The organism is Paenibacillus sp. lzh-N1 (assembly GCF_002872435.1).
Lineage (GTDB): Bacteria > Bacillota > Bacilli > Paenibacillales > Paenibacillaceae > Paenibacillus > Paenibacillus polymyxa_C.
On sequence record NZ_CP025696.1, the window covers coordinates 4,672,128 to 4,729,798 of the forward strand.

The following is a 57,671-nucleotide window of genomic DNA, read 5'->3' on the forward strand; positions in this document are numbered from 1 at the left end:
CTCATGTTATCCTGCTCCTTGTCAGACGCTTCCGTCGGCAACCGCACATTCGCTAAATCGTGCTCTGAACCAGTCCTCATCCAAATCTTTTCCAATTACAACGATGCGGCTTGTTCTGTCTTCATCCACATTCCATTCCCTGTCAGTATCCACCCCAAATATCATGTGAACTCCCTGAAATACGACCCTTTTATTTGTTTTCTGTACATTAAGAATTCCTTTGTATCGATACGTATCAGCTGAATGCTCCACCAACCAATCGTTTATAAACTTATTCACTTTATCTAGATCCAAAGGTCTCGTTTCAGTGAGAACAATGGAGAAAATATCGTCATCATGATGATGGTGATGATGTTCTTCCAGAAAATGCGGATCGACTTCGAGTTTGTGATCAAGATCAAATGTATTAACTCCAAGAATCTGATCCAAATCAATTAAGGATTGATGTGTATGCGTCAATCGGGCATGTGAGTTCATCTTTTTCAACCGGGATTCCAAACGAGCAATATCTTCCTTTTCGACAAGATCTATTTTGTTTAATAATATGACATCGGCAAAAGCGACTTGTTCCTTTGCCTCATGTCCGTTATCAAGATGATGTTCAGCATGTTTAGCGTCTACTACGGTTATAACAGCATCAATTTTGAAAAAGTTTGAAATCAGTGGCTCCGCAAGAAAAGTCTGAATGACCGGTCCCGGATCAGCCAAACCCGTAGTTTCAACAACAATCCGATCATATTCGACAGGTGTAGGAGTCTCTGCAAATTTGCGATGCAACAAACTTTTCATAATATCCACCAGATCACTTCGTACTGTGCAGCAGATGCAGCCATTGTTCATTTCAATAATTTCTTCGCCAGATTCCACAATTAGTTCATTATCGATGCCCACTTCTCCAAATTCATTCACAATAACAGCGATTTTATAACCATGATCTGCCTTCAATATATGATTAAGCAGCGTCGTTTTACCAGCTCCTAAAAATCCCGTAATTATCGTTACCGGAATGCGTGGATCTTGTTCCGTTTCCATGTAATTCCCCCCCTTAAGGTCCTAATTCTAAACTGTACATTCCTTGCAAACTCCCAATCAGACTTTTCACATGTTTATTCCATGCTCAAACCCCTTCAATGTAGATTTTTTATACATCTTCTATGAAGCAGGCCATGAAAAATCTCCCCCACAGAGGTTAGCAGTTGTCTGCTCGTGAGCTGTGCGGCGAATGTTCGCCATTTCCTAATGCACGGTAGGTAATGCAACAAGACATGCGGTCAAAATAGCAATTGCTTCATCTTGGACTTCTGTTCTGTTCACCAACTCGACTTGGTAACACCAGGAATTTGTCCTTTATGAGCCAGTTCACGGAAAACAATCCGTGATACTTTAAACTTACGCAAATATCCTCTCGGGCGCCCCGTCAGTTCACAACGGTTTTTCAGTCTAGTAGGGGATGCATTACGTGGTAACTTCTGCAATGCTTCATAGTCCCCTCTTTCTTTCAGCTGACGGCGCAGCTCTGCATATTTGGCTACGGTCTCCTGACGTTTCTTCTCACGTACTACTTTTGATTTTTTGGCCATTGATTTTTCTAGCTCCTTTTAGTGATTAGACTAAATGCATGTCGGATCGGAACGCTTCATAAATAAGCTCATACGTCCAATTGAAATCCGCCCTTCGACAAAAGCCGTAATATAACCCGGCAGCCGAATTGTTTCAATCGTGGTTGCGAGCATAAAGGATAACGGTGGAATCAAGGTCTCTTCACTATCAATGGAAGCAGGCTGAATCTGTTCCTCTGTCAGCGGAGATACGGTCATCCTTTTTTGCCTGATCAGCGTTCGCAGCGTGCGGTCAGATAAAATCACTTCATGCGCTCCTTCTAGAATAAGTTTCACAGATCAAGATATGGGGTGTCGTTTCTCATGAACCTTTTTTACATCATTGTATTCACCCTGCATGATTGTAGGATGAATTATTTAAATAGTAATAATTACGATTAACAAAAACTATAATCCTGTTTTGTCCACATGTCAATACAACATGGGTTTATAAATCTACTTCCCACATTTGTTTCACACTAAACAATTATCGACGCCCAAGATTATTTACATAGCATATACATAAATACATATGAGACCCAATCAAAAATTGGCTCCATAATGACAATACCCAGTGAGTACCCAAATCAGCTAATAGGCGTCTGGGTATTTTTGAATTTTTCTCTTTCTATACCTTCATGCGAGGATTATACTCCGACAGTGCATTTTCTATGTTTTCAAAATTAAGTGCTCGGTTCTCTATAATCGCTTTTCGTTTTGCTTTTAACACAATCTGCTCAATATCAGCAAAGCTGCATCCGGCAAGCAAATCTGCAGCCTGTCCAGCAAGGCTCTCCCCGATCAGCAGTTCAATGTATTGAATCCGATCCGCATGCGTTGGCAATGTATACGTCATTTTCGTGTCAAAACGGCGCCATATCGCTGTATCCAGTTCTTCCTCAAGGTTGGTGGCTGCGACAAAAACACTCTCTCCGCCGAACTCGTCTAGACATTGTAGCAGCGTGTTCACCACTCGTGCCATCTCTTTCACCTCATCATTTGAATCCCTCATACGCCCCAGAGCATCAAATTCATCAAAAAACAGAACACAAGGCGTCCCATTTGCATAGTCAAAGATCTTGCGCACATTGCTCGCTGTTTCCCCCAAATGACTATGGATAATCGCGTCAAGCCTCACTAATATAAGCGGCAGATCCAAGCGCTGCGCCAAATAAAAAGCCGTTAGTGTTTTTCCAGTTCCTGGTGGACCAAACATTACGATCTTGTTAGGCATGGGCACATCCTGCTCCTCAAACTTTTCTTTCATTCCCAAAATCGTAATAAACTCATCCACAATTGTCTGGTTTTTCTCGGCTAGTACGATTCGTTTGACCTTGCGGGCGCACTCCTTTGGTGTATATATGGTCGCCATATCAATGCCTTTGGCACGCGGGAGCCGCACAGCAGCATTGCTTTTGTTTTTATTGTTCACGGTCTTTACCTTCCCCTTTAAATAGTAATCTTTACGATTAGAAGTGTATCAAAATCAGGTTATGATTTCCACCAAACAGTTCAAATAGTTTGCTGGTATGTTTATCCTTTCATTATCTAGAATGTTTTTTCTATTATTCAATAAAAAAATACCCAGCCAAGTGACTAGGTACCATCTATTTCGTACTCATGGGAGAGTAAATTATAAGTGTGATGTACATCTCCGGAGAAGACCACTGCTTCTCCTCCAGAAGTCCATAGACTTTGTCTTCACGCATTTATTTTCTCAAGTATGCTGGTATCTAAAATTATCTCGACACCAAAAGTCTTTGGACAAGAATACTGGCTTCATCAATGGTTTGTTTTACAATTGAAGCAGCAGGTTGGTCGTTGGCTAACCGAAGCCCCTGGCCAGCCCAAAGTGACATATACTCGGGGTTGTTTGCTTTTGCAGCCGCCTGACGAATGTCCCGGGTCATCGCGTTTTGAATAGGGTAAGCAGGGATTGTACCGGAGTACTGATGCATGTCAATCATAAATTTTGTTTTAATGCCTCTTGCAGCTTTGCCGGAGTAAGCACGTGTAATTTGAGTGGAGTCTTCATTTGTCGAGAGGATTTTCTGCTTGTACTTTTCGTGGGCACCGCTCTCAGGACAGGCTAAAAACGCAGTGCCCATCTGTACTGCAGAAGCTCCTAATAAAAGGCTTGCTGCAAGTCCCCGCCCATCCATGATTCCCCCCGCTGCGATGACCGGGATCGACACATGGTCAACGACCTGCGGAACAATAGCCATGGTGCCTATCAAAGCATCATGGGAGGCGTCTTTCAGAAAGGTCCCTCTATGCCCGCCTGCTTCGCTCCCCTGAGCCACAATAGCATCTACACCCCCTGCTTCCAATTGCTTGGCTTCATCAACGGTTGTTGCAGTTCCAATGACGAATATTCCATGCTGTTTCATGGTTTGAATCACGTTTGGAGATGGTATGCCAAACGTGAAACTAAATATGGGCACACGTTCCTCCAATAATACCTGTACCTGTTCCTCAAACGATTCTGCAGACTTCAAAATCAATGGATTTTGAGCAGTGCCAAGTTCGATACGATATTTATTGAGATAATCTGTCATCCGGTAGATAGCTTCTTCCGACTCTTCAAATTGCTCAGGCACAAACAAGTTTACTCCGAATGGCTGATCCGTTAGTTGCTTGATTTTTTGGATCTCGCTGCGGAGTTGTTCCGGCGTTAAGTATCCGCCTCCTAGGTTGCCTAGCCCACCAGCGTTTGAAACAGCCGCTACTAATTCAGACGTCGAAACGCCACCTGCCATCGGCGCTTGAAAAAGCGGGTATCGAATTTTTAGAGTACGCGTCAATTCAGTCTCAAACACTTTTAAATCCTCCTTTTAGTTGAAAATTTGAAGATCTATTGGTAGTTCAACAAGCAACAAAGTGGCAAGAAGACGCGATAGGCTGCTCTCCTTATTTTCAACAATTTTTTATACATGTTGTCTAGGCAAAAATGAAGCACTATTGCCGATTAAATAATACTCGAGTTTCATTCAAAATCAACTATACAACTTATGTTGTTTACAATAAAGAGGTTGGTTAAAGAGGAGGCGCTTATGACCAGACGGACTATTGTCTTGGAGTAATATATCTTTCAAGTACCAAAATAAAAAACTGGCGCCGACGGAATATCGACACCAGTTTTTGCCGCACAGCTTTTCCCAATATAGTGGCTTGACTAAGGAAATGCTGAATGAGATTCAACCGATTGAATAAACGATGTTAGATTGATGCTTTTAGGCAAATTACTGATCAGTGCTATTCAATAGATTCAAGCTTCCATTGTTGATTATAATTGGATGTATACCGCCATTGCTGGATAGGAACTCCCTCTGCAGTTGATAGGCCTGTGACATCAGCTGGCTTATTGGAAATTACAGGAGTGATGCGATAGTAACCATCTCCTGTAGAGATAAAAGCAAATTTTTGTTGATCTTGGTCAGTACTAGCAGCCAGTTGGAATTTAGCGCCATGATCCAGAGAGCCATTTGTTACCTCGAGTGAACGTCCACTCTGCACATTCTTGATACTGTATTGACCGCCACCTAGATGCGTAACACTCCATTGCTGATTTTCTTTACCTGCATAGGTTGATTTAATTACATTTGCACCTTCTATCGTATTATCGGCTTCCATGACCTTGCCGTCCAAACGCACGTTGAAACGATAAATACCATTAGAAACATTTCCATCAGGAATGCTTGCTTTATCTCCGCTGCCAGCAGGCCGGGTGTAGAGAAGAGTTCCGAAACCAAGTTGGTCAAACGTTGATGGATATTTCAAATTCGGACCACCTTCTGTACCTTCCAGGGCCATTCGGGCAGCAATATTGGGTGCAGACAGACCTTTTCGATTGACATAGTGGTTATAAATCATTGCCCAGATGGGCCGCATTTCATTACGACTGGCAGGCGATATTCCGGATTGACTATTTATCGCGCCGTTTCTACCTGATCCCCATTCATAAGTTGTAAATGGCACATCCTCGCCATTGTTGTACTTGGCAACATATTCAGCAGCACGCAGGAAACGATTGTCCGCCCATCCATAAAGATCATCTCCCTGATTCCACGCCATTTCAGCAATTGTGGCCATTAAACCAATACCTAATTGATATGCGTTTGGTCCCTTCCAGACTCTTGCCATTGGGCAAGACCATCAGGATGAAGGAATGGGATCGCATTATAAATGGACCCATTTCCTGCACCATTTTTAAAATATTCAACACCGATATCATAAATATCCCGGCGGTCACAGAATATTCCGATTGCAATGGTGGCAGCCATATTGCTTAGATCCCAGTTCGCCCAGTAATTCTGTATATATGAATCATTATGACTATTGCCATATTCATTGCCAATAAGGAATCTCTCGTTCAATGGTTTGTAAAATACGGTAAGAAGCATGTCCTGCATTTGTTCCACATTAAACCCCGGATAATCTCTCATAAGTTCTGCTGCATTAGCCAACTCATATCCATAAATTCCCGCCGCTAAGTAGCGATCAGCATTAATAGGCCAGGATGAGCAAATCCAGTGGATGCTGCAGCTTTAGGCAATGTTTTCTCAGTGAATCCAAACGTACTTATTACTAGGCAAAAAACAATGGATACTAATAGTATTCTTTTCAACATTTATATTCCCCTTATATTAGTGTGTTTAAAATAAACCCTCCGCTATTTTATCCTCGATCCCTCCTTTATGTAATTCTCCTTTGAGTTGGTATATATACCTGTTTTTTCTGCGCTATTATGTTTATCGGTACTTCGATGTTTGATAATAGTAATAAGTTCTTTTGAACTGTTAGCTGAAGAATTTGAAAGACAAAAGGTTGTTAACACAAAAAAGCCGCCAATTAGGCGACTTCTTGAACGATATACGGCAAACAATTAGGATTCTCCATACGAGAGAATACCAACCATTTTTTTATTACAAATTACATACTAATTGCTCGTATATTTTACCCAGTCATATTCGGCGTACACCGGATTTGCTCCATTATATGACCCTAACCAGCTATCTACTCCGGTACCATTCCATAAATTCATCATAATTTTGCCTGGCGTACTCGGAATATTCGTGGTTGCTGTATGTTTCAGAACCCCGTCAACGTACCATTTAATATATCCTGGCTGCCAATCGAAAGCATAGGTATGGAAGCTCGTTGAAGCATCAAAGCCAAGATTGATAATCTTCTCGTGCCCACCGACTCCATTGGTATAATAGTTAAACTGTACTTTTCTCGTGTCCTTTCCTAAATTGAAGCCCCCCGCACTGAGATATTATGCATAGAGTTGGCAAAATACTGTGAATATGATGCATACTCAGCATTGGCATACAAAGCGACCCCGTCAAACGGTGCACTGATCTTGCCTGCATAAGTGCCGCTAACGCCAAAGAATGTATACGGATTTTTTAGGAAATGACCTTTATAAGTGAAGGGACCCATCGGGTTGTAGCAAGATATTGTGCCGAGATCATTAGGCTGTTACGTTAAAATTCTTGTGCTGCCAATATGGCTTGGCGGATTGCTTGCTCCTTTATGCTCTGTGCTTGGTCTGGCTGTTCACTGATACCTTCAACAAAAATAGCCTGCACATCATCAATACCCAGCAAATTCATGATAGCTTTTATATAACTGTGGCAGTACTCGACATCTTTAAACTTCCCGTGGGAGAGAACCGTACCGGAAGCCTGAATGTGCATTACTTTTTTGCCTTGCTGAGTCCCCGTCAAACCAGACAAACCACGTAGCCCATTTTCGGATCGCTTAATGGTTTTTCCTGTAACCGTAACTGCGTCAATGTACGTTTTCAGAACCGACGGAAAAGATAAGTTCCATACCGGATTGACTATGACGATTTTATCCGCCACCATGAATTGATCGACTATCTCGCACATCCGTTCCGCTTTGATCCTAGACTCCTCGCTCAATTCATCGAAGGAAGGACCACTTAGGGGTTGCCCCCAACGTCTTAGAAGATCAGCGTCGATTTGCGGAAGATCCATGCAGTACAGGTCTAAATGAATAACTTCATCGCCTGGGTTAGCCTCCTGGTAGGCTTCGATAAACTGTTTACCGACCGATAAGCTGTAAGTACCGTCTTTGAAAGGATGAGCGGTTATGTATAATACAGTTGCCATGATAAATTCACTCCTTGTTATAGTCGAAATATTTCAATATTTAATGCCGGAATGTCGCCTGCAAGCCAGCACGCAACAGCCCCACGTCCTCGCACAAATTCCAAGGTTTATCGTTGTAATGATATCATTTACAACGACTTCAAAAAGAACGATCTTGCCTCTTCCGCTTGCGGGTAGCTAGCAAGGAAACAATGTGACCTCCATTGAATAGATGCCATTTTTTTTCATTAATGACTGCCATTCGTTGAAACAATTATAGTTACAGGTTAAAACAAATGTCAAGTGAGGCTTTGTAATTTGATCACCATTTTTTCACTTTTATTCTTCATAGTCATTCATAAGCAGCATCCCGCAGGAGCCGACAGACGCACACGATCCAAAACAGCCGTACGGCTCCAAATTCCTTAATTTCTTCTTCGGGAGTTCATCCTGCGAATACCCGTCCTTCGAAACGGATAACGAGTGCAGCTGGCAGGAGTATTCCTCAGAGATGTACAAGGCAACGCTCCCGGCCGGCTCATGGCTAGGATACTCAGTGCTGGAACAGCCATCACGGGAGATTCAGCAAAGTCTGAGATTTAGCTGTAAATCTCTTGTCCCAGCACCCGATTTACAGCCTTGATAAAGGCAAGATAACCACCATCGGTATCGGTCCGATGAGGAAGAGCCAGAAGCATGGTCTCTTCAATCTGCTTATCGTCTAACTCATAGCTGTTTGTCAAGATTTCTCTGATCTCATCGACGGGTGTACCGAAAGCAAACTTCTGAGCTGCTCTATAGATATCATAGTTCTCATAGGTATCCCTCTGTATCACCTTCTGCATATCAATAAAATCATATATTTTTTTAACAGAAAACAACACCGCCAGCACAAGTAAGATCAGACCCGCAATTGTTAAAATTTCATTCATCCCGTCATACCTCTTTCCCTATCACTCAGTTGACAGTTTAGCCGATGAAATAGACGAACAAAGCAATGCCCATCTCACATGCCAAACCTCCTTATCCTCTCTACTTCCGGGTTAAGCGTAACATTTTCACCATTAGTTTAGGATTAGGGTTTTCATACAGGTATAAAGATCACCTTAAGATTTTAGATGGCAGATAAAAAAGAGACCACGCTCAAAAGAGCATGATCTCTAATTACATTTGGATAATGTTTCCTAAGCATCATCTCCAACCTGAAGCATGCGGTAACCAACTCCGATATGCGTTTGAATAAACTTTGGCTGTGATGATGTTTTTTCTATTTTTTTTCTTAGCGTTGCCATAAACACACGCAGGGCAGGAATATCATAGCTATGACTACCCCAGATTTCATGCAGGATAAAATTATGAGTCAATACTTTGCCTACATGCTTGGCAAGCAGGCAAAGCAGTTTATATTCGCTTGGGGTCAGGTGAATTTCTTTTTCACCGATCCATACGCATCCTGCTGCATAATCAATTTTCAAATTTCCATTGATAAAACTGGAAGCATCCTTCAGGATCTTATCACCGTTAACTCGAATTCTTCGTAAACTGACTCGAAGTCTGGCCAGAAGTTCTTCTACACTGAAGGGCTTTGTTAGATAATCGTCCGCTCCGGCGTCCAGCGCATCTATTTTATCCCGATCTTCGCTGCGTGCGCTGACCACGATAATAGGCATATTCGACCATTCACGAAGCTTTTTTATGATATCTACACCATCCATATCCGGCAACCCCAAATCCAGAATCATTAGATCCGGCTGCCGGGATACTGCTTCCAAAATTGATGCTTCGCCTGTTTCAGCCGTATGGTATTTATAGCCCTGTGTCTCCAGCGTTGTCGTAATCAGCTTGCGGATGGGCTTATCATCCTCCACAACAAGAATAAAAGGTTTATTCATGAACATTCACCTCCTCAGCTTGCAGGGTAAAATAAAAAACCGCCCCTTTGGGGACATCGTTCTTAACACCAATGTTCCCGCCATGGGCATTCACAATCGATTTGCACAGAGAAAGTCCCAAGCCTAACCCACGACGTCCGTCCCCATGAATGTTATCCGCCGTATAAAACATATCAAACAGTCTGTCCTTGACTTCTTCTGAAGAAATGCCAGGGCCATCATCTGAAATTTCTACTACGACCCTATGTCGCTCGCGTCTTGCAGAAATCGTGATATGGGAGCCATCTTGGGTATACTTGATTGCGTTATCAATCATATTGATCAAAACCTGCACAATGAGCCGGGAGTCCATTCGGGCCATCATCAATTCATCATCCAATTCCGTTTGGATGACATGCTTCACACTATTGCGATTCACATGAAGTAGAGCCTCCGAAATGACTTCCTCCATTAATTCTGCCTGAAAATTCAGATTCAGAGTACCATTTTCGATTCGACTAATGGAAAGTAAATTTTCTACCAAATTGATTAGCCACATGGAATCATCGTATATATCCGTATATAGACCCTTTTTCTGTTCATCGTTTAGTACCTCAGAATTCCCAAGAAGAATCCCCGCGTTGCCTGAAATGCTGGTAAGAGGAGTGCGCAAATCATGAGAAATGGACCGAAGCAGACTGGCACGGAGTTGTTCCTGCTGGATTTGCATGGAGATTTCTTGTTGTTTTTCGTTCAATTTTTCTTTTTCCAGCGCCAGCGCGCATTCTCCCAGCATAGCAAGCATTAGGCTATTATCAAAAACTTCTAATGGTTCTTCCTGGTCCATTACGATAGCTGCCACTGCAAGAACCTGATCTCCTCCACGCACCGCATGATATAGGCACTTAGCGCCAAAAAAAGTATCCGTCGTAGCTCCTGCACGCTTGTTGTTTTTATACACCCACTCTGCAACCGCACGTTCGTTGCCTCCTGTGTAGACCCCTGGATCACATGCAGATTCTTTCTTTGAAAAAACCTGCGGCGCCAACAGTGCCCCTTGGTGAACAGAATAAAAAATGACCGTTCTATCCAATAACTTTACCAGTTGATACGCCATTTCATTGATAATTCCCGGAGAATCTTTGGCCTGTTGCAATTTCCGGCTTGTTTCAAGAAGCACTTCGGTACGATAGGCTTTATGTGCGGATTGCCGTGCTTGCTCTCTTATCCGCATGGTCATTGTACTCGTCATGAAAGAAGCAGCCAGCATGACCAGAAAGGTGACCGGATAACCAGAATCATAAGCCTGTAGAGAATAATAAGGTTCGGTAAAGAAATAATTGAACACAAGCACACTCATAATCGAAGAAATGGCGCTATACATTCTGCCCTTGGTCACAATTGCATTTAACAGAACCCCTAGTATGTACACGGTAATAATGTTGGCTTCTCGGAATTCTAAATATTTGAACCACAAGCCAATGACTGTGCACACAGCCAAGATAGCAATAGTCTTGATAGTGTCAGCTAACGACAGGTTCGGGTATTTTGCGTAATAATTCATTTTTTTATAAAAGGAAGGAACAGTAGAAGGAATAATATAAATCTCAATGTTAGGAAGCAAGGTCGTTAATTTGTCCATGACATTGGATTTTGCAAGCCCTCTCTTCTTATAAGGGGAGCGTCCTAGGACAATTTTAGATACATGGCTTGTTTTTACATATTCGGCAATCTGCCCTGGAATATCGTCTCCATACATCGTTGCGATTTGTGCACCCATTTGCTCAGCCAGTCTAAGGTTTTCCCTTAAATCCGATTTATTTTTTGTTGTCAATTCTCTCGCTTCCTGTGTTTCCACAAACAGCGCTGTAAAATGACCATGAAAAGCTGCCGCCATTCTCGCTGCTGTTCGAATTACTTTCTTATTGGAATCTGCCGAAGACAAACAAACCAGAATATGTTCTTTTGTATTACATTCATTTGTTTTCGTCTGATCACTGATTTGCAACGCGATTCGGTTTAACTGACTTGCTGTATTACGCAAAGCAATTTCACGTAGAGCCGTCAGCTTCTCCTTGGTAAATAAATGAGCTTGTATATTCTCATTCTCACGATAAATCTTTCCCCTATAGAAACGTTCTATTAAATCATCCGGTTCAATATCGACTAATTCCACCTGATCAGCACGGTTAAACACACTGTCCGGTATGCGTTCTTCAACGGAAATGCCAGTAATGGAGTAAACAATATCTGTTAGGCTTTCGATCTGCTGGATATCCATCGTCGTATATACATGAATTCCTGCACGAAGAAGCTCTTCTACATCCTGATATCTTTTTCTATGGCGGCATCCTGCCGCGTTGGCGTGGGCCAAATCGTCCAATAAAATAAGTTCAGGACTTCTCTGGAGTGCTTGGTCAACATCAAATTCCTTAGTAGAGGATTCTTCACTTGAAATTTTGATGTAAGGAAGTAGTTCAAGTCCTTCCAACAGCGCCGCAGTGTACGGCCGGGCATCATGTTCAACACACCCAACTACGATATCCATACCCTCTTTTTGCTCTTCGTAGGCGGCGTTAAGCATCGCACAGGTCTTCCCAACACCTGGTGCATATCCAATAAAAATTTTTAGCCTTCCTCTTCTTTTCCTTACCGACATGTCGGTAATTCGATTAAGTATGGACCCGGCATCGTTCTGTTTTGCTGCCATCCTGTGCCCACCCTCTATTAAATTCTCTCTCAATCCTTAGTATATCATGAGCAAAATCAGTACCGTATTATGAATTTGCCTACAGCATTAAGATTGCATTAAGATTCGATCTTATGTAATAACACTCAAAAAACCTCAAACTCTAAGTTATGTTTCAGCTTTCTTAGTGGAAAGGATAACCGCATAAAATAATATAAAAATCATTCTCTGGCTGGTTAAGTATAAATTTCAGATAATTTTCAGCTTTTTTCGAAAATAAAGTCATTTTTCCCTGTTTGCAAAAAAATATTCTCAAGGTGTATTAGCTCTGGTTATCGGACAGGCGGCGGTGCAAGCTGGACTGGTCTCTTTTTCTTGGCTCGATCATCAAAATGTCTTCTTTTTTTATGGCGCCGTGATAGGACTTGAAAAAATAACTGGAGTCGTATTTAAAAAATGGATTTTTCCCCTTGCAGCACTTATTTATGGGCTTTCTTTTTTGTCGCCTAACTATACTCATCACATCGTAATCGGTCGGAAAATTGTACTTAATACTTGGTTTCCTATTTTTCAAATTTTCCTCCCTTTGTTGCTATTTGTGGTTATAGTTATCAAAAAAAGAAAACAAGCGAATAAACAGTCCTCTTCATAAAAAAAGGTTTAAACAACAAACTATGCCCCTAAACGCAGCCGGAGGCTTCTAGTTCCAAAACTTACTTTCTTGCTTTCAACATTACAAAAATTGACATTTCCAATGAAAATAAGTAGTATAAATAGAAAGATTTATACAAAAAAGAGTCCTTTCCTCATTCCCCTCTATTCAAATTCTTGATCCTACCTATCTTATTTTAAGGAGTGAAAATGCTATGCGCGCACGAACGTTAAAAGCGAGTACAAGGAATGTAATCGGTAGCTATTACAAATGGATCGCAGCTGGTATGATTGTAACTCTCACGGGATGCTCGCTTGCATCCGCCGCTCCTTCACCCTCACTCTCATCCTCAAGTAAAACTAGTGAACCTACCTCCTCCCTGGTTACATTTCAATTGCAAGAGGCTACGATTGCTCAGATGCAGGATGCGATGAAGTCAGGAGCACTATCGAGTGTCGAGCTCACAGCCATGTACCTTAACCGGGTATATGCCTATGATTCTAGTGGCATTCGGCTGAATTCCATCCCTGTTCTGAATCCTGACGTACTAAAAGAAGCCGCTCAGGCTGATCAGCAAAGGGCACAGGGGATTAATACCGGGCCTCTGCAAGGCATCCCCTACACGGTTAAAGACAGTTACAAGGTTAAGGGACTCACTGTTGCTTCTGGATCTCCGGCTTTCAAAAACCTGATGGCAAAAGATGATGCCTTTACAGTAGAGAAGATACGCAAATCCGGTGGGGTGCTCATTGGTAAAACCAATATGCCTCCAATGGCAGCCGGTGGAATGCAAAGAGGCGTTTATGGTCGTGCCGAAAGTCCGTACAATCCAGATTATTTGGCTGCAGCCTGGTACTCTGGCTCCTCTAACGGATCTGGCGTGTCAACAGCCGCCAACCTCGCTGCCTTCGGTATGGGGGAAGAAACGGTATCCTCGGGAAGATCACCAGCATCGAACAATGGTTTAATTGCCTACACCCCATCGCGGGGCCTAATCTCCATTCGGGGGAATTGGCCGCTCTTCCCTATACGGGATGTCGTCGTCCCACATACGAGGACTGTCGAGGACATGCTCCGCTTGCTTGACGTGATCGTTGTAGAGGACAAAATCACCAAGGGTGATTTCTGGAGAGAACAGAAAGCTGTTCGCCTCCCTTCTGTCAACAGTGTCCGTCCCAATTCCTATCTGGAGTTGCGAGATACGCAGGCTTTGAAAGGCAAACGCATTGGTGTTCCAAAAATCTATATCGGTAAGGACCCTGAAACCACAACTCCGATTAAATTCAGACCTTCAATACAGGCATTATGGGAAAAAGCTGTAAAGGATTTAACTGCTCTTGGAGCTAAAGTTGTGGAAGTTGACTTCCCCTTGCAAGTGAACAGTGAGAAGGACCGACCAACAGCGAAAACACCTGAAGAACGCGGTTTGATGCCGGCAAAGTGGGCTGAAAAGGAATTCGGACTGCTTAATCCTTATGTAGCTGAGGAATTCCTTAAAAGTGTGGGCGATCCGAATTTCCCGTCATGGGCTAATATCGACCCTGCAACCGTCTTCCCGAATCCGCCCGGTTCGGTTGATGCCAAACGTGGCAGAGACCTTGGTCACTATGACGTATTCATTGACACCATAAAGAAAGGCGTCACCCCTTACGAACAAATCCCTCAATTTCAAGAAGGGCTACGGGGGCTTGAAAATGTACGAAAGATTGATTTTGAAAATTGGATGAAGCAAAACAACCTTGATTTTATTGCTTTCCCGGCCAATTCGAATATCGGCAAAGCGGACTCCGATGTGAATGAAACATCCTATGAGGAAGCCTGGGAGAATGGCAACTATTTCTCCAATACGAATTTCCTTCTACGCGAGTACGGAATCCCGAGTGTATCTGTGAGTATGGGCGCTATGAAGGATACCGGTATGCCCGTCAATCTGACGATGGCAGGTGCCGCATATAGCGATAACGACCTGCTTCGATACGCTTATTCCTATGAGCAGGCAACCAAAAACCGTCCTATTGCAACACGCACGCCAGTGCTTGAGGATGAAACCTTTTCCTATAACCCGCAAACTGCTCTTCCACCCTCTAAACGCAAGGAAACAGGATCCCCTGCACTTAAGTTGAATGCTTCGGTCAAAGACGATGTTCTCGCTTTGGAAGGTTCAGTCACAGATCAAAGCGAAATCGCGCAGCTCAAAGTTTATGTGAATGGCATGCGTGTCGCTATTACAGAAGATAAAGCTAATTGGTCAGCAGCGCTCCCAACTACTAAATACAAACAGGGTGGCGCCTCCCAAGCCGAAACACTGCATATTCTCGTGCTGGCGAAGGATATTTACGGAAATACCGCAGCTCAAATCAAATCTGTCACATTACCCCAATGACGAAGGACATCATAGAACATAAATTAGCAAACTCCCTAGCTGCTTTCCCAGTATAGGGAGTTTGTCTTCAAATCCCATCATTGTTCAGCCTAAAAGCTTTAGTCCAAATCATGAGTATGAAACTTACAAAAATAGCAACCAAAGTCCCTCCCCACTCTAACCATCCACTGGCATGTTTCAGCCCGATAACCCATACAACTTCAAATAATGCCGCAATTACAACAGATAACCATGTCTTGTTCATTTTGTACTTCCTCCTTTTTGATAATGCTGCAAATGTAATATGGATCTAACGCAGCAACTAAAAAAAGCCTGAGATCATGCTGCATACAGCAGTTTTTCTCCCAGGCTTTTATCCCTCCGTGACACAGTACAACGACTGTGAGTTTTCTCTCGGACCAGCCGATATGACATCGCGGAACCCTAGAAAACATTTTTAAATTCAATTATAGTATCATTGATTTGGTCATTATGAAATCAATTTGTTCTTCATCCCCCATATAAAAAGAGTGTGCACCCGTTTGAACAAACCCCATTTTCTTATAAAAAGCAATGGCATTTTCATTTTTTTCCCATACCCCGAGCCAGACCTTCTTTTTATTATGTCCCAGTGCAATTTCCATAGCTTTATTTAACAGATATTTACCAAGCCCATGTTTTTGAAATTTGTTTTTGATATAAATCCTCTCAACTTCGAGTGACTCATCACCCATTTTTTCGGATTGGGCATCATTTATATTTACTTTTAAAAATCCAGCAAGTTCTTCATTAAAATAGACGAAAAAGAATTCTGAAGAGACATTGGACAATTCCTTCTCTAACTGTTTCGAGTTAAATGCTCTTTCCAGATAGGCTTGCATATTTTCAGGTGAATTTTGTTCTTTAAAAGTATCGTTGAATGTTTCAATGCTTATTTCTTGGAGTGTTTGTAAATCTGCACGGCTGCATTTGATAATTTTTGCATTCATTATAAATTTATGCTCCTTCATATAAATCAATTAGTAATTTCGTTTGTTCCCTTTTTTCACAAATTCCCATTCATCGCTTATATTTTTTCTTACTCTTTGAAGTAGATTAAAAATGGTGTTTACTTCACTTTCCGAAAATCCCGCTAAGGCAACATTATCCGAATAATCATGTTCTCTTTTTATGAAAGGATAGACATTGTTCCCTTTTTCTGTTGGAAAGAGTTTATTAATTTTTTTGTTATGCCGATCCTCTTTCTTTTCAATAAACCCATTAATTACAAGTTTTTGGATAGCACGAGATGCGGTTGTTCGATCTACTTTTATCATCTCAGCTAACTTTTCTTGAATGATTCCTGGGTTTTCACATATTCGTACAAGGTATAAATACTGTCCTTTTGTAAGGTCATATTCTTTAAATTCAATATTACTTATCGAATCTAATGCTCTGGCTATCATCCCAATTTCACGAAGTACTTCCTTCATAATGAACTCCTTTGCCCCTATTTTGTTGCAAATGCAATAAACATAGTATATATTTAATCTACCCTAATTTTGTTGCATTTGCAATATAAAATTATATTAAAGAGGTCGAGTAAAGTGAAATATGTTTTTTTTGTAATAGGTATTTTTATATTATCCCTTGGTATTTCTTTCACTATACAATCAGACCTTGGGACATCACCTTTTGATGCACTTTTGGTAGGACTATCCACAAATGTGGGGCTTACTGTAGGAAGTTGGGAAATCATAATGGCTTTGATTTTGATCTGTTGTAATTCACTTTTAAATAGACAAAGACCAGAAGTTTTGGGGTTGTTAACAGCATTTATAACGGGGATTGGTATTGATATGTGGCTTTTTTTATTGCAGGATGTGTTAACGCCTGAACTATGGTACAGCAAAGTTGTTTGTTTTGGAATTGGTTTAATTGTTGTTGGATTAGGAACTGCAACATATTTACAGACAAACTTTGCGCCCATTCCAGTTGACCGATTAACAATAATCGTACAGGAATTAACTAGAACAAATCTATTTTTTTCAAGAACATTCATTTACCTCATATTCTTGGTCATAGCGTTCATTTTAAATGGACCCATTGGCATCGGAACTTTGTTAACTGTTGGTCTAGGGGGGCTAATACTCAATTATTTCATGCCCCTCACTGGAAAAGTATTAGATCGCATCTTAACACACTCTGGTACATCACCAAATCATGATAAAGACAAAAAGCATTCAATGTAGAATGCTTTTTGTCTTTCTAATTCAACTAACCTGATCTGAAGGCGTAATATCATTACATTAATTTTGATACAGAATCTTTATTTTCAATTTTAAGTTTCTCTAGAAGAATTGGTACAGTTATTTGTCTCTTAATTGGTACTTTAATTGTGTCTTATTCATTTTTATAATGTGTTTATATTTTGAAGGTCAATTCATAAAGGAGTGTAACTTTATGTTCCACGGATTATCTGCTTTTCCACTCACACCGGTTAATGAGACAGGCATTGACGAAAAAGCATTTGTGACGCTGATTCAACGATTAGTTGCAGCTGGTGTAGACTCAATTGGTGCATTAGGATCAACTGGAAATTATGCATATCTTAATCGAGAAGAACGTTTACGTGTTCTTCAACTTGCTGTCCACTCAGCCGAGGGGATTCCCGTGATGACAAGTATAAGTGCGATTCGTACCTTAGAAGTACTTCGATTAGCGGAAGATGCACAAAGAGCAGGAGCAAGTGCAGTGCTGCTAGCCCCCATCTCCTATCAAGCACTAACGAATGAAGAAGTATTTTCACTTTATGAACAGGTAACCAGTTCACTCTCCATTCCACTTTGTGTCTATGATAATCCGGGTACCTCCCATTTTCATTTCAGTGATGAATTGCACGGCCGAATTGCTGAGTTACCTAATATTGGTTCGATTAAGATTCCCGGAGTACCTACTGATCCCGAAGCAGCCAAGACACGCATCAAAAAACTACGAGGGTCGATTCCTCCCCATGTAACTATAGGAGTAAGTGGAGATTCATTTGCAGTCACCGGCTTGAATGCAGGTTGTGAAGCATGGTTCTCAGTTCTTGGCGGATTGTTCCCACAAGCGTGTCTAAATATGACCCGATTGGCGCAGGACGGTTTTGCTGACGAAGCAGAACGACTCTCGGCACTACTTGAACCTATTTGGACGTTATTTCATCAATATGGTAGCCTTCGTGTTGTTTCAGCAGCAGCAGAAATAAGTGGTTTGATCTCAAGTCCCAGTCTTCCTTTACCCTTACAACCATTGAATCCATCAGCTAGAGAATACTTGAAACTCATATTAAACAATCTTCAGGAATGAATTGTTTCTTTTACTATTATCGAAAAAAGAGCGGAATCTCAACATGTATCTAAATTCCGCTCTTTCAGCATGGAGGCGCTACTTTAACTTAGGGCTGTTTTCTTATCGAATCCGTCCAGAGTGCATCCACAGGCGGTAATTCGTTCCCTTTTGTCATATATATCCGGTCGACTCTGAGTTGCGACTTTCGAGCTAAGATCGAAAACAGATGATCACCACGGGTCAATTGCAAATCAGACAGTAAACACCAATAGTACACTTGAGCTGTGTTATACGTATGCAGTGTGCCCTGGCCCAGTTGTTCGGATAAAGGTCTTACTACGCCGTCCAGCGATAAGTAGCATGAATCGGATTGGCCGTTATGATGTCGAACCAAAATCCAAATATGGTAATCACCTGAATTCGTGATGTTTATTTTGTAATGCATCCCTGGAGCAATCTCCGGGTTCTCCCACTGCCTTCCAGGCTCAGAGACATGCATGGCGAAACCTGTTCTTCCATTGGTTTCGGCCTGTACGTGGCTCCAATCAATAGCATTATCGTCTTTACTGGACGTGAGATACGCATTTTTAGAGTTTTCCAATGCATATTCGGCTTCGATCGCAACGATCCCGTTTGATTCGATAAACATACCCGCACCAAATTCTTTTATAATATCCTTTGTACCGTCAGCATCACAGATGTCCACATAGCGTTTGTCCCCCAACGTGGTCTGCGGAACATCAAAACATTTCAAGAAGATTTCATCGATGGTGGCGTAAAAATCTCTTGTGGCATAAAGGACGACGGGAAGAGGTACTTCATGCTCTCCCGTTTCGTAAAATTGATTACATAATTGTTCGACTTCATTCCAATTCACAGTAGGAGTTTCCAGACCGTGATCGGTAACCAACCTATGATGATGCTGACTGGCAATCGGTCCTAAATTGCACGTTTTTGGCTCATTCGTATATATCACTAACTTGTTAATCGTGACATAAGGATCTACCATATAAATTCTTAAGGCATGTATACCGGAAGCTAGGTAAGGCAGCTCCACTCTTATCTTCTCACCGTTATTAAAAACGGATTCCTGCCAGGTGCCCAGCCACTCGTCACGAGTCTCTGATTCTACCAGAATAGGTGCTGTATCATCGACTCCGATACCGAAACGAATGTTGCCTGTCGAATTTAAAGTAAGAAAACGGTGAATCTCTAAGGTAAACTGCCCAGCCTCTTTCAAAAAAATATCGTATCCTAAATATGGATGATTCTTAAGCTCTCCTCCAAGGGGTCATAGTTCACCGTTCCAGGCCATCATCGCGGCTCCCTCATATCTTCCCATCCCCGGTATGACCACCCAACCAGACTTATCGGTCGAATCTGCACCGGGAACATTATGGTCGTAGGAGGCTGCTGGGATAGACACATATCCGTCTGCCTCTATATGTCCGTAAAACGTTTCAGGAACATTTACACTTTCCTCAACTTGCACCTTTATTGAAACAGAAGTCATATCTTTATGGTTTCGGACGGTCAGTTGTCCAGTCTTTCCAGCATGCTGATGCGGATCAATGACCGAGACAAGAATTCTTTTCTCCGTTTGGATCAATCCTTCACTTTCGGAAAGAATGATCCAATCTTCGCCTTCCATTACCTCAATCGTGAATGGAATAGTCCCGTCCCCCTGGTTTCCAATCTCAAACCATTTTTGTTTTTGACCATGGATGGAAAAGCGCAGTGTGGTTTCTTCATTCCAAAGGTCGATTCTCATGCCACCCTGAGCAATTCTCAATGCGGGCTTTCGCGCAGGATACAAGGCGGTAGGCGGTGGTGGAAAGCTTTCCGGTGTGAGGATTCCATTCCACTTGCCTTCACTCATTTTTGCATTATAAAAATGAAGCATTCTTCGTTTGTAGTCCGCCATTTTTATCGAAAGCTCCACATATTGGTCAGCAGCCTGCATGTTTCCGCGCTCGTAAGAAAGCGTGCTTCTGTCGGCAAAATAAAACTCATGGTTGGTATAATATGACGCGTGAATTTTCATGAGAAACATCTGGAAAAATGCAGCCCGCTCCTGGACCGGAAGGCTATACATTATGGCATTGCCTCGACGAAAAATATCCTCCAGCCGCATTAATCTGCGCCCTGCTTCATCACCTAATACAGTTTGTGAAAACACATTGGATTGCATATGTTCGATCTTTCGTACATTAGTGACCTGTGCAAATGTTTCATATAATTCCGCAGCTTCAGGTCCGTGGTTGCCGGAAAAATTGGCGTTTATCCAAGATTCGACGAATTGGGATGCATTCTTGGTCATTCCTTCCTCTTTGCCGGCTTCCCAGCCAGATCGCAAAAAGAATTCCATATCCTGTTCAAGGGGCTTCAACCCACCAACATTCAGAATCCACAATTTTCGAATTCCCGATTCATACGATTTTTTCAATTCATTCTCTGTATGGGCCAATGGAATTGAATTGATAAAGAGATAGCTCATCCCCGTTCCTGGAGCTGCCCAGTAAGAGTTGTGATAATACAAACCGTTGCCTCCACTGCGTTGACGTTCCTTCTCATTCGGGTATCGGCGCATATGCCCAAAGTTGTCGTTTGCCCAAATGAGAGTCACACCTTCAGGTATATCAAGACCTCGGTCATATAGCTCTAGTACTTCTTTGTACGGGATAAATGTCTGTAGTGAAGCATTTTCTTTTGATTCGCCGATCACGTCCTTGAGAATTTGCTTTTGATCTTGTATGACCTTTCCTAGCAGAGAACACTTGGCTTCTGCCCGTTCTTCCTTAGTCATGGAATTGTCCTCATCAATGGCCTGCGTATAAAATCCCGAATCATGGATTCCACGCATGCCAACCGTATAACACACTTCGTAATTTTTATTCTTCTCGACACTTTCCCGCCAATACTCCTGTAGAATCTCGCGATTTCGGCCTTCGATGGAATAATCGTATGAGGCGTCGTCATAACCCTTGGCTGCAAGCCATGGCTCCCATTCATTCTGGTTGCTGCGAAGCAACATATCGCAATGCGACGTGCCTACAACAATCCCCATTTTTTCAGCGAGTGCTCCATTTTCGGGATTCTCATTAAAATAATTCACATGCATGGCAGGCCAGATGAAATTGGCCTTCAGTCGAAGTAAAAGTTCGAAAATGGATTGATACGCGGCAGGCCCGATGGTGCCATCTTGCGTATGAATCTTGGCCCAGTCATCAAGCTCTTCCTCATCATTCAGGAAAATTCCCCGGTACTGAACCGCTGGCCAATCTACTTTGGAGTAGTCCAAAGGCAGACAAAGTACATCGTAGGTTTTCACCGGTACATCCGCCCAGTAATACCACGGAGACACACCCATTGCCTCGCACAAGTCATAGATTCCGAAGATGGTACCGCGCCTGTCGGTTCCTATGATATATAAGACACCGTCAATGACTTCCTGAAGAAACGCTTCCCACCGATATGAGCCATCCTCCAGCGCTAGTTTTTTCAGCGATACCCCTTTTTCTTGCAGATAAGCGAGTAACGGCTCATTGTCTGTGATCGTGCCGATCACGATGCTGCTTTGATCCATTTCTTTTGCTCGCAATAGCTTACAACCGCAAACCCAATCAATATCTCGCATAAGATTGCAAAAGGCAAGATGCACCGCGCTGTTTTCCGTTTCGGAAACAAAAACAGGCACCGTGTGATTTCTTTTCAACAGTTCAAATTCATTCTGGGTTCCTTGGTGTGATTTCAAGTGTCTAACCTCCTCATGTGGTCCATTCGGAAGAAAATCTGGTAGCTAAACTATACCTGAATACCAAGCAATAATCTTTTAATATGTTGCCGAATTATCGATTTGTTATATTATATTGCTATAGGATGGAGGTTGAGCGATGATTGCTGATGTAAGTCATATGCATCCCCTATTTTCAATCGAGTATGTCGTCCATGATGCAGACCACAACATGACCAATTTTCATTATCACGATGCATATGAACTTTATTTTCTAGAAAAAGGATACCATCAGATTTTGATCCAGGACTCCATCTATGACATTGAGCTGCATGATGTTGCACTGTTCAAACCAAATTTGTTCCATAGAAGCTACCAAAATCAAGGCTGTGCCAGAACATGTGTCTATTTCACGGAGCGTTTCTTGCGATTATATTTTACGGAGCGGGCGATAAAATCTTTATTAGGCTGCTTTAACACAGAAATCATCATCTCTTTGAACCAAGAAGTGTTTGCGAAAGTGAAAAGGCTATTGAAATCCCTGGAGAAAGAAAACGTCTCGGGTGAGAGTGATCGTATTTTTATACTTTTAGCTGAACTGTTATCACTATTAAATAATAATAAGGATTCCCAAACCGTGGAGCAGCAGTCTTCCAAGTATGCTAACTTTGGACCTATTCTGTCGTACATCAACCAAAACTATAACAAAATCACTAAAATCGAAGATATTGCAAAGTCGTTTTACATGTCCAAATATTATTTGTGTCATCGTTTTAAAGAAGTCACGGGACTTACGGTTATTCAATATTTAAATAATATTAAGATTCAACATGCTTGCAACTTGCTGATCAATACAAAGTTAACGATACTCGAGATTGGTAACGAATGTGGCTTCAACTCGTCCATGTATTTTTGTAAGATCTTTAAACAAACGATATTCATGACACCTAGCGAATTTAGAAAGAAAGCTAGATAAGATCATCTGTTATCGTTTTAGACTAAAATTCATGACAGCTTGTAGGACGCGTATAAGCGTAATACGGGCTTATCTTCCAACGAAAAGAGGAATGTAAATTGACTAGTCTTCCCCTGCATCCGGCTTTGTCCGGAAAAACAGTTGTGGTAACCGGCGGTTCCGGCGTGTTGTGCAGCTCCATGGCCAAGGAGCTTGCCCGCCAGGGTGCCAAGGTCGCCATTTTGAACCGTACTGCTGATAAGGGCGAATGGATAGCAAAGGAAATTTGTGAAAGCGGCGGAGAATCCATCGCGGTTGCCTGCGATGTGACCGATGTCGAAAGCGTGAAGCAGGCTGAGGAGAGGGTCCGCCGCCTGCTCGGTCCGTGCGATATTCTAATCAATGGAGCAGGCGGCAACCACCCCAGTGCGAATACGAGTCTGGAGACGTTTCATCCTGAAGATCTGAACCAGCCTGGAATCACTACCTTTTTCGATCTCAGTGTGCCTGGCTTCCGCAATGTACTTGATTTAAATTTTATCGGGACTTTAATCCCAACACAGATTTTTTCCAAAAGCATGATCGGGCGACCCGGCGCTGTGGTCCTTAACATATCCTCCATGAGCGCTCCCAGCCCGATGACCAAGGTTCCCGCCTACAGCGCTGCCAAGGCCGCCATCAACAACTTCACCCAGTGGCTGGCCGTACATCTAGCCGAATCCGGCATTCGGGTGAATGCCATTGCCCCCGGATTTTTCCTGACAGAGCAGAACCGACAATTGCTCACCAACGAGGACGGCTCGCTTACCGAGCGCTCGGCCAAGATTATTGCCCACACCCCAATGCGCCGTTTCGGTGAACCTGAAGACCTCCTCGGAACGCTACTTTGGCTGGTCGATGAAACCGCTTCCGGTTTTGTGACAGGTGCAGTCATTCCTATCGATGGTGGTTTCATGGCCTATTCGGGGGTATAGAATCTTCATTTTCCAGCCCTTGCCCTTCTATTTTACAATTGCGAAGCGGCAAGGGGCTTAGTGTGTCAACAACGCCCTATCTTGTATACAAGATCTCGAATTCCTATGAAAATCCTTCAATTCCAACCACCACTTGACGGCAAACAACTAAACTCATAAGCAAAAAATGAATAACACACACCAGCATTATTTCTTGATATAGTCAGCGAACTGCCGGAGAAATTCGAGAGAATGTATATCCTTTCTGAGATGATGGTGAACCAGATCATCCATTTTGCTCGTTTCCTGATTCAACATATATTCAAGCATGGTTTGGTGCTCATGCCAGATTTCCATCAGCTTCCCTGCTTGCAGCATATGCAGCTTGCGATATCTGATATAATGAACATTTGATTGCTGAATTAGCTGCCAAAGAAATTCTCGGCCTACCAATTGGAACATAGTTTGGTGGAACTGATCGTCCAAAATGAGAAATTGATCCGTAGCATGATCTTCATCAATGACAGCCCTCTGTCTGTCCAGAATTTCGCTCAGCTTCTGTATATCGCTTAATGCAAATTGCGTAGAAAGCTCCTTCATAATCTCTTTTTCCACTGCGCTTCTCAGGTAGCTCATTTGTTCTACGGACTCCAGATCGATATAAGAGACAACGTTCCCCTTTTTGGGATAAATATCAATATAAGATTCTAGTGCAAGCTGCTTCAATACATCGCGCAGCGGAGTTCTGGACAACTGGAAGCGTTCTGACAAGGTCGTCTCGCTGAGCAGAGTACCAGGCTTTAAGATCATCGACAAAATATCATTTTTCAAAAGCTGCTTGATTTCTTCCTTTGTAAACATATCATTCCTGCCTTCACTTTATAAATCTAGACTTATTATAAAACATTTTGATGTGTTGAACCCCTCTAAAATTGTCATTGACAAGGGCAAACTTTGTACTTTATGATCAAACCGATCTTGTATACAAGATTGCCAATAAAATCAGGGAGGGTATCTTTATGAACATGACCTGGAGATGGTATGGAGAAGGCAACGACAATATTACACTGGATCATATCCGGCAAATTCCGGGAGTTATGGGTATTGTCTGGTCTTTACATGATAAGGTAGCGGGTGAAGTATGGGAAATGGAACGAATTGAGAAGGTAGCTGAGCAGATCACAAGCAAGGGCTTTAGTACGGCGGTCGTAGAAAGTGTAAATGTCCACGATGATATCAAAATCGGCCTCCCATCCCGCGATCAATATATTGACATTTATATTGACACCATTCGCAAATTAGCCAAGGTGGGAGTCAAGGTGATTTGCTATAACTTTATGCCTATCTTTGACTGGACCAGAACAGAGTTGTATAAAGAACTACCTGATGGATCTAACGCTCTGTTTTATGAAAAGGCTGCCATTACCGATAATCCCCGCCAAATGGTGGATCGGATTCTCAAGGGAGCAGGGAAGTTCACGATGCCAGGCTGGGAACCGGAGCGGTTGGCGAGACTAGATGAACTATTTGCTGCTTATGCGGAAGTCACTGAAGACAAGCTGTTTGACAATCTAAAGTATTTTCTTGAGCGCATTATCCCCGTCTGCGAGGAGGTTGACATCAAGATGGCCATTCATCCTGATGATCCGGCATGGCCCATCTTCGGGTTACCGAGAATTGTTCGGAGTCGTGAGACCATCCGGCGTATCCTGGATGCAGTGAACAGTCCATATAATGGTCTAACCTTCTGCACAGGCTCACTGGGGACTAATCTTGAGAATGATTTGCCGGCTATGATTCGGGAATTTCATGATCGTATTCATTTTGCGCATATCCGTAATGTTAAGGTGTTCGAAAATGGCGACTTTATTGAAGTGTCACACCGTGGAAAGGACGGAAGCGTCAATGTACCGGAAGTAGTTAGAGCTTATCACGAGAACGGCTATCAGGGATATGTGCGCCCAGACCATGGCAGACATCTATGGGGAGAAGAAAAGAATTGTCGGCCAGGCTACGGTTTGTATGACCGTGCACTGGGAGTTATGTACTTGCTGGGTGTCTGGGATAGTCTGGCTCAAAACAACAAGGGAGTGAAATAGATGCTCCAGCTTAACCGGAAAAGCCTTTTAGACAGGACGGCCTGGGAAGCAGCAGGTATTGAACTGCCAAAATATGATTTGGAGCTTGTAGCCCATAATACCCGAGTTAGACCGCAATGGGTGCATTTCGGCGCAGGCAATATTTTTCGGGGGTTCGTAGCCAATGCACAGCAACAGCTGCTGAATAGTTTGAAAGCGGATACAGGTATAATTGCGGCCGAAGCCTTTGATTTTGAAATGATCGACAAAGCCTATAAGCCTTACGACAATCTAACCCTACTGGTGTCGATGAGTGCAGACGGAAGATTTTGCAAGAGTGTGGTCGCAAGCATCGTTGAAGGTCTCGCAGCAGAGCAGAATCGTCCAGACGATTACCTCCGTCTGATTGAAATATTTGAAAATCCGACTCTGCAAATGGCCAGCTTCACTGTCACGGAAAAAGGATACGTCCTCACCGGGCCCGACGGTAAGTATCTGGCTGTTGTAGAGAGGGATTTAGCGAATGGTCCTGAACAGCCGGTGCATGTGATGAGCATAGCTACTTCGCTTGTCTATCAGCGTTACCTGAAGGGACAGCTTCCAATGACCTTTGTAAGCATGGATAATTGCTCCCATAACGGCGATCTGTTAAAGGATAGTATGATTACTATCGCCAAGGAGTGGACACGCAGAAGCCTGGTAGAGAAAGGATTTGTAGACTATCTGCAGAATGAGGAGAAAATAACCTTCCCGCTGACTATGATTGATAAAATCACCCCCCGCCCTTCCTTACAGGTACAGTCTGCTCTTCGGGAGCTGGGGTTGGCCGACATGGAGATGATCGTTACCACCAGGCGTACGTATACGGCCCCCTTTGTCAATGCTGAGGTTAGCGAGTATTTGGTCATTGAAGACAAGTTTACAAACGGGAGACCTGCCCTAGAGGAAGCTGGCATCATCTTCACGGATCGGGATACGGTGGACAAAGTGGAGAAGATGAAAGTGACTACCTGTCTCAATCCGCTACATACAGCGCTGGCCCTCTCCGGGTGTCTACTCGGGTATCAACTCATTGCAGATGAAATGAAGGATCACACCTTGCGTCGTCTGGTGGAAACCATCGGCTACAAGGAAGGCTTGCCTGTTGTGGTTGATCCCGGAATTATCCAACCGAAAGCATTCATTGACGAGGTATTGCAGGAACGCTTCGCCAATCCCTATATTCCGGATGCACCACAGCGGATTGCAACAGATACCTCTCAAAAGATGAGCATCCGTTTTGGGGAAACCATAAAGTCTTATGTTAGCACAGTAGGGCTTGATCCTGCCAACTTGACTGCTATTCCCTTGTCCATTGCGATTTGGTGTCGTTATTTGCTGGGGGTTGATGATCAAGGTGCTCCCTTCTCACTCAGTCCGGACCCGTTACTGGATACATTGCAGGGGTATTTGCAGAGTACGAAGCTAGGCGATCAGACCTCCGAAATTCGCTACCTCCTTGAGGATGAAAAACTGTTCGGCGTCCGATTATATGAGATTGGTCTGGGCGACAAGATTGAAGCCATGTTTCATGAAATGCTGGCAGGTCCCGGAGCAGTCCGAAGTACGATAGAGAAGTATATGAATTAGAACTTATATTAAAGCAATCCCCCTGCTACGAAACTTTGGTCAGGGGGATTTGTAATTCTCATAACGACCGCAACTTTTCCTGCCAAACGTATGAAAGATCCCTCCAATGTTTTTAATCAACCGTTCATCTGAAGGATGGACCAACCTCTAAATCAAAGTCAATTGTACGAAAGTATATAGTGCCTTCAAGATAAAACTGATGTGTATCACGTTGATAAGGAGCATGACGCATATTATTAAGAGTCTATCGATTTATTTTTACAATTTCTGTGGAATTATATATATACATTTCCAGAGTGATGGTATATTCTAGTAAAAACAATGCTCATATAAAAAAATATGACCTTATGGAGGGACAGGCCTTGAAGAGACTTTTTGCTTTAAGTTGTGCTTTCTATCTGTTAATCGGCGTCACCAGCGTCGTGCTGGGGGCATTACTGCCGACTTTGCTGCCTCACTATGGACGGGGATACAGCGATGGTGGATTACTGCTGTTCTTGCAGTTTTTCGGCTTTCTTGTCGGCGTTCTACTCACTCCCTTCATGGCTCTACATATGGGCCGCAAGTCCATGCTTGCTATTGCCTTGGGGAGTATTGTCATCGCATGTACTATCTTGGGTGTACTGCCCTCATGGAATTGGGTCATCGTAATGGCAATCTGCATTGGCTTCGGCTCAGGCATTATTGAATCATCCATCGGAGCGTTTACAATTGAGTTTACGGAGGAGCAAAAAGCCGTGGCCATGTCCAAGCTGGATGTCTATTTTGCACTTGGTGCACTGCTTATGCCTGCCATCGTTAGCCTATATATCTGGTTTGGAATATGGAATCTAACTTTTTACACCATCTCCTTTCTTACTTTTATCCTGTTGCTATTTTGGCTTACCATGCCTGTTTCAGCCTCCACTCACCTCACACAAGCAGACATCCGCACTACTGAGCGTTCAGTTGAACAAGCTCGTTACTCAGGACAGCACCGTGTATTGCTAGGAATCTTCATTATTTTCTTCTTTGTTTATATGGGTCTTGAACTGGGGCTCATGAACTTCCTACCTTCTATTCTGACAGAAACGCTACAACTTCAGGGATCTGTTGCCTCGCTAGGTGTCAGCGTGCTTTGGATTGCAATGATCATTGGTCGTATGTTCTCAGGAAAGGTTGCAGAATCAGCAGGATATATTCCTTATCTGTTATGGAGTGCAATTGGAACTTTCTGTTTTCTGGTTGCCATGGTGTTTATATCCAGCCAATGGGTTACATACCTTCTCATTTTTGGTGCAGGCATATTCATGTCTGGCCTCTTCTGTATCGCGCTTGTCTACGCCAACGTAATGATTCCAGGAATGACCGAACGGACGACCAGCATTCTGATTGCGTCAGGCGGAATTGGCGGATCGGTGCTTCAATATGTTATTGGCTGGAGCATGAGCGAATGGCCGGTGGCGGCTAGCCTCTGGATTTTAGGAGGGTTTACTCTGATTTTGCTGCTGGCACTTATTCTCACGCATCTGTGGAACAATCGGGGTAGCCGAGTAGTTGATTCACTTGCCCATCAGAGCAAGGAAGGATGACATCGCTTAGTTCTTAGGGGAGGTGAGGCCTATCGCATTTTTGCTTTTCGGGCTGATTCTGTTACTGCGGTTATCTCTCATATCTGTGAAATCGCAGAAGCACCAGATTGTGCTCCCTTGCCCATGAGGGCAAGGAAGATAAACTTCTTATTTTGGGGAGGTGAGTTCAGCCGCGTGATGCTCTAATAGGGTGGTACACTTTTATAAGATGACTTAATAAGAATGTATATTCTGATATGGAGGGGAAATATCGTGCATACGTTAACCAAAGAACGTTTCAGATATGGTAAAGGCATTACTCTGATTGACGATTCGGGCAAGGAGTATTTGGATGGCGTATCCGGCACCTTCAACTTGTCGCTCGGTTATAACCACCCTCATGTCGTCGCAAAAGTACAGGAGCAGGTCGGCAATCTTGCTCACATGTCTTCGTCTTTTACAGAGCCTTATGTCGAAGAAGTCCTAGATCATCTAATCCAGTACGCCCCGAACGGTATCGACGCTGGGTGGATGAGAGATATTACCGGCTCAACAGCGAACGAATGTGCTGTGAAACTGGCCCAGAAATATACCGGAGCTACTGATATCATCAGCTTGCATCTGTCACATCATGGACAAACCCAATTCGCAACAGGCATTTCCGGCAATGCCTTCCGCCGCAAGAATTTTCCCAATTCAACTGCAGCAAACTCTCTGCATGTGCCTGCCCCCTACTGCTATCGCTGTCCCTTTAATTCTTCACCAGACAAGTGTGGTCATCATTGTATTGACGCCATATCGGACGCGATTGAATATGCAAGCTCAGGGTCTGTGGCCTGCATGATTATCGAACCCATTCTGGGCAACGGAGGTAATATCATCCCGCCTGCAGGGTATTTCAAGCGCCTCCGTCAGTTATGCGACGAGCACGGGATGATTCTGATTGCTGACGAAGTGCAGACTGGTATTGGGCGGACAGGCTACATGTTCGCAAGTGAACTGTTTGACATCCAGCCGGATATTATTACTCTCGCCAAGGGTCTGGGCGGTATTGGTGTCCCGGTTGCGGCGGTTTTGATGCAGTCTCGTCTCGATGTCCTGGAGAAGCACGAGCATTCCTTTACCTCGGGTAGCAATCTGATCTCGGTCACGGCGGCCAAATCCACGCTGGAGGTTGTAACCGAACCCGGTTTTCTGGAAGCCGTACGGTCCAAAGGTAGCCTGCTCGGATCCCTGCTGACCGAGATGGCCGACAAGCATGATTGCATTGGTGAGGCTCGCGGTGTCGGACTGATGTGGGGACTGGAAATTGTAGACGAGGACGATGCCCCGGATGCAGTGAAAAGCAATGGAATTATCGATCGTGCATTTGAGGAACAGCAATTAATTCTCAGAGGTTCCCGTTACGGTTATGGCAATGTGGTCAAAGTGAGACCTTCTCTCACAGCTACAGAAGATGAGATTGTCGAAATTGTTAAACGGCTTGATGCCGTTCTTTCTACCATTCACTAACGATCTGCCCAATAGGCAAAAGGAGGAATTATTCATGCTTGCACTAGTATACAAATCAGCTTGGGATGTCGCACTTGAGGAAAGACCGATCCCGGAGATTAAAAAGGATAACGATGTACTCGTCCGGATTCGGGCGACAGGCGTATGCGGTACGGATCTAGGTATCATTAGTGGCAAATATCATGCCGTGCCGTCCACGATCTTGGGTCACGAGTCAGCCGGGGATGTTGTCGCTGTTGGATCAGCCGTCAGTTCACTCAAGCCTGGGGACCGGGTGGTGATTGATCCAACATACTACTGCGGTCAATGTGAAATGTGCCGGACAGGAAGACAAAATCATTGTACACACAAATCCGTAACAGAGACCGGAGTCAGCGCCGACGGTACGTTCACCGATTATTATGTGACTGAGGACCGTTTTTTGTACAAGCTGAAGGATCATATCAGCTACGAAGAAGCGACGCTGACCGAACCGCTGAGCTGTATGCTAACCGGGATCAACCAGATTAACCTGCTGCCGAACTTCACCACTGTTATTATAGGCGCAGGTCCAATCGGGATTCTGTACAGCTATGCTCTTGCTTCGAAAGGAGTAACTGGTTGCCTCGTTGACATCTCGGAGGAGCGGCTCGCCATAGCGGATTCCATTGCCCCCGAACGGTGGTCCGCGCATGCCACGCTGGAAGCGGCCATTCATAAGCTGGCTCCGGAAAAAAATCAGGTGGACATGATTGTGGATACCACAGGAGTGGTCGGCACTGAGGTACTAAGCCAGCTTGCGAGCGGCGGGTATTTGATGCTGGTAGGGCTGAGAGATGGTGTAAGCTCGTTTAATCCGAAAGAGGTAGTTGACCGTAGCCTTAAAATCATCGGCTCGATTGATTCTCTGGGCACGTTCTCCACGGCACATTACCTGATTGAGCAGCAAATCATTCCTGCCAAAAAAATCATAACCCACTCGTATCCGCTTGATGACTTCCATGAAGCCTTTAAGACACTTGGATGCAATATCAGTGAGCGGACACTTCAGCCTTCATCCCAGGCAATCAAGATTGTGCTACAATCGAATGGCTCCGGCAACTAAATTAGCCACTTACAAGGGGGAGAATGGACATGACGAGCATCCATCATGTTACACCGACGAATCATGAATGCACAGGAGATCTATCAGCGTCCGTTCCGGTCAAAGCGGTCATTTTCGACATGGATGGGGTGTTGGTAGACAGCGAACCGATTTATTTTGAGGTTGAACGCAGCTCCTTTGCCCATTTCGGTGCACCCATGACGGAAGAAGAGCATCACACCTATGTTGGAGTGACACTCGAATCCATGTGGCGTCAAGTGCTGGACAGGCATCAACTTACTAATACATTGGAAGAGGCACTTGCCTATCACCGAAAAAATGTGATGCAGACCATAACAGCATATGAGGGCCTGATGGCGATCGACGGACTGGAACGGTGGCTGGACTGGCTACGGGAAAAAGGAATTCCGATTGCAGTAGCCTCTTCCTCTCCGCGGTCGCTGATTGATCTCATTATGGAAAAAACGGGACTTGGCCGTTACTTTGATATTCGAATCACTGGAGAAGAGGTATCCCAGGGTAAACCGGCACCAGACATCTTCCTATATGCCGCCGAACTACTTGGCATAGCCCCGGACCATTGTATTGTTATTGAGGATTCACGAAATGGTGTTCATGCAGCCAAGAGTGCTGGTATGCGCTGCATTGGTTTACACAACCCAGGCTCGGGCCAGCAGGATTTATCCAAGGCAGATCACCGTATTTCCAGCTATGATGACCTGTGGGCGCTTAAAGAGAGCTTGCCATTCGGGGAATAGTTATCTGCCAAGAGAAGGACCGTAAGATGCTGGTAGGCATAACTCCTCTATAAATATATTAAACCGCTGATCTTTAAAATGGATGAGAAGAGATATAATTATGCCCCATAGAATACACAGTAGAGTATGTCATTTAGACTACCCTGTGTGTACTCTATGGGGCGTGCTTTACATCAAATATTTTTCAACCTCATGTCTGTTGCGTAAAAAACTGAACTTAGGAAAGACAAAATCGGAGTTTTTAGAGTATGTATTTTATTGTATCAAGTAGTAGTTTTCCGCTTTGGTCTTCCTTATCAGTCCCGGATTTCACACCAAAATACACATCTTCCCTTTTGGGTCCATTACAATATATTTTATTATGAGACACCTACTCTTAATCATTATTTTATGTGCATATAAGCTAGTTTATCGTATCTCATATTGCTGTGCTCAGCTGTGCATTCGTTCTTCAATGATGTTCTACAGGAGGATCACTATGAAGGTCTTGGTCCCGCTCTGTAAAGTGCCAGCGAGTAAAGGTAACCTCAAAGCCCTCACGGGTTGGCGAACAGGTATATGGACCTGCCTGATTTCCAGTGGTGTAGGGAAAACGCGCCACACGAATCGTTCGCCATCCATGATTCTCCGTCCGTGCGCGAATGACCACAGCATCCTTGATGATGGAAGCGCGGAGGGTGACTTCTTCACCAACCCACTCCGGCACAGCCGCAAGCGACCAGTCAGAATACCCAGCGGTTACGACTGTGGAAAGCTGAGGAATGCCATCATTGATTTCTATCCCCGCTTTAATCCATTGCTCGGGGCCATGGTATAACAAAATACCTGCCTGATCATAAAGCTCCGTAAAGGATGCGAGTTGAAACGATACTTCCACCGCCGTGTTATTATTCCAATCCGATAATAAAGCGGACCCATCTTCAAATTCAAAACCATATAATGTCTTTTTCCAAAAATCTCTTCCCTTTTCAGGCGCAACCTTAAGGAAATCTCCTTCTTTCCGGGCATATAGAGGTGAATTGATCCAATTCCCTTCCTCCCATTCCATTCTCTTTTTAGTCATCTTTTTGTCCTCCTTTATTCAAATAAATTTGTCGTTCTAATCAAACATCAGATACCAATAGATCGCGATCTCGTCACTTTCTTTATCTAGGCCTCTGTAGACGTAGGAGTCGAATCCACCGATCACAAAACCGCAACTTTCATAGAATTTACAAGCGCGAACATTATTACTTTGTGTCTCCAGCATGATTCCTGGCATTCCGCCATCCTTCCCCCAGCGTTTAGCCTGTTCGATTAGTTCCTTACCGATACCGAAGCTTCTATATAGCTTGTCGACTTTGATATCTTCCACATATGCATACTTATTCCAATTCCTTTTCAGAACAATTTGACCTACGACTTGATTATTTACGAGCGCTAAATATATGATCTGATCGGGATTGTCGATATAATTCGAATAATCCTCAACTGTGTCTTCCTCAAACTGATCATCATCGTAGCTTTTTTTACTAATAGGCCTCTCCTTCACCGTATATTCGATTTGCTGTCCCGTTAATTGCAAAACAAGGGTAGAATCCACGATAAAGCTACCATCAATGTTAGTGCTACACTCACCGTCCTCAGCCTTCACTTTTCTGATTAAAATATTCATTTTCGTATTCGTTCTCCTACAGTTTTATAAGGTGCGAATAGAGATGTGAACACCTCCCCCATCTTGAAGCAAAATCAAGTTGCATTAATGCTGCAACATCCTTCAAATCTACATCAGTTTAACGCTGTTCCGTTCTAACCATTATAACAATATTTCGCCATTTTCTGTCTAATCCCTTTACTTTATAGACCATTAAATTCTCTTTAGGATGAACAAAAAGTCTTCCGATGTTCTCTCAGATGAAAGCTTCCGTATCAAGGTATTCTAGCTGGTCTAATCCATCAAACATGTTAAACCTTCTCTCATTCCCGTTTTCGCTCATGAAGTGAGCTAGTAATAATACGGTCCAGCAGCTGCGTAAAGGTTATGCCTGCTGCAGCTGCACTCTTCGGAAGTAGGCTGTTAGCGGTCATTCCGGGTAAGGTGTTTACCTCCAAAACGTAAGGTACATCCTGGCACAAAATCATATCGATCCTTGCATACACCTTGCACTGCAGCAGCCGATAGCTGGCAAGCGCCGTCTCGCGCACACGCTGCTCAATAACGGGAGGAAGCTGGATCACCTTCTCCTCAGCACCGCCGGTCTCATATTTCGCTTTATAGTCGAACCATTCAGAATGGGCAGAGCGAATCCTGATAATCGGTAATACCTCGCCATCCACAATTGAGCAGGTAAGCTCCGTCCCTTGAATAAAAGGCTCAACCAAAATCGTCTGATCCAAAGCACAAGCCTTCTGAATAGCCGAGTGAAGCTCCTTCTCATTATGCACAAGCTGGATGCCGATGCTGGATCCTCCCATATTCGGCTTCACAATAACGGGATAACCCAACTGCTCTACCGCTTGCTGATCATAATCGCCCATTCCCTGCCAGCAGAGGCCTGCAGGCGTAAGCACCCCTGCCGACTTCAGCAGCATCTTGGACAGCTGCTTATTCATGCACAGGCCGCTTGCCAGAACACCGCTCCCTGTATAGGGAATGCCCAGTGTTTCCAGCGCTCCCTGCACCGTGCCGTCTTCGCCATATTGACCATGCAGCGCCAACAACGCAAAATCGATGTCTGTTTGCTGAACCTGTGCGATTAAATCTGCTGGCTGATCGATCACAATTGGAACCACCTCATAGCGGCTGCGATCCAAATGATTCAGCATCTCTTGACCTGTCTGCAGAGAAACCTCACGCTCAGTGGAAGTCCCCCCCATAATAACGCCAATCTTCATCATGACACCCCATTTTCTTAAAAAATCATAGTGCAGTTACGGATTGTTCTTATGACCACATGCCTTATGAAAGTTACGCACCTGTTGGCCTATAATCTGAATTCCCCGCTCGATCTGTTCATCCGTTACTCGGGAAAAGCCAAGCCGCAAAGTATTCGTCCCTTCACCTTCATGTATAAAAAACTTGTCTCCAGGTGTATATATAACACCTTGATCTATGCATGCTTCAAGCAACTGGCGCGTATTTACACCTGCCGGGAAGGTAAGAAACACATGCAAGCCCCCATCGCCAGATAGTTGCGCCTCAGAGAGATGGGTATCACAGCATGCCTTCGTAAGCTCGTATTTGCGCTTATATTCCATACGTGCTCTTTTTACATATTTCTCAAAATTTCCATTGAGCAAATATTGATATAATATCGATTGGTCGATTGTTGAGGTATGAATGGTGCGCGCACGCTTAATGCTTTCTAGAGTGTCAATCAGCGCTCGATCTCCAAGCACCCAGCCTACTCGCAAGCCAGGAAACAGCACCTTGGAGAAGCTGCCAATATAGATGACTCCGTTCCCTCGCCCTGCTGTTGCTATTAATGGCGCAATATGCGCTCCTGAATAGCGAAGCTCCTCATTAAAACCATCCTCAATCACCGGAATCTGATAGCGCATCATTAAATTCATTACAGCGCTGCGCTTTGCCGGCGACATGACAATGCCTGTAGGATTGTGATAGGAAGGAGTCAAATAGGCGAGATCGAAGCTATTTGTCTGCTTCTGCAATACCGCTTCAAGCTGCTCCACATTAATACCATCCCGCTCCATTGGAATGCCGGTAATCTCAAAGCCTTGTAGCTTTAAATTTTTGATCGCTGTGTGATGGGTCGGATTTTCACAAATTACTGTACCGCGGCGCGCTGAAGGGCGAAGTGCCGACAGCACAATATCGAAGCCTTCTGTAAAACCGCTTGTAATCAGTAAATCCTTGCCGCTTATATCGACGCCCTTATTCTCCATATATCTCATCAGGTAATCGATCAGTGGTTTGTAACCCTTGGCATAGCCGTAGTTGAGCAGCACCTGCCCTTCGATTGCCATCCGATCCATAAAGGCTCGCCTTACATCTCCCAGATCAAACAGCTGCTCATCCGGTGCGATGCTTGTAAACGAGATGATTCCTCTTGGGGCGCGAATGCCCTGCTTCATCATATCAAGCTCTGCAGCCGATACAGCGTACTTGCTCATTCTTGTCTTCCAATCAATCTGCCAGGCGAAGGAGGCATCATCCCCTCCATTATCCGCAACCAAACGGTCCACCATAGCGGCCACATAGCTGCCTCTACTCGGTATTGTATACGTAAATCCATCGTCCTCTAGGCCTTCATAGGCTGCAATAACTGTATTGCGACTCACCTTGAGCACACTACTCATTTCTCGTGTGGAGGGTAGCTTCTGATCCTTATGAAACGTCCCTTTTATAATTAAACGTTTAATATATTCTTTTACTTGTATCGCGACCGGACGGTCACCAACGAGCTTAAAATCTTGGAACATTGTTCATCACCCTCCATCTATAATGATGGCATAGGTAACAAAAGAAAAAAAGAACCACCGCTCTGGACTTTTCATCCTTCGATGGTTCTTCCGATTTTATCCCAGCTACGTCCTCATCATATCCGTACCTCCAAATGGTTGGTTACGCAATGATCATCTTATTGACTAATCTCGAAATCCTTAATGGTTGCATCCGGTCTTAAAACTTTATTTTGATCCAGCTCAGATAACGGTTTACCATTTCTAACCTTCTTTATCCAATCATAATTTGCAAGTACGCCTTTCTCCAACGCAATTACGTCAGCAAACCCTTGCCCAATGATTGTGGCAGCCTTATCAGGATCATCAAGCTGGCCATTCGCAATAACTGGTATCCGGTTTTCAATGGATCCACCGTATTCATCTGTTTGACGACTCGTATAGTCCGTAAGGAACTGATCAAGCATTATACTCCTTATAAGTGAACTCATTTCGCAAGTGACTTTCAGGATCTTATATGTCATGATGTACTATTATAGGAGGAAAGCAACCAGATGGATATTTGTTACTGTTATCACGGCAAACAAGTATGTGAACCCAGCTATTCTTGGGGGCCCGGCATCAAAGGACAATACAAAATCATGTTTATCCATGCGGGTAGAGGCGTTTACCAGATTGACGGAAAGACCTTTCATCTTCAGCAAGGCGAAGGCTTTATCGTATACGACAACATTCTTTGTTACATGGAAGCGGACCCAACTGATCCTTGGATTTATTCTTGGATAGCCTTTTCGGGTAACGGGGTTATACCTCTATTCGAGCAGGCGCACATTTCTCCCCTTCATCCCGTATTCAGGTACTCCCCATTGTTTTGGTTTGATTTTTATTTGGATGAATTTTCTGCCTGCGACGTGAACCACAGCACCAGTGAACTACGAAGACAGAGCATTTTGTTCAGGTTACTCGCCGATTGGATCGAAATGTTGGTCGCTACGAGTCAGCTACTGCCCGAGGTACGGCCCAAGGACACCTACATCCGTAAAGCGGTCGAGTTTATTCGAATGAACTATAACCAAAGAGTTACCATTTCCGAGGTCGCACACATAGTTGGGATTGATCGTGTCTATCTGTCCGTCCTTTTCAAGGAAATTCTTAATGTTTCTCCACAACAATACCTGTTGAACCTCCGCATAGACAAAGCAGGCGATCTGCTGGACAATTCGCAGCTGTCCATCACGGAAGTCTCCTATTCTGTTGGTTATAGCGACCCGCTACTGTTCTCCAAAATGTTTAAAAAAGTGAAGGGACTTTCTCCATCACACTTTCGCGCAAGGCTTAAAAGAGACAGCTCAATGGGTCTTTCAAGTCTCGACTGATTTGTTCGTTTAATGAATCGTGTTGTTGCCATGACATTACCAGGGGACATCCCCGATATTATGCATAACTTGGTCGATCTCTTGAAGATCCGCTGCCGATAGCAGTTCCGCGTGTACTGCTTGCACGTTTTCCTCGATTTGACCTACACGGCTTGCACCGATTAGCACCGAATCCACACCTCCTTCGCGCAGCGCCCATGTCAACGCCATTTGCGGCAACGTTTGACCCCGGCGCTTCGCGATCGCCTCCAGCGCACGGAATTTGTTAATCCGCTCCTGAGATATGGCCTCTAGTTTCAACGTGCGCAGGCCTGTTTTAAACTCAGCTTCCAGCTTATCGATGTATTTTCCCGTCAACTGTCCGCGACCAAGCGGGCAGAAAGCCACTGTGCCGGCTCCTACTTCAGTCAGCACGTCCTGCAATCCGTTCTCAATCCACCGGTTCAGCATCGAATACATAGGCTGGTGGACGAGCAGCGGTGTACCAAGGTTTTTAAGGATCGCAGCTGCTTGCTTCGTCTCCTCCGGTCCGTAATTGGATAAACCGACATACAGTGCTTTGCCTGTTTTCACAGCATGAGCAAGCGCTCCCATCGATTCCTCTAAGGGGGTATCACCATCGGGACGATGATGGTAAAAGACATCGACATAGTCTAGTCCCATTCGCTGAAGGCTGCGATCCAAGCTTGCAAGCAGGTTTTTTCTCGATCCCCACTCACCGTACGGTCCAGGCCACATATAGTAGCCAGCTTTTGTTGAAATAAACAGCTCATCCCGATAAGGTGCGAGGTCCTTTTTTAAAACGTGTCCAAAGGTCTCCTCGGCCGATCCGGGAGGCGGTCCGTAATTGTTTGCCAAATCAAAGTGCGAGACACCAAGATCAAAGGCGCGTAGTATCATTGCACGACTATCCTCAAACGGTTTGTCCCCACCGAAATTTTGCCACAAGCCGAGCGAAATGGCCGGGAGCCTGACACCGCTCCGTCCAATCCGCCGATATTTCATTTGTTCGTATCGATTCTCTTGTGCAATATAAGTCACCTGATTTCATCCTTTCTCATTCCTAGCGAAATACTGGCCTCCGACGTGCCCTCTTCTTATTTCTCATTTCACGCCTCCCTCAAGACATGTCATAAAGTTGAGGACCTAACCTTAGGCAGCTCAAGTATATCTAACAATTCTTATGTATTGGAATGTCACTGTGATAAAAGTACATGTCATAATGTTATTAGATAATAGGACAGCTACTAAAATCTTCAATAATGAGAATTTTGCTTTATTCATCATAATCCCCGTCTTCTCTCGTAAATCCGCGATATCATAATGTGAATGATTAGTTAGGGAATAATTGTGTGACACAACAAAGGATGCCTATTTTATAACAAAGAAAAACAACCTTCCTCCAGTCCGAAGACTAAGATAAGGTTGTACTTAAAAGGAGACTTATTGATTCTCTTTAATTACTGAGGTGTTTGGTTTGTAATTCGGTATATGTACCAGCTTTTGTAAGCCTTATATTTCCCAACTACAAAACACAGGTACTTCATGAAGACCATGAGTAATGAGATCATATTATTGACACAATCGGTAATGAGATAAAGCTCTTGTCACTTGGTTTGGGCAAGAGCTTTATCTTGCGTCTTTCCTCTTTAATTTGGCAATGTTTTATGGATCAATCAACTATCACTAGCATCATTTCTCCACTATTCGCAAATAACTTGGTCGAAAGGACAAACCCACAATATAGCGATGAAGTCCCTTAGCAGGAAAAGTTAGGAGTGTATTATTGAAGTGTCACGTTGTCAACGTAAACTGCTGACTTACCGCTGCTGTTCGCCGAGGCAAGAAATTGTACGCCGATTTCCCTAACATCGTCAAGATTGGGTACAGATGCAAGGTTGAACGACAGCGTCGTACCTCCAGAAGAATTAATCTTGACAGCTTTGCCAGCATACCAAGCCCAACCTGATCCTGTCTTGGCATAAATCTTGGCATTGAGTCCGTCACCTGCGGAGTCCCAAGATGCATGTTTGACGGTCGCGCTTAGCGTTGCCTTACCACTAAGGTTGCGGCTTTGTGAGAGAAGCAGGTAGTGCTGGGAATTAGCAGACATGATGATATCCGCTTTAAGAGAATTACTGCCCTTGGATGACCACTCGTTTACGCTCCATGGACCATCGGATATATTCGAACCGGTCCAGCCCTGCGTACTACCCTCGAAGTCATATAATGTGTTTGCGCTACTGCCACCGCAAGCCGCATTCTGCCTCCACTCGGCATACGGAGCGTGCCCGGCTAGAATGCTTTTCAGATAGTTACCTCCTGCTGTGAGACTCCCGTTCGTATTGAAAATACTGGCGCCTTCTGTCTTGTCATTAATCGCCCAGTTGGCCCATGACAGGTTATTCTGGTTCATCCAGTCAAGCCATTGGTTCGTGGAATCGTAATTAATGCCGCCGTCGCCATCCGCGTTAACAAAGCCCATCTCGGTAACAAATAGCGGGATGCCCTTACTCATTGCGTAGTTGGCTTTGTCCCGGAGCGACTGAAAATGAGTTCCAGCGTAAAAGTGCATTGTATAGGCGATATTACTAGAGGATGTAATGGGATCGTTCGCTGCCTGGTCTACATTCTGAGACCAGAATGGCGTACCAACGACAATTAGATTGTCAGAATGTTGACGAATGGCTGGGATAACTTGCTCAGCGTAACTTTTGATTGTCCCCCACGAGACTTGCGTAGGTTCGTTATAGATCTCGAAAATGACGTTATCATAGCTTCCGTATTCCTGCGCCATGCGGCTGAAGAAACTTTTAGCGGAGTTGACGTTGTTGTGCGCGTCATGTGAGTGCCAATCGATAATAACATAGATCCCCTTAGCAATTGCCGCATTGACCACGTCACGAACTTTGGATTCATCGGCCGTGTTATACGGTTTTCCGCTGGGGTCCACGCCATATGCCGCTCTTACGATCTCTACTTGGAATTCATCCACCATCCGATTCACCGTGGCGGTATTCCAAAATGGACCGGACCAGTTGCTCCAGAAGAAGCTCGACCCTTTGACCATCATAGGCCGATTCGTTTTGGAGCCGTTAATCTTGTTTCCACTTGCTTTCATTTCACCGAAATAACTTACAGGGTTTGCGCAGGCAGCTGCAGAAGCGGGCGTTGCAGGTAAGGCCGCTTGAAAAATTAGCGTTAATAAACTGAACAGTAGGATCATGATTAATGGCTTAGTGAATGAATTGAACGACATTTTCATAATTCTCTTCTCCCTTTAATATGGCATGATTACGCGAAAAATTTCGGCAAATAGCCCCGATATTCATCTGCATATCGGCTGGATTCAAGAACAGTGACAGCATTTGTTTGCGAAAACGTTTTCGAAAATGAAATAAAAATGTTAGTGAAACCTCCTGTTCCAATAGATTCAATTAGATTCAACCATTAACATCTTCACGCTTTCCTCAGGTTAACAACATATCGCCCTACGCCTTCCGGGTCACCACCTTCTTTTAAAATCATATCTATTCCAGTTTCCTCCCCTCTGACGCAATATGAGACTTTCCCTTTTGTCCATAACTCGGGAATGAAACAAGAACGAGCAGAAGTGATTCAAGGGACCTTATATTAAGCGCTTACACCATAATTAAAATACAATTTGTTTTTGTGTTTGTCAATTCTTAAAAAACTATTCCTTATACTGCCCTGTCGAGTCTCGTACAACCAGATTAGCCGGGACAATCTCCGTTGGCGGTGAATAATCAGGATTCTCAATCATTCGGATGAGATGCTCTCCTGCTTTCATTCCCATTAGCGTAATGTTCTGATTGATTGTTGTAAGCTTGGGCATGGACAGTTCCGCATAGAATGTGTTGTCAAAGCCAACAACGGAAATATGATCAGGTACTCGCATTCCGATTTCGCGAATTGCTTCGATCGCACCGGTCGCCATATAGTCTGAAGAGCAGATCACGCCGGACGGTGCTTCCGAAAGCTGTAGCAGGCGCTTCATCGCCTTATATCCACCTTCAATGCTGTATTCCTCTACCTCCACATATTGGTCGTAGTAAGGAAGCTCGTTCGAGCGCAGCCCCTCCTGATACCCGGAAAATCTCGTTTGACCAACCAGACATCCCAAATCCCCTGAAATAAAAGCGATGCGTTTATGTCCGAGTTCCACCAAATGCTGAACACCTAAGTAAGCACCTCTGCGATTGTCGGCTGTTACATATCCGGTTCTAGGTCCCAGCAGATCGATATCGATCATCATCGTCGGCATCTCAGCCTGAAGTAGATCCAAAAAATTTTGATTAGTTCGATCGACACCAAACATGACAACTCCATCTACATTGCGGCTAATGCAATGCTTAGTGAAGGTATAATCGGGATTGCTAAGATTCGGTGATAGAAAGAGCAGGTCATAACTGCTATCTTCAAGAGACTTTCTTAACCCATCAAGAAGCTCCGAAATAAAAGGATTCGTGAAGAAATCCAGCAGGAACATCCCGACCGTCCAGGAACGCTTTTTCACGAGGCTTCGGGCAACCACATTCGGCTGGTAGTTCAGCAATTCAATCGCCTTGTTCACCTTATTCCTCGTTTTGCTGCTGACATCAGAATAATTATTAATCACTTTGGATACCGTTGCCACCGATACCCCTGCTTGTTTCGCCACCTCATGAATAGATGCCACTACACTCACCCCAAACCAAAATAAACGAATCTCACACTCGGTACATAACAATTTACTATATATTATACGCGATGCTCAGCCTCATAGGAAACGTTCAGTAATACCGAAAAAACATCTAGTTGATGTCCAAATAATCAATGTATGCACCCTTTAAAAAGTTTAGTTTTTTGTACAAAAAAGCTGACATCATTACATATCAATGTCAGCTCTATAAAAATTATTAATTTCTATTAATGTCCAAGGAAGCCTCTTCTCCCTTAAATACGATCATAAAAATAGCACCGCCTGTAATTACTACAGCTAGAAGTAGTAACGTCAAATTGCTGTACAAATATGCTGCAACGTCAGTAACGATCGGGAGAATAGGAAAGTTGCACCTATGCTGTGTAAGCAGTCCTCCTACAATTGCGATACCAATCCCTTCCGCCAGAAAGCAGGAAAAATTTAAAAACCCCATACCTGAGCCTGATTCGTCAGCACTTAACGAGCCTGCCACAATGGTTGAGATGACCGTTTTGACAAAGGATAATCCACCAAAAATCAAAACCAATGCTCCTGAAATGATCCAGAGGCTACGATCGGCAAAAAGTGAAACGATGAAAAGCCCCATCACGAGAAGCAATAACCCTGCAACCATGACAAAACGAGCTCCCTGCCTATCGACCAAAGAACCGCCAACGATCCCAAAAAGAATCACGCTAAGCGTTCCTGGAAACAGAACACCGCCTCCGATAAGGCTTGTCGACATCTGGTGTACTTCTCTCATCATGTAAGGGATCATAGACATAAATCCTGCAACGGTACCTAGAAGTATTCCCCCTACAAATACGCCGACAATAAACCTTCTCCTCTTGAATAAAGCTGGTTCTACGAAAGGTTCCTTAGCTCTTCGAATTCTCAGCACAAATCCTATGAAAAGAATGACACTGTTGGTCAAATACCACCACTCGTAATGTGTCGTAAATAAAGTGAACGAAACAATTCCAAGAACAAAGAGCAGGCCTCCCAGAACATCAAGCCCACCTTTTTTCATAGGTTCGTCAGGCAGCGTCCGTAAAAAAAAAGGTAGTGTGACTAGCGTCATCATTGGCAGAAAAAACAGATAGGACCAATGTACATAGTCCGCGATCCAGCCTCCAAGTATAGGACCAAAACCTTCTCCCAGAGCAACGGTCGATCCAATCATTCCAAAAGCTTTTCCTTGATGCTGCTTTTCGATACTTTTGGTAACGATGACCATAATCAGTCCGGGGACGGCAGAAGCACCCGCTCCTTGGATAAATCGTGCAACAAGCAAAATCGGAAACCAGGCATGAAAAAGCAAGCCAAACAGCGATCCCCCGCTATATATCATCATACTGATGAGAACCAGTTTTTTTACGCCATAAATGTCCGATATTTTTCCGTAAACGGCCGTTCCTACGGCAAAAGAAAGAATGAAGCTGGTATTAACATAATTTGCAGCGGATGGCTTAATTCCAAATTGAGCGGCAATGTCGGGCAACGATACGTTGAACACCGTCTCATTCAATACGCTGAAAAATGCAAGCACGCACAGCCAAATCAAAGATTTAGGAATACGTTTCTCAATCGATTTTTCCATTATGCAAACCCCTTAAAAAGGCCAGGGATTACGCAGTTTATAGGGCCAGTGATGCGTTATCCCCTTTAATTTGTGCCCTTCTTTTCACTATGTACTTCATTCTAACGCCTCCACAAAATAAAAGTAAAAATCTGTTTAATTGCAATTACCTAACCATATTATCACTAAAATAATAAAAATATCACCTGTTATTTTTGACGATAATCATTTCATGACGAGGTAAAGCAAAAACGGTTAGTTCCTGCTCGTTGGATAACAATGTTTAGCCTCTGCGCTATCTTATTAACGCAATCTCCTACTTATTTATTTTCAATGGTAGATCATAAAAAAACATATATGGAGTTAGGTTGTCTATTTGGAATTCGTCGCAAAATATTCTACAACTATCTCGCGGAATTCCTGAGCAGCCCGCGAAATATACCGATTCCTGTTCCATAATAAAGCAATCTCACGTATCAATTCGTGATTCTCTACCTGGAGATATTTGAGATGTTCCTGCGAATTTCGTGCCGTGCTCGGTATGAAAGCTATCCCAATTTCGGCTTCCACAAGAGTACTAAGCCTTGCAGGTTCATCCCCCTCGTACACATAGTTAGGCACAAATCCTTCCGACATGCATACAGAGTCCACTAAATCACGAGTACCATAGCCTCTTTTTACGCCGACAAACCATTCTTCCCTTAGCTCTGTCAAGGATACGCTATTTCGATCCGCAAGCCGATGCCCCTTTGGAACAGCTACAAGAATGGGGTCGATACATACGATTTTACATTCGATGTCATCCCCTTCAACAGGAGGTGAAGACAAGCAAAAATCAACTTCTCCTCTATGAAGAAGTGTAACCATTTCCTGTGTGGTCAGCATTTGTACATGAAATTGAATATAGGGTCGTTTTCTCCGAAACTCTCGAAGAATACCTGGTAATGTGCTTGCGGTGGTCACTGCCAATTCGAGAGTTCCGTGTTCTGGGCTGGATAAGTCGCTAAGCTCCTGCTTCCCCTGTTCTAATTCAAATAAAGCCCTTTCTGCACGGTAAAGGAATCTGCTTCCGAACTCATTCAATCGCAGTTTCCTCCCTGTTCGATCGAATAAAGGGACTCCCAAATCTTCCTCCAAGCGTTGAATCGTTTTGCTGAGCGACGATTGAGTAACGTGCAGACTTCGTGCAGCTTCGGTTACATGTTCCAAACGAGCTACCGTGAGAAAATATTGCAGTTGAAGAAGTTCCATTTCGCATCCCCCATTCATTCCCTCAAATCAATGAGATTATATCATCAAATGCATTGGAATAAATAATCGATTTCAAGTACGATGACATTAATTCGCTATGGGGGGGCCAGAAATGAGTGTTCGCAGCTGGTGGTTAATGATTTCAGTTGGTCTAGGGATATTATTGAACCCATTAAATTCTTCGATGGTTTCTGTTGCAATTCCAAGTCTGCAAAATGTGTTCCAACTTGACTTTACAGGTGTTTCCTGGATTATTTTTTCTTTCTACATTGCAAGTAGCATAGCTCAACCTATCATGGGAAAGGCCAGCGATTTATTCGGCCGTAGGAAGATGTTTCTTATTGGACTTGTTGTAGCCTTCATTGCATCATTATTAGCTCCGTTGTCACCAACCTTTGGATGGCTCATCGTGTTCCGCATTGTACAATCCATCGGAACAAGTATGATGGTTGGGGTTGGAATGGCCATTGTTCGAATTCATATTACAGAGAAACAAGCGACTGCGCTGTCTGTTTTGTCCATTTTCCTATCAGGAGCGGCAGCAATTGGACCCTTTATTGGCGGGGTTTTGGTTCATTGGTGGAATTGGCCTGCCATCTTTTTCATCAATATTCCGTTTGTGGTAGCCAGCTTTCTATTGGCTTGGAGGACTATTCCTAAGGACGAATCGCCAACATCTGTTGCACGCAACATGTCCTTTCGTAAATGGTTTGATTTAATTGATGCAAGAGGGATCCTACTCTTCACATTAGGGCTGGTTGCCCTGCTCGTCGGATTACTCTCGGCAAAATCATCTGGGCATATCTCGTTAGAAAACGTCATTGTCGGGTTAATAGGCCTCGTTGCGCTGGGGGCATTCGTACGATATGAGTTAAAAGCGACGTCACCCTTTATTCCTTTACGCACGTTCGCCAAATATCCTGCGTTGACTTGGGTTAATGTCGAATTCATGTTCGTTAACGTACTCTATTACTCGCTTTTTTTCGGGCTTCCGTCCTATTTGCAAGTGGTAAGGCATGTAAGCGAGTTCCAAACAGGGATTCTCATGCTAAGCTTAGGCTTGTGCTCGCTAGCTGCTTCTCCAATAGCAGGACGATGGATTGATAAATCAGGACCCAGACCGGCATTACTGGTATCGGCAATCCTGATGACATTGGGATCTGTGTGGCTTGTAACATTAAATCCAACTTCTCCGGTGATCAGCGTGTGTTTGGCTTTGGCTGCATTCGGTATTAGCAACGGACTGAACAATGTAGGTATGCAAGCAGCCTTGTTCCAAAGTTCTCCAAAAGAAATAATCGGTGTAGCATCCGGATTATTTAATACATCAAGATATCTGGGAACCATTTTCTCTTCATTGTTGATAGGTATCGTAATGGGAGGTAAGTTCAGCTTCGAGGGATTTCAAGTGCTTGGGATTGTCCTTACGGTAATTGCATTGACTTTGGTATTCATGAGTCGGCGACGCCTGGATTCAGGACAATTGCGAGAGTCATAGGTTCACCGTTTCTTCAAATAAACCCCTCTACTCTTTATTTAACGTTAATTTTTCAACGAAAGAGAAAGGAATTTAGTTAAAAAACAGCCGAGCAATCGGCTGTTTTTGGTAGCGATTGGTAGGTGACAATAATTCCAGTTCACAGCCCTAATCCAGCTCTCAAATCCCAGTAAAAATATTAAAAAATAGTTGGCACCATTCCCCCATCCATACGGATTGGAGAACCCTTAAATGCAGACGCATATGGGCTACATACAAATGCGGCTAATCTACCAATTTCAATAGGTCTAATAAATCGCTGTATTTCGGATTGAGGCAGGTTTGCGGCCATAAATTGTTTCTCTTTTTCTGAAAAAGTCATATTTTCATTGGTGTAAATCCCCTCAATGATTTGATGTACTTTTTCAGAAAGTGTTGGTCCAGGCATGATCGTATTAACGGTAACTTCTGTATCTCTTGTTAATTTAGACAAGCTTTTTGACAATGATAGCAGCATGGATTTGGTCATACAATATTGAGGCATTTGTCCTGAAGGCATAATTGCTTCTTCACTCGCAATGAAAACAATGCGTCCATAATCGTTTTTCAACATTTTAGATAAGTAAAATTTAGCTAATCCATTTGCAGCAAGAACATTAGTACGGAAGTATTTTTCCCACACTTCATCGTCAACGTCCTCATACTGCATTATTTCGTAAATACCCATATTGTTAACCAAAATATCAACTTCGGGGTATTTTTCAAATAATGCTTTTCTTTGCTCTTTATCCACAATATCGGCCGTAGCATTTTGGGGAGAGGTAGTTGGGAACTTTGACTTTATTTCATTTACTGTTTGTTCTACCTCATCATAATTCCGTCCATTAATAAGTACATTCACACCTTCTTTGGCAAGTTCAATCGCTATTGCTTTACCTATACCTTTCGTTGATCCTGTAATTAAAGCAGTTTTATTGTTTAAACCCATATCCATCATACATTTCTCCTTTTTCTCTACTTCCAAACTATGTTAAGATCAGCCTTTTAAAGAGTCCTGATTATATTACCTTGCCTGGATTGTTCAGTAACTAGCATATTGCGCCAAAATTCTTGTTTCACACGCCAATTGATAAAACTCAATAAAACTAGCTCTCTGAACAATTGGCTAGTCTGGAATCTATTAATGAATAGACGGTCTTCCGAGCTGTCCTTCTGATATTGAGTTTGCAGCTAAATGTTTAGTACGCCAATTTAAAGGAGTGTCACCTTCCCAAAGACGGAAAGCCCGATAGAATGAGTTCTGATCTTCATATCCAATCAAGAAAGCCACTTCTTTAATATCAAGCGATGGGTCTGCCAAGTACTTTCGTGCCTGCTCATGTCTAGCTTGTGTCAGCAAATGCTTAAAGTTCGTGTTTTGGTCAGTGAGCCGGCGCTGCAACGTGCGATCGCTCATGTTGAGTTCCTTCGCGATAGCCTCAATATCAGGGCGTCCTCCTGTGAGGCTCCGTTTTATAATCCATTTGACCATTTCGGTAATGGAGCAGTTGCGCTGCTGTTCAGCCAGAGATCGGTCTAGGACGGGAGTGAGAATCTCCAGCAATTCTTCGTTGTACGAAACAAAAGGGAGGTCCAGATCTCTTCGATGTAGCGTCATTCGATTACATTTTGCATCAATCCGGATACGGCAACCGAAGTAAGCTTCAAGAGCTTGTACATCGCCCATTGATTGCGAAAATTCCACAAGCTGTGCCGTCAAAGGTTGACCAGTGCCCCGGCGCCCAAGCTCTAGAAGACATGCCAGCGTAATACCGACCAGCATCGGTGGACCAGGCTGCTCGGTATACAACCATTCCAGTTCGATTGTACAGTGCTCGCTCTCCTCGGTGATACGTAAGATTTCGGGGGGGCATAATTGTTTGTACCGAGCCATTCGGTTTAGAGCATCGCGATAGTTACGAGCGTGGTAAGTCGCTAAGACGGTCGGTGGGTACTTCGCTGTTTCAAAGACGGTTGCAAGCTTGATAATTCCTTTGGCAGTGTCACCAATGAGATCAGAATAAGCCTGCCAGATCGCGAAATATTGGGCCGGAGTAACTACTGGTTCTGTCATAATGTTAAGCGGTAGCCGTGCTTTATGAGCTACGTCGTGAGCAGAAATTCCTAATTCGTGTAATCCCGTCCAAAATCCTGGCGGAATTTTAATATGGTCAGAGGTATGAGTCTTCTTCATACATATAGACCTCCTTTATTTACTTACATTATTCAAGCTCTATAACCATTCCAGTATAGTGAATTTTGTTAACATATGCTTACTAAATGTTTGACCACAATAAATAAAAAAGCAACCGATATGTCGGTTGCTTTTGAGTCATTTTTATTTCGATAATTGCAGTTTCCTATATTTCTACCAGCAGAAACTGTATCTAAAAACCTGTAGTATACTGTTTCGGGATCGTTGTTTCTTTTTTCAAGTTTGTTGCCGCCTCAAGAGCCCAATAAGGATTTCTTAACATTCCTCTCCCGACAGCCACAAGATCTGCGTCCTCATTTCCTACTACAGCGTTTGCCAGGATCGGATCATCGAGTCTTCCGACTGCAATGACTGGAACTTCGAGTGCTTGTCTGATTTCTCGAGCAAGTGTCACTTGGTATGCTGCGTGACTGCCTGGTCTACCCCACGCAGCGATAGGTCCTTCCCCGCCTGAAGAAATATCAAAAATATCTACTCCTGCTTGTTGATATTCTTTGGCAAAAGAAATGCTTTCTTGAATGTCGTATCCTCCTTCTACGTATTCTTTAGCGGAAATGCGCATGATAAGCGGCATGTCTTCCGGCATCTCTGCCTTGGCTGCCTGAATAATTTCCCGACCAAACTTTGTAAGATCTTTCCCGTACTCATCATCTCTTTGGTTGGTCAGAGGAGAGTGAAATTGATGGATTAAGTATCCGTGAGCTCCATGTAATTCAATGGCATCAACTCCGGCCTTCACAGCACGTGCTACAGCACCGCGGAACTTCTCCACCATTTCTTTAACTTCTTGTGTTGAAAGAGCTCTAGGTAATTTAGATTTCTCATCAAATGGAATAGCGGACGGAGCAACAGGCACCTCAGCATCTTCTGCTTTACGTCCAGCATGAGCAATTTGGATACCTACTTTTGCTCCATAACTATGGCAGGCATCTACAATTCTTTTCAATGCAGGAATTTGCTCATCAGACCACAATCCCAGGTCGAAATCAGAAATCCGTCCATCCGGTTCTACATCGGTCATTTCAATTATAATAAATCCAGTTCCACCAATTGCACGACTTACGTAGTGCATGAAATGCCAATCGGTAGCTATACCATCTTTTTTTTCAACAGAATATTGACACATTGGAGGCATGACGACCCGGTTCTTTAAATCCAAGCTTTTAAATTTATAAGCACTAAATAAATCTTTCATTAAGAAAGACCCCTTTCTAGGTTTTATAGTGAACACTATATTAAATGCATGCACATGCATATAATACAGCATACATTTTTTATTTGTCAACTATCGTTTAAACTATGCGTTTACGTAATAAAGGCCCAGAGATTGTATTCTCTAGACCTAGGATTAAATCTTGCTCTATTCAAGCATTAACTTTCGTATTAAGTTTTAATTTATATGAAAGGATTATATTTTTTCAATAAGTGATTGTAATTTTTGCTTCAACTCATCTTTTGAAAGGACTGACTCCAGAATCTGGTTGAAGGTTTCGAGCGCTCTATCAAATTTCTTTTCACCAAAATCGGTCATGCTTGTATAGATTCCCCGACGATCATCTTCACATATATGTCTTCGCAAAGCTCCGCAGCTTTTTGCTTCCATTCTGACTACCAGTCTAGATAATGCACTTTGGCTTAACCCAACCATCTCTTGTAAATGCTGCAATCTCAATTTCTTTTCCTCAGTTTGAGATAAGAAATACAGAACCAAAAATTCATTTAAGGATAAACTATAGTTTTCTTGAAGTGCACGTTCCAATTCATCGTTTATGTTCGATTGGAGTTTAGTAAGGGACAGCCAAATATTTAAAAGTTCGATAGTATTGTTGTTATGCATTTCGACTCATCCGTTCTATTCTGAAGTATAAATTACACACATTATAGGAGTCACCATAGGGAATAATTAATTCTATCAGGGTTACTGGAAATGGTCAAAACAACACAAAAACACCTTTCAAATCAGCTTCCATGCTTAGGAATGCATCTTCTGAAGGTGTTTTGTTTTGAAATTGATTTTAATTTGCAAATTATTTATGGTCAGATACTTTTCTGCGCATTCCAGCCAGTCCTATCAAACCAAGCAAGCCAAGCCAACCCCAATCCATATCGTTGTCATTATCTACGGCGTTTGCTCGTACATTGTTAGCGTTATAAGTTGGATTGTTACTTTGATAAGGGTTTTGAGCTGGGTCATTGGCTGCATTTACATTTGGACTTTGTGCTAAAGAAGGGGTGGCTAAAGCTGCAAACAAGCAAATGGAAGTTACCGCTGTGACTATTTGTTTCTTCATAAAAAGGAATCCTCCCTGAAAGTGTGATGCATATAATTTCTCCAAAAATCCGCTCCTTATTCTATTGTGTATTTACAAATTTATTTGGATGATTTTAATCATTAATTGGAACTATAAGATTGGTGTAAAAAATATTAAAGGAGCGGTTATGATGGGAATATTAAGTGGGAATCCAAAAGATGAACCTATGCACTATGGTGAAATTTCCGGTGTTTGGCAATTTTCATTGGCCGCGAAAGGGGCTCTGTCTTTCTACCAAGCATTCCTGAATCATGCAGGTGATAAGGATTTGAAAAAAATATTGGACGCACTCATTGATCAAGCAAAACTTGAAATTAAGGAGTGTGATATGCTCCTTACTGACAATGGGATTGCCCCAGCGCCAGCCTTACCAGAAAGACCTCCAGTGAAACTTGAAGATATTCCTGTAGGTGCGCGGTTTACTGACCCGGAGATCGCCGCTAAAATTGCGTCTGATACATCATTGGGACTGGTGGCTTGTAGTCAAGTGATGGGTCAATCCATCAGAGAGGATATAGGGGCCTTGTTTGCAAAATATCATGCCACCAAAACTGCTTTAGGCGTTAAGATTCTTCAAATGTCTAAAGAAAAAGGATGGTTAATTTCACCTCCTCTCCAAGTGAAAAGACCCGAAGCTGTTGAAGTGTAAAACAGACTAAAATTTCTGCTGGCTATATTCAGGGTAGATTAAACAAGCACCCCCTTTGTCCTCACTATGAGGATAAAGGGGGTGCTTTCACGAGCCATATCCGCCTGGCCATGCTCTCAAATTATTTCATTCCAGAATCTGTGAAAGACTCTGCGTTTCTTTTAAATCGATCTTCGAATCACGCTTTTGGTCGCTGCTGCCTCAAAAATGGTTTCGATCAGCACCAGCACACGGTGCACTTCTTCGCTTTTGATCGCAAGCTCGGCTTTTCCTTCGATGGTGGAGACAAAATTTTCGTAAAAGCTTTCTGCTGCAGCAGGTATTTTCTCAATCGGGAACTTAAGGGTGGATTCCTCAGACGGCGGTGCCATCGTTTTCGTCAACCCTTGACCTGCTTGAATCGGTTTGGGTTCCACGTGAGCGACATCTGGATTTCGGGTGACAATCTCTCCGCTCAAATCCCAATCCTTGATCACTGCTGTTCCTTCAGTTCCTTTAATATACCAACGCGGCAACTTTACGTAATTCGTTGTACCTACTTCAATGACCGCTGTAAGACCATCCTTGAACTCAATCAAGCTGGTAAAGCCGTCATCCACTTCTGTCCCCAGAATATAACTTAAGGTAGCAGTCACGCTTTCGATTTGGCTGTCCGTAATCTGAAGAAGCTGGTCCAACAGATGCACTCCCCAATCCAACAGCATTCCTCCACCATACGCCTTTAATTGCCGCCAGTCTCCTGGAATGCCGTTAGCTCCCTGAACCCGCGATTCCAGGTGGAAAAGATCGCCAACGGTCTTCTTACTGATTATATCTTTGACAATCCGGAAGTCTTCATCCCATCTGCGATTCTGATGTACTGTAAACAGACGATTTTCTTGCTTGGCCACCTCGACAATATCTAAGAAATCTGCGCTTGTTATCGTAACTGGCTTTTCACAAATGACATGTTTGCCAGCTTGCAGTGCTTGGATCGCGATTTCTTTATGAACGTCATTAGGCGTTGCTATTAATACAATATCTACGTCCTGATCGCCGAGAACAGCCTCTAGACTGGCATAAGTTTTATAGCCGGCTGCTGCAGCCAATTCCATCCGATAATCAACAATATCATATACACCGCCAATGGCAAGCTGCTCAATAGGTTCAATTAATTGAACATGGTAGCTTCCCATACCTCCATAACCAATAATAACTACATTGTATTTCCGATTGTCCATTTTCATTTTCCTTCCACTCCTAAATTGAGCCACCACCTATCAAACGGTTGCTCACGGATCGAATTCAATTGTAAATCGGTTATTGCCAAGCAGGTCATCCGTAAGATGTTATTGCATACGCTTTCATTATAAAGGAAATCTTTCCCCAAAAAAAGGGGGTTATTATGATCTAGGTGGTTTAAAGAAGTTGTATGTAACAACGAGCAGTCTGAATCAATTAATTACGTACATGCGACACCTTCAAAAAATCTGCAATCCTATTTCTTGGAGCATATTTATTAAGTAGTCTCGCATGGAATCGGCCATCCTTGCTGCAAATTTTGCTTTTTTACAAGCTTCCTCATATGACTCTTGATCCTAATCATGAATCAGTAATTCGTTTTTAGAATGTTGCTTCCTCCTTACGAGGGGTGTTTTTCACACCCCCACATGGGTTTACCAATAAATGTCCATCCTTATTGTGGCTGTAAGTTTGCGTAGCTCAGCTCTTTCTATCTTCTTTGGTAATCAAAGAGCTGTAGGCGGGAATCTTCACCGTATCTTTCTTTACTTTCACATCCTTTGAGCTGGAGAAGACTACTTTCCTCTTCTGCTTATCCCGATCTTTCATCTGGAGGGTAACCGACTCTCCTGACAGGTTATGATATACATACAATGTTTCTTTGCCTGAGGAACGTTTGTATGCCGCCACGTTGGCAGAACCTGCTTGGAACGGTTCTAGATTGTCGCTGCGAAGAGCCTCATGTTCTTCCCTCAGGCGGATAAGCGTACGGTAGCTTGCCAGCAGGGAATCATTGTCCCGCAACTGCGCTTCCACCGATACTTCGCCTTTGTTGTATTTGGACTCCTCCCACTTCGTTTGACCGAGACCTTCTCCCTTGTACCAGCGCATAGGCTCCCGAAGAAACTCATCGGGCTTCTCTCCCTTCATGCCGATCTCTTCCCCGTAATAGAGAAATGGCTGGCCCGGCAACGTCAAAAGAATGGATGCAGCCAGTTTGGCTTTTCGCACATCCCCGCCCAGCTCGCTCATAACACGGGTCTGGTCATGATTGCTTAGGAACGGAGCATCGAGTGCCACCCTATTGTATGATTTGTACAGCTTTAGCGTTTTCTCTGCGAATGTTGCGATACCCTGATCCTGGCCGTTTTTCACGGAGTTCAAAATCGTTCCGCCCAGATCAAAATTAAACAGAGAGTGGAGCGATTCGTAATAAGGAGCTATTGTCTCCGGTTTATCCCATACTTCTCCTGCCAGATATACATTTGGATTTATCTTTTCCATCTCGGAACGGAACTCATTCCACCACGCAATGTTTTTATCTGCGCCATCCTTCGTTTGCCCTTTAAAAATATGCATCGCCGCATCAAGCCGGAATCCGTCTGCACCCTGCTGTAGCCAATACTTGCCGACTTTGATCATTTCCTTGCGGACTTCGGGATTGTCAAAGTTCAGATCCGGCATCCCCGACCAGAAGGTACCGTAGAAATACCCTTCGCCATTCGGATTTTTATGCCATACCTGCTGGCCCCATGATCCCTTCTCATCCAGATTTGTATTCTCATCTGCCCATACGTAATAGTCATGGTATTTGCTTTGCGGGTTGGCGCTGGCCTCCTTGAACCAAGGGTGCTCGCTGCTCGAATGATTGATAACAAGGTCGATGATCACCTTGACACCCTTTCTTTTCGCTTCTTTCGTCAAGGTGCGGAAATCATTCAGATTCCCGTACTGCGGGTCCACCTGATAGTAATCAGTTACATCATATTTATGGTAGCTTGGAGACGGATTCAGTGGCATGAGCCAGAGACCGCTGACCTGCAAATCCTTGCCCGAACGGGGATTGCCATCGTTTAAGTAATCAAGCTTTTGTGTAATACCCTTTAAATCACCATGTCCGTCCCCATTCGAATCATAAAAAGAATTAATATAAATTTCGTAAAACACGCCGCTTCCAGCAGAATTCGGAGGCTTATGCCCGTTCATATCCTGCTCGGCCATTGCACCTGAGGTGAACATCGTGAGCATAGGCACCGTTAACAGGATCGTGGACCATTTTCTTAAGCGTTGGTTACGAGTCAAAACATATCAGCTCCTTTAATTGTTATGGGTGCGCCTTCATTATAAAGAAAAACCACCCAAAAAAAGGGGATATTATTATCTATTATAGTGGAAAATATCGATTTTATTGTCTGATGTCGTTATCGAACAAACTGCCTGGGTTAGAGGATCTGTTGGTGATCCTTAACCCAGGCAGTTTGCTTGAAAGTCTATTTTTACCCTTTTACAGCGGAACCTACCGTCATCGCCCGCTCTACTTGTTCACTCAAGAACAGATAGACGAGTACCATCGGTAAGGAGGCAATAGTCATAACAGCACCCATCGCTCCCCAATCTGTACTATAAGAGCCTTGGAAGAAAAGCAAGCCTAGCGGCAATGTCTTCATATTTTCATCAGAAATGAGAATATAGGCCAAAGTGAATTCATTCCAGTTGTTCAAAAACTGAAAAATGGCTACAGTCGCAATTGCAGGTAATGCAAGGGGTACAATGATTTTCAGGAACAGTCTATAAATATTAGCTCCATCCATGCATGCTGCCTCTTCAATCTCCTTAGGGATTCCCGTAAGGAACCCATAGAAAATCATGGACGAGAAAGGAAGGCCAATTGCGATATAAGGCAGAATAAGAGCTCCATACGTATTCGTTAGATTAAAATCGCGAACCAGAATCGCCAGCGGTATCATGATAACCTGAAGTGGCATAAACATTCCTATGGTCATATAAGTCCGAACGGTAGAACGAAATCTCCACCTCATACGAGCCACTGCAAAGGCAAACATCAGAGCCAGTAAAAGGATAAACAGAGTCGAAATCGTTGATACGACCAGACTGTTTAGAAAGTAACGGGGAATATTAAATTGTGTCCAGGCATTGATGTAATTTTCGTATCGAAAATGCGTTGGCAGTCCAAATGGGTTAGAGACGAAGATCTCATCGTTGTTCTTTAACGAGTAGGATACCATCCAAAACAACGGGTAGACCGAAACAATTAGATACAACCACAGTGGTATCTGCAGGGCAGCATGTCTGAACTTGCTCAAAGCGGTTTTACTCATTTCGTTCTCCTTTTCAATACACGCCTTATCAGGCGGTTTGTCCGCGGTCGAACAGCTTATTGATAACTACAGTTGCCAATAGCGAGATTAATACAAGTAGCACGGATACAGCACACGCATAACCATAGTTGCTCTCCATAAAAGCATAGCGATAAATCATGAATGTCAGTGTATAGTTTGTAGTACCGGGCCCACCATTTGTCATAATCAGCATCTGTACAAACGCCCCTATTCCAGAGGTTATCGCGATAATGAAGCAAAATTTGTACGTTTCTCTCATTAAAGGAAGCGTAACATGCAGATGCGCTTTCCATTTGCTGCAACCGTCAATCGTGGCAGCCTCAAAGTAGTCTTCGGGTATTGACTTAACTCCCGCATATAACAACGAGAATTGGTATCCCATAAACTGCCAAGCATTAACAAAGGCGATGGCAATAATGGATGTTGTTGGGGAGCTCAACCAATTTTGCTGATA

49 protein-coding genes, 4 pseudogenes and 1 riboswitch (2 of these 54 cut by a window edge) are annotated in these 57,671 nt (G+C 43.6%); of the genes and pseudogenes, 14 read left to right on the forward strand and 39 right to left on the reverse strand.

From position 1 onward, the window contains the following. From C0638_RS26010 to C0638_RS20820, 14 genes and pseudogenes are all read right to left on the reverse strand, one after another. Positions 1-5, reverse strand: the 5' portion of a protein-coding gene (locus C0638_RS26010; RefSeq protein ID WP_267893709.1) for a hypothetical protein. It extends 127 nt beyond the left edge of the window; only the first 5 of its 132 coding nucleotides appear in the window; its start codon is at positions 3-5; the stop codon falls past the left edge of the window. Between the two features lie 16 nt (positions 6-21). Continuing rightward, complete coding sequence (locus C0638_RS20760) at positions 22-1,032, reverse strand: CobW family GTP-binding protein (RefSeq protein WP_102163748.1); 1,011 nt, start codon at positions 1,030-1,032, stop codon at positions 22-24. Positions 1,033-1,310: 278 nt separating this feature from the next. Beyond that, entirely contained in the window at positions 1,311-1,580 is a 270-nt protein-coding gene (gene rpsN, locus C0638_RS20765; protein ID WP_025678316.1) for a 30S ribosomal protein S14, read from the reverse strand. A 30-nt stretch (positions 1,581-1,610) separates the two neighbouring features. Further along, positions 1,611-1,865, reverse strand: coding sequence for a dCTP deaminase domain-containing protein (locus C0638_RS20770; protein ID WP_013371187.1), 255 nt, complete (start codon positions 1,863-1,865; stop codon positions 1,611-1,613). Positions 1,866-2,226: 361 nt separating this feature from the next. After that, the gene (locus tag C0638_RS20775; protein WP_102163750.1) at positions 2,227-3,030 is read right to left on the reverse strand and encodes an AAA family ATPase; all 804 of its coding nucleotides are present in this window, start codon (positions 3,028-3,030) and stop codon (positions 2,227-2,229) included. 307 nt (positions 3,031-3,337) lie between these two features. Further along, positions 3,338-4,417: an NAD(P)H-dependent flavin oxidoreductase gene (locus tag C0638_RS20780; RefSeq protein WP_058712553.1), complete on the reverse strand. Its 1,080-nt coding sequence runs from the start codon at positions 4,415-4,417 to the stop codon at positions 3,338-3,340. Between the two features lie 436 nt (positions 4,418-4,853). After that, on the reverse strand, positions 4,854-5,741 hold the full coding sequence (locus C0638_RS25865; protein ID WP_233902240.1) for an RICIN domain-containing protein: 888 nt from the start codon (positions 5,739-5,741) through the stop codon (positions 4,854-4,856). Then, positions 5,702-6,064, reverse strand: a complete 363-nt coding sequence (locus C0638_RS25870) for a hypothetical protein (RefSeq protein ID WP_233902241.1) — start codon at positions 6,062-6,064, stop codon at positions 5,702-5,704. The genes C0638_RS25865 and C0638_RS25870 overlap by 40 nt, the downstream gene beginning before the upstream one ends. A 473-nt stretch (positions 6,065-6,537) precedes the next feature. Continuing rightward, positions 6,538-6,852 (reverse strand): annotated as a pseudogene (locus tag C0638_RS20790) (family 16 glycosylhydrolase); the annotation flags it as partial. A 2-nt stretch (positions 6,853-6,854) separates the two neighbouring features. Then, positions 6,855-6,986 (reverse strand): annotated as a pseudogene (locus C0638_RS26095) (arabinoxylan arabinofuranohydrolase); the annotation flags it as partial. Positions 6,987-7,087: 101 nt separating this feature from the next. Next, complete coding sequence (locus C0638_RS20800; protein WP_058712092.1) at positions 7,088-7,738, reverse strand: FMN-dependent NADH-azoreductase; 651 nt, start codon at positions 7,736-7,738, stop codon at positions 7,088-7,090. Between the two features lie 578 nt (positions 7,739-8,316). Next, positions 8,317-8,649 carry a hypothetical protein gene (locus tag C0638_RS20810; protein WP_058712091.1) on the reverse strand — a complete coding sequence of 111 codons (333 nt, stop codon included), beginning with the start codon at positions 8,647-8,649 and terminating at the stop codon, positions 8,317-8,319. A 252-nt stretch (positions 8,650-8,901) separates the two neighbouring features. Then, a complete protein-coding gene (locus tag C0638_RS20815) occupies positions 8,902-9,609 on the reverse strand; it encodes a response regulator (protein WP_013371176.1) in 708 nt (235 codons plus the stop codon). Then, positions 9,602-12,298 (reverse strand): sensor histidine kinase, encoded by a 2,697-nt coding sequence (locus C0638_RS20820; RefSeq protein WP_102163754.1) that lies wholly within the window; start codon positions 12,296-12,298, stop codon positions 9,602-9,604. The genes C0638_RS20815 and C0638_RS20820 overlap by 8 nt, the downstream gene beginning before the upstream one ends. Before the next feature lie 845 nt (positions 12,299-13,143). Between C0638_RS20820 and C0638_RS20830 the strand changes: the two genes are divergently transcribed. Beyond that, the gene (locus tag C0638_RS20830; protein WP_058712620.1) at positions 13,144-15,312 is read left to right on the forward strand and encodes an amidase; all 2,169 of its coding nucleotides are present in this window, start codon (positions 13,144-13,146) and stop codon (positions 15,310-15,312) included. A 106-nt stretch (positions 15,313-15,418) separates the two neighbouring features. Here C0638_RS20830 and C0638_RS20835 read toward each other — a convergent pair. The 3 genes and pseudogenes from C0638_RS20835 to C0638_RS20845 form a co-directional block, all read right to left on the reverse strand. After that, positions 15,419-15,556 (reverse strand): annotated as a pseudogene (locus C0638_RS20835) (SMR family transporter); the annotation flags it as partial. 95 nt (positions 15,557-15,651) lie between these two features. Continuing rightward, positions 15,652-15,750: riboswitch (guanidine-I (ykkC/yxkD leader) on the reverse strand. An 8-nt stretch (positions 15,751-15,758) separates the two neighbouring features. Beyond that, positions 15,759-16,280, reverse strand: a complete 522-nt coding sequence (locus C0638_RS20840; RefSeq protein WP_102163756.1) for a spermidine/spermine N(1)-acetyltransferase — start codon at positions 16,278-16,280, stop codon at positions 15,759-15,761. Between the two features lie 30 nt (positions 16,281-16,310). Beyond that, positions 16,311-16,763 carry a MarR family winged helix-turn-helix transcriptional regulator gene (locus C0638_RS20845; RefSeq protein WP_102163758.1) on the reverse strand — a complete coding sequence of 151 codons (453 nt, stop codon included), beginning with the start codon at positions 16,761-16,763 and terminating at the stop codon, positions 16,311-16,313. 114 nt (positions 16,764-16,877) lie between these two features. Here C0638_RS20845 and C0638_RS20850 point away from each other — a divergent pair, with 114 nt between their 5' ends. Both C0638_RS20850 and C0638_RS20855 read left to right on the forward strand, forming a co-directional pair. Continuing rightward, positions 16,878-17,522 (forward strand): YczE/YyaS/YitT family protein, encoded by a 645-nt coding sequence (locus C0638_RS20850; RefSeq protein ID WP_058712351.1) that lies wholly within the window; start codon positions 16,878-16,880, stop codon positions 17,520-17,522. Between the two features lie 211 nt (positions 17,523-17,733). Further along, positions 17,734-18,621, forward strand: coding sequence for a dihydrodipicolinate synthase family protein (locus C0638_RS20855; protein WP_058712352.1), 888 nt, complete (start codon positions 17,734-17,736; stop codon positions 18,619-18,621). 88 nt (positions 18,622-18,709) lie between these two features. On the opposite strand, the gene C0638_RS26100 is transcribed toward C0638_RS20855, so the two are convergent. Continuing rightward, complete coding sequence (locus C0638_RS26100; protein WP_324912066.1) at positions 18,710-19,252, reverse strand: hypothetical protein; 543 nt, start codon at positions 19,250-19,252, stop codon at positions 18,710-18,712. A 297-nt stretch (positions 19,253-19,549) separates the two neighbouring features. Then, a pseudogene (locus C0638_RS20860) lies at positions 19,550-22,240 on the reverse strand (glycosyl hydrolase 115 family protein); the annotation flags it as partial. 256 nt (positions 22,241-22,496) lie between these two features. Here C0638_RS20860 and C0638_RS20865 point away from each other — a divergent pair. Continuing rightward, positions 22,497-23,312: an AraC family transcriptional regulator gene (locus tag C0638_RS20865; protein ID WP_058712353.1), complete on the forward strand. Its 816-nt coding sequence runs from the start codon at positions 22,497-22,499 to the stop codon at positions 23,310-23,312. A 98-nt stretch (positions 23,313-23,410) separates the two neighbouring features. Then, the gene (locus tag C0638_RS20870; protein ID WP_058712354.1) at positions 23,411-24,265 is read left to right on the forward strand and encodes an SDR family oxidoreductase; all 855 of its coding nucleotides are present in this window, start codon (positions 23,411-23,413) and stop codon (positions 24,263-24,265) included. 186 nt (positions 24,266-24,451) lie between these two features. Here C0638_RS20870 and C0638_RS20875 read toward each other — a convergent pair whose 3' ends face one another. Continuing rightward, positions 24,452-25,105: a GntR family transcriptional regulator gene (locus tag C0638_RS20875; RefSeq protein ID WP_013371163.1), complete on the reverse strand. Its 654-nt coding sequence runs from the start codon at positions 25,103-25,105 to the stop codon at positions 24,452-24,454. Positions 25,106-25,263: 158 nt separating this feature from the next. On the opposite strand from C0638_RS20875, the gene uxuA reads away from it, so the two are divergent. From uxuA to C0638_RS20905, 6 genes are all read left to right on the forward strand, one after another. Further along, positions 25,264-26,343, forward strand: coding sequence for a mannonate dehydratase (uxuA, locus tag C0638_RS20880; protein ID WP_025678345.1), 1,080 nt, complete (start codon positions 25,264-25,266; stop codon positions 26,341-26,343). Next, positions 26,344-27,951, forward strand: coding sequence for a mannitol dehydrogenase family protein (locus C0638_RS20885; protein WP_058712355.1), 1,608 nt, complete (start codon positions 26,344-26,346; stop codon positions 27,949-27,951). It begins immediately after the preceding gene. A 362-nt stretch (positions 27,952-28,313) separates the two neighbouring features. Beyond that, positions 28,314-29,522 (forward strand): MFS transporter, encoded by a 1,209-nt coding sequence (locus C0638_RS20890; protein ID WP_058712356.1) that lies wholly within the window; start codon positions 28,314-28,316, stop codon positions 29,520-29,522. A gap of 222 nt (positions 29,523-29,744) precedes the next feature. Next, positions 29,745-31,013, forward strand: coding sequence for an aspartate aminotransferase family protein (locus C0638_RS20895; RefSeq protein WP_439097955.1), 1,269 nt, complete (start codon positions 29,745-29,747; stop codon positions 31,011-31,013). Between the two features lie 34 nt (positions 31,014-31,047). Beyond that, entirely contained in the window at positions 31,048-32,097 is a 1,050-nt protein-coding gene (gene gutB1, locus C0638_RS20900; RefSeq protein WP_040101345.1) for a 2-amino-2-deoxy-D-mannitol dehydrogenase GutB1, read from the forward strand. A gap of 29 nt (positions 32,098-32,126) precedes the next feature. Beyond that, entirely contained in the window at positions 32,127-32,855 is a 729-nt protein-coding gene (locus C0638_RS20905; RefSeq protein ID WP_025678354.1) for an HAD family hydrolase, read from the forward strand. Between the two features lie 451 nt (positions 32,856-33,306). Here C0638_RS20905 and C0638_RS20910 read toward each other — a convergent pair whose 3' ends face one another. The 5 genes from C0638_RS20910 to C0638_RS20930 form a co-directional block, all read right to left on the reverse strand. Further along, on the reverse strand, positions 33,307-33,918 hold the full coding sequence (locus C0638_RS20910; RefSeq protein WP_013371156.1) for a DUF1349 domain-containing protein: 612 nt from the start codon (positions 33,916-33,918) through the stop codon (positions 33,307-33,309). A gap of 36 nt (positions 33,919-33,954) precedes the next feature. Beyond that, positions 33,955-34,509 carry a GNAT family N-acetyltransferase gene (locus C0638_RS20915; RefSeq protein ID WP_058712358.1) on the reverse strand — a complete coding sequence of 185 codons (555 nt, stop codon included), beginning with the start codon at positions 34,507-34,509 and terminating at the stop codon, positions 33,955-33,957. Between the two features lie 302 nt (positions 34,510-34,811). Further along, a complete protein-coding gene (locus C0638_RS20920; protein ID WP_058712359.1) occupies positions 34,812-35,729 on the reverse strand; it encodes a D-alanine--D-alanine ligase in 918 nt (305 codons plus the stop codon). Positions 35,730-35,765: 36 nt separating this feature from the next. Next, positions 35,766-37,277 (reverse strand): aminotransferase-like domain-containing protein, encoded by a 1,512-nt coding sequence (locus tag C0638_RS20925; RefSeq protein WP_102163760.1) that lies wholly within the window; start codon positions 37,275-37,277, stop codon positions 35,766-35,768. Between the two features lie 158 nt (positions 37,278-37,435). After that, positions 37,436-37,723: a xenobiotic reductase b gene (locus tag C0638_RS20930; RefSeq protein ID WP_013371152.1), complete on the reverse strand. Its 288-nt coding sequence runs from the start codon at positions 37,721-37,723 to the stop codon at positions 37,436-37,438. Positions 37,724-37,810: 87 nt separating this feature from the next. Here C0638_RS20930 and C0638_RS20935 point away from each other — a divergent pair, with 87 nt between their 5' ends. Next, positions 37,811-38,632 carry a helix-turn-helix domain-containing protein gene (locus tag C0638_RS20935; protein ID WP_058712361.1) on the forward strand — a complete coding sequence of 274 codons (822 nt, stop codon included), beginning with the start codon at positions 37,811-37,813 and terminating at the stop codon, positions 38,630-38,632. A 36-nt stretch (positions 38,633-38,668) separates the two neighbouring features. On the opposite strand, the gene C0638_RS20940 is transcribed toward C0638_RS20935, so the two are convergent. The 5 genes from C0638_RS20940 to C0638_RS20960 all read right to left on the reverse strand — a co-directional run bounded on the left by C0638_RS20940 (position 38,669) and on the right by C0638_RS20960 (position 46,164). Beyond that, positions 38,669-39,673 (reverse strand): aldo/keto reductase, encoded by a 1,005-nt coding sequence (locus C0638_RS20940; protein WP_058712362.1) that lies wholly within the window; start codon positions 39,671-39,673, stop codon positions 38,669-38,671. A gap of 742 nt (positions 39,674-40,415) precedes the next feature. Then, positions 40,416-41,897: a glycoside hydrolase family 5 protein gene (locus C0638_RS20945; RefSeq protein WP_058712363.1), complete on the reverse strand. Its 1,482-nt coding sequence runs from the start codon at positions 41,895-41,897 to the stop codon at positions 40,416-40,418. A gap of 429 nt (positions 41,898-42,326) precedes the next feature. Beyond that, positions 42,327-43,331 carry a LacI family DNA-binding transcriptional regulator gene (locus tag C0638_RS20950; protein ID WP_058712364.1) on the reverse strand — a complete coding sequence of 335 codons (1,005 nt, stop codon included), beginning with the start codon at positions 43,329-43,331 and terminating at the stop codon, positions 42,327-42,329. Between the two features lie 220 nt (positions 43,332-43,551). Then, a complete protein-coding gene (locus C0638_RS20955) occupies positions 43,552-44,934 on the reverse strand; it encodes an MFS transporter (protein ID WP_058712365.1) in 1,383 nt (460 codons plus the stop codon). A gap of 351 nt (positions 44,935-45,285) precedes the next feature. Continuing rightward, positions 45,286-46,164 carry a LysR family transcriptional regulator gene (locus C0638_RS20960; RefSeq protein ID WP_025678371.1) on the reverse strand — a complete coding sequence of 293 codons (879 nt, stop codon included), beginning with the start codon at positions 46,162-46,164 and terminating at the stop codon, positions 45,286-45,288. 112 nt (positions 46,165-46,276) lie between these two features. On the opposite strand from C0638_RS20960, the gene C0638_RS20965 reads away from it, so the two are divergent. Next, the gene (locus tag C0638_RS20965) at positions 46,277-47,662 is read left to right on the forward strand and encodes an MFS transporter (protein WP_013371144.1); all 1,386 of its coding nucleotides are present in this window, start codon (positions 46,277-46,279) and stop codon (positions 47,660-47,662) included. A gap of 178 nt (positions 47,663-47,840) precedes the next feature. Here C0638_RS20965 and C0638_RS20970 read toward each other — a convergent pair whose 3' ends face one another. From C0638_RS20970 to C0638_RS20990, 5 genes are all read right to left on the reverse strand, one after another. After that, positions 47,841-48,635, reverse strand: coding sequence for an SDR family NAD(P)-dependent oxidoreductase (locus C0638_RS20970; RefSeq protein WP_040103728.1), 795 nt, complete (start codon positions 48,633-48,635; stop codon positions 47,841-47,843). A gap of 186 nt (positions 48,636-48,821) precedes the next feature. Further along, positions 48,822-49,874: a helix-turn-helix transcriptional regulator gene (locus tag C0638_RS20975; protein ID WP_058712406.1), complete on the reverse strand. Its 1,053-nt coding sequence runs from the start codon at positions 49,872-49,874 to the stop codon at positions 48,822-48,824. Between the two features lie 193 nt (positions 49,875-50,067). Next, positions 50,068-51,090 (reverse strand): NADH:flavin oxidoreductase/NADH oxidase, encoded by a 1,023-nt coding sequence (locus C0638_RS20980; RefSeq protein ID WP_058712407.1) that lies wholly within the window; start codon positions 51,088-51,090, stop codon positions 50,068-50,070. A 213-nt stretch (positions 51,091-51,303) separates the two neighbouring features. Then, on the reverse strand, positions 51,304-51,732 hold the full coding sequence (locus tag C0638_RS20985) for a MarR family winged helix-turn-helix transcriptional regulator (protein WP_058712435.1): 429 nt from the start codon (positions 51,730-51,732) through the stop codon (positions 51,304-51,306). Positions 51,733-51,922: 190 nt separating this feature from the next. Then, positions 51,923-52,186, reverse strand: coding sequence for a WGxxGxxG family protein (locus C0638_RS20990; protein WP_013371139.1), 264 nt, complete (start codon positions 52,184-52,186; stop codon positions 51,923-51,925). A gap of 151 nt (positions 52,187-52,337) precedes the next feature. On the opposite strand from C0638_RS20990, the gene C0638_RS20995 reads away from it, so the two are divergent. Then, a complete protein-coding gene (locus tag C0638_RS20995) occupies positions 52,338-52,856 on the forward strand; it encodes a DUF3231 family protein (protein WP_058712434.1) in 519 nt (172 codons plus the stop codon). A gap of 161 nt (positions 52,857-53,017) precedes the next feature. Here the strand turns inward: C0638_RS20995 and C0638_RS21000 are convergent, their stop codons facing one another. The 4 genes from C0638_RS21000 to C0638_RS21015 all read right to left on the reverse strand — a co-directional run. Further along, positions 53,018-54,082 (reverse strand): Gfo/Idh/MocA family oxidoreductase, encoded by a 1,065-nt coding sequence (locus C0638_RS21000; RefSeq protein WP_013371137.1) that lies wholly within the window; start codon positions 54,080-54,082, stop codon positions 53,018-53,020. Positions 54,083-54,557: 475 nt separating this feature from the next. Further along, positions 54,558-56,159, reverse strand: a complete 1,602-nt coding sequence (locus C0638_RS21005) for an alpha-amylase family glycosyl hydrolase (protein WP_058712433.1) — start codon at positions 56,157-56,159, stop codon at positions 54,558-54,560. Positions 56,160-56,353: 194 nt separating this feature from the next. Further along, positions 56,354-57,196: a carbohydrate ABC transporter permease gene (locus C0638_RS21010; RefSeq protein ID WP_013371135.1), complete on the reverse strand. Its 843-nt coding sequence runs from the start codon at positions 57,194-57,196 to the stop codon at positions 56,354-56,356. 28 nt (positions 57,197-57,224) lie between these two features. Further along, positions 57,225-57,671: the 3' portion of a carbohydrate ABC transporter permease gene (locus C0638_RS21015; protein ID WP_013371134.1), read on the reverse strand. The gene runs 432 nt beyond the window's last position; 447 of the gene's 879 nt are visible here — the last part of the coding sequence; the start codon falls outside the window, past its right edge; it ends in the stop codon at positions 57,225-57,227.

What these genes read in the sequence shown, in the direction of transcription:
- C0638_RS20760 (WP_102163748.1), bottom strand. Translation starts at nt 1,032, where the DNA reads ATGGAAACGGAACAAGATCCACGCATTCCGGTAACGATAATTACGGGA.
- rpsN (WP_025678316.1), bottom strand. Translation starts at nt 1,580, where the DNA reads ATGGCCAAAAAATCAAAAGTAGTACGTGAGAAGAAACGTCAGGAGACC.
- C0638_RS25865 (WP_233902240.1), bottom strand. Translation starts at nt 5,741, where the DNA reads ATGGCAAGAGTCTGGAAGGGACCAAACGCATATCAATTAGGTATTGGT.
- C0638_RS20800 (WP_058712092.1), bottom strand. Translation starts at nt 7,738, where the DNA reads ATGGCAACTGTATTATACATAACCGCTCATCCTTTCAAAGACGGTACT.
- C0638_RS20810 (WP_058712091.1), bottom strand. Translation starts at nt 8,649, where the DNA reads ATGAATGAAATTTTAACAATTGCGGGTCTGATCTTACTTGTGCTGGCG.
- C0638_RS20815 (WP_013371176.1), bottom strand. Translation starts at nt 9,609, where the DNA reads ATGAATAAACCTTTTATTCTTGTTGTGGAGGATGATAAGCCCATCCGC.
- C0638_RS20820 (WP_102163754.1), bottom strand. Translation starts at nt 12,298, where the DNA reads ATGGCAGCAAAACAGAACGATGCCGGGTCCATACTTAATCGAATTACC.
- C0638_RS20830 (WP_058712620.1), top strand. Translation starts at nt 13,144, where the DNA reads ATGCGCGCACGAACGTTAAAAGCGAGTACAAGGAATGTAATCGGTAGC.
- C0638_RS20840 (WP_102163756.1), bottom strand. Translation starts at nt 16,280, where the DNA reads ATGAATGCAAAAATTATCAAATGCAGCCGTGCAGATTTACAAACACTC.
- C0638_RS20845 (WP_102163758.1), bottom strand. Translation starts at nt 16,763, where the DNA reads ATGAAGGAAGTACTTCGTGAAATTGGGATGATAGCCAGAGCATTAGAT.
- C0638_RS20855 (WP_058712352.1), top strand. Translation starts at nt 17,734, where the DNA reads ATGTTCCACGGATTATCTGCTTTTCCACTCACACCGGTTAATGAGACA.
- C0638_RS26100 (WP_324912066.1), bottom strand. Translation starts at nt 19,252, where the DNA reads ATGTTTATCGAATCAAACGGGATCGTTGCGATCGAAGCCGAATATGCA.
- C0638_RS20865 (WP_058712353.1), top strand. Translation starts at nt 22,497, where the DNA reads ATGATTGCTGATGTAAGTCATATGCATCCCCTATTTTCAATCGAGTAT.
- C0638_RS20875 (WP_013371163.1), bottom strand. Translation starts at nt 25,105, where the DNA reads ATGTTTACAAAGGAAGAAATCAAGCAGCTTTTGAAAAATGATATTTTG.
- uxuA (WP_025678345.1), top strand. Translation starts at nt 25,264, where the DNA reads ATGAACATGACCTGGAGATGGTATGGAGAAGGCAACGACAATATTACA.
- C0638_RS20885 (WP_058712355.1), top strand. Translation starts at nt 26,344, where the DNA reads ATGCTCCAGCTTAACCGGAAAAGCCTTTTAGACAGGACGGCCTGGGAA.
- C0638_RS20895 (WP_439097955.1), top strand. Translation starts at nt 29,745, where the DNA reads ATGTATATTCTGATATGGAGGGGAAATATCGTGCATACGTTAACCAAA.
- gutB1 (WP_040101345.1), top strand. Translation starts at nt 31,048, where the DNA reads ATGCTTGCACTAGTATACAAATCAGCTTGGGATGTCGCACTTGAGGAA.
- C0638_RS20905 (WP_025678354.1), top strand. Translation starts at nt 32,127, where the DNA reads ATGACGAGCATCCATCATGTTACACCGACGAATCATGAATGCACAGGA.
- C0638_RS20910 (WP_013371156.1), bottom strand. Translation starts at nt 33,918, where the DNA reads ATGACTAAAAAGAGAATGGAATGGGAGGAAGGGAATTGGATCAATTCA.
- C0638_RS20915 (WP_058712358.1), bottom strand. Translation starts at nt 34,509, where the DNA reads ATGAATATTTTAATCAGAAAAGTGAAGGCTGAGGACGGTGAGTGTAGC.
- C0638_RS20920 (WP_058712359.1), bottom strand. Translation starts at nt 35,729, where the DNA reads ATGAAGATTGGCGTTATTATGGGGGGGACTTCCACTGAGCGTGAGGTT.
- C0638_RS20925 (WP_102163760.1), bottom strand. Translation starts at nt 37,277, where the DNA reads ATGTTCCAAGATTTTAAGCTCGTTGGTGACCGTCCGGTCGCGATACAA.
- C0638_RS20930 (WP_013371152.1), bottom strand. Translation starts at nt 37,723, where the DNA reads ATGCTTGATCAGTTCCTTACGGACTATACGAGTCGTCAAACAGATGAA.
- C0638_RS20935 (WP_058712361.1), top strand. Translation starts at nt 37,811, where the DNA reads ATGGATATTTGTTACTGTTATCACGGCAAACAAGTATGTGAACCCAGC.
- C0638_RS20945 (WP_058712363.1), bottom strand. Translation starts at nt 41,897, where the DNA reads ATGAAAATGTCGTTCAATTCATTCACTAAGCCATTAATCATGATCCTA.
- C0638_RS20955 (WP_058712365.1), bottom strand. Translation starts at nt 44,934, where the DNA reads ATGGAAAAATCGATTGAGAAACGTATTCCTAAATCTTTGATTTGGCTG.
- C0638_RS20960 (WP_025678371.1), bottom strand. Translation starts at nt 46,164, where the DNA reads ATGGAACTTCTTCAACTGCAATATTTTCTCACGGTAGCTCGTTTGGAA.
- C0638_RS20965 (WP_013371144.1), top strand. Translation starts at nt 46,277, where the DNA reads ATGAGTGTTCGCAGCTGGTGGTTAATGATTTCAGTTGGTCTAGGGATA.
- C0638_RS20970 (WP_040103728.1), bottom strand. Translation starts at nt 48,635, where the DNA reads ATGGATATGGGTTTAAACAATAAAACTGCTTTAATTACAGGATCAACG.
- C0638_RS20975 (WP_058712406.1), bottom strand. Translation starts at nt 49,874, where the DNA reads ATGAAGAAGACTCATACCTCTGACCATATTAAAATTCCGCCAGGATTT.
- C0638_RS20980 (WP_058712407.1), bottom strand. Translation starts at nt 51,090, where the DNA reads ATGAAAGATTTATTTAGTGCTTATAAATTTAAAAGCTTGGATTTAAAG.
- C0638_RS20985 (WP_058712435.1), bottom strand. Translation starts at nt 51,732, where the DNA reads ATGCATAACAACAATACTATCGAACTTTTAAATATTTGGCTGTCCCTT.
- C0638_RS20990 (WP_013371139.1), bottom strand. Translation starts at nt 52,186, where the DNA reads ATGAAGAAACAAATAGTCACAGCGGTAACTTCCATTTGCTTGTTTGCA.
- C0638_RS20995 (WP_058712434.1), top strand. Translation starts at nt 52,338, where the DNA reads ATGGGAATATTAAGTGGGAATCCAAAAGATGAACCTATGCACTATGGT.
- C0638_RS21000 (WP_013371137.1), bottom strand. Translation starts at nt 54,082, where the DNA reads ATGAAAATGGACAATCGGAAATACAATGTAGTTATTATTGGTTATGGA.
- C0638_RS21010 (WP_013371135.1), bottom strand. Translation starts at nt 57,196, where the DNA reads ATGAGTAAAACCGCTTTGAGCAAGTTCAGACATGCTGCCCTGCAGATA.